This window comes from Clostridium sp. BL-8, assembly GCF_002006495.1.
Taxonomy (GTDB): domain Bacteria; phylum Bacillota; class Clostridia; order Clostridiales; family Clostridiaceae; genus Clostridium.
Genome location: NZ_LZZL01000022.1, coordinates 1 through 57,671 on the forward strand (window position 1 = coordinate 1; position 57,671 = coordinate 57,671).

The window sequence follows — 57,671 nt, forward strand, 5'->3', positions numbered from 1 at the left end:
AGTCATTAATCAAGAATTTAGTATTGCAATCAAGAAGTTACTTTTTCATTTTAGCAATAGTTTTACTCAAAGTACTTGACTTTGAGTGAACTCTAAGTGTTAGACTGAATCTTAAGGAAGTAAAGTACAACAATTAAAGAAGAAGTTAAGCATTTAAAATTGCATTCTTATTTATTTTCATGTGCCTTATAAAACTTCCTATGAGTAAAAATTTACAGAATTAGCATAAGTAAATAAGTGAATGAAGAATAATTATTTTTAGAATATAGAAAATAATATAAAAGAAATATCTAAGATATTTGTCTGCATTCATGAAATTATTTAAAAAATGCAAAAATCAAGGAGGAACACAAAGATGGAAAAGAAGAAATTGGGATTTGGCTTCATGCGTTTACCATTAAAAGATCAAGAAAATCAAGAGAGCATTGATTTTGAAACACTAAATAAAATGGTAGATACCTTTTTAGAAAGAGGCTTTACTTATTTTGATACAGCTTATATGTATCATGCATTTAAAAGTGAGATAGCTTTAAGAGAAGCTTTAGTAAAACGTCATAAAAGAGACAGCTTCACCGTAGCATCAAAGCTTCCAACTATGTTCTTGAAAAAAGAAGGAGATCAAGAAAGAATTTTTGACGAGCAGTTAGAAAAGTGCGGAGTTGATTATTTTGATTATTATCTTCTTCATAACTTAGGTTTGGCAAATTATAAAACAGCTCAAAAATTTGATAGTTTTGCATTTGTTCAAAAGAAGAAAGAAGAAGGAAAAGTGAAAAATATGGGATTCTCCTTTCATGATAATGCAAATTTACTAGATGAAATATTAACTGCACATCCAGAAGTAGATTTTGTTCAATTACAAATTAACTATATCGATTGGGATAATGAAAGTATACAATCTAGAAAATGTTATGAAGTCGCAAGAAAGCATAATAAACAAGTTGTTGTTATGGAACCAATTAAAGGAGGAACTCTTGCAAAGGTACCAGAGGAAGCAGAAAAGTTATTCAAGGAATATCATGCAGACATGTCCGTACCATCATGGGCAATAAGATTTGTAGCAAGCCATGAAGGAATAATGATGGTACTAAGTGGAATGTCAAATATGGAGCAACTTCTTGATAATACAGATTACATGAAAGATTTTGTACCTTTAAATGATGAAGAAAAAGAGATTATAAAAAAGGCTACAGATATTATTAACAGCAGTATTGCAGTTCCATGTACTGCATGTCAGTATTGTGTAGATGGATGTCCAAAGAATATTCCAATACCAAAATACTTCTCTCTATATAATAATAAAAAACAATTTGGTCCTGGAATTTCGCAAGTTTACTATAATAATTTAACTCTAGAGCATGGAAAAGCTTCTGATTGTATAGGATGTAAGCAATGTGAAAGACATTGCCCACAACATATTGAGATTACAAAATCTTTAAAGGATGTAGCTGAGGGATTTGAAGCATAATATTTTATGCATTTTACAGACGTATAAGTATTAAAAAATTAATAAAATAATGGGATTATGTTTCTGATAAAACTAAAAAGAGAAAAACTTAAACATAATCCCATTTAACAATAATTATTGTAAGTTTTCTTTGGGTAATTATTTAATATGCAATAGTAATAAAAATGCTAATAAAATTTAAGTTTAACTAACTCAAGACTAAAGTCATTAAGCAAGACTTTGCTATTGCAATCAAGAAGTTACATTTTCATTTTACAACGCAAGATTTAAAAAATACTTGACTTTGAGTTGACTTTAAGTGATAGAATGAATTTGAAAATATAACATAATAAAAATAATAAATGAGATTTAGTGAAAGAGTTGGAATAACCAAAATGATTTTACCACTCATTAACAATGTCTTGTTTGTTTAATTATATTAATTTATTTTGGAGGGGTTTGTATGTTATACAGAACATTGGGTAAAACAAATGAAAAGGTTTCAGCTCTAGGCTTTGGATGTATGAGATTACCTATTATTGATGGTGATACTACCAAAATTGATGAAGAGAAAGCCATAAAAATGATTCGTCATGCTATTGACGAAGGAGTTAACTATGTAGATACTGCATATCCATATCATGGTACAGGTATGGGTAATGGAGGACAAAGTGAACCATTTGTAGGAAAAGCGCTAAAGGATGGATATAGAGAAAAAGTTAACCTAGCAACAAAGCTTCCTAGTTGGTTAATTAAGACTAGAGAAGATATGGACAAATATCTAAATGAACAATTAGAACGTCTCCAAACAGATAAAATAGATTTTTATTTAGTGCATGCATTAAATGCAGGTGTTTGGGAAAACTTGAAAAAGTTAGGAATAGATGAGTTTTTAGATTCAGCAATTAAAGATGGAAGAATAAGATATGCAGGCTTTTCTTTCCATGATAAATTAGATGTATTTAAAGATATAGTGGATTATTATGATTGGTCATTCTGCCAAATTCAATATAATTATCTCGATGAAGAATTTCAAGCTGGAACAGAGGGATTACAATATGCTGCAGATAAAGGGTTAGGAGTTGTTATCATGGAGCCTCTTAGAGGAGGCAAAATAGTAAGAAATCTACCAGAAGTAGTTGTGAATACTTTTGAAAAAGCAGAAATTAAGAGATCTCCAGCAGAATGGGCATTAAGATGGGTATGGAACCACCCAGAAGTATCTGTAGTTTTAAGTGGTATGAATGTTATGGATAACGTAACAGAAAATTTAAGAGTTGCAGGTGAAGCATTGCCTAATTCATTAACTGAAAAAGAGTTAGAAATAATGGATAATGTTAAGAATGCATTTAAAGAAAGAATAAAAGTTAATTGTACAGCTTGTGAATACTGCATGCCTTGTCCTGCTGGTGTAAATATCCCTAAGAATTTTTCGTGTTATAATGAATATAATATATTTGTAACTCCAGCTACAGAAAAAGAATTGAAAGCTAGATATAGCGGATTTGGTGGATTAGCTGAGGGAGAAAGAGCTGATAAGTGTGTAGAGTGTGGTAAATGTGAAAGTCATTGTCCACAAGCAATTAAGATTCGTCAAGAACTTAAAAATGTTAAAGCATTATTTGCATAAACAGTATATAAAAGATATTTAAAAACACCAATTAATAAAATCATATATATTTTAGGGGATAGGCTTAAGAAATATAGTTGAAGAATTTTAAGCAGCGGATCAAAGCCCTGAAAATATATATGATTTTTAGTATAATAATACTTAATTAGAGAATATTTTATTTGCATAGAAAAATAGAATAAATTTTTGATAATGTAAATGTTCATAATATAAATTAATAGGATAGAAATGAACCAAATAAGCTTAAACAACGATAAGGAGTGATAAACATGAAGATTTTATATTACGATTGTTTTTGTGGCATAAGTGGTGATATGAATTTAGCGGCATTAATAGATTTAGGTGTACCTAAGGAATATTTAGTTAAGGAACTTTCAAAACTTAATTTAAATTCTGAATATGAAATAAGAGTAGAAAAAGCTGTAAAACTTGGAATAACAGGAACTAGAGTGGATGTCATATTAGAAGATGAACTTAAAGATGAAGCACATGTTTCAGAGCAAGCTTTACATGAACATTCGCATGAGCATTATCATCACAATGAAGATGACCACCATCATGATGATAGCAATCATGCTCACGAACATGATCATAGTCATGGACATACGCATAATCATGAGGAGCATGCTCATAATCACGAGCATCACCATAGAAACTTAAAGGACATAGAAGGAATAATAAATTCAAGTAATTTAAGTAATAGAGTTAAGGAACTTAGTTTAGAAATGTTTATGAAGGTTGCAGAGGCAGAAGCTAAAGTTCACGGAAAAGCTTTATATGAAGTGCATTTTCATGAAGTAGGAGCTATTGACTCAATTGTAGATATGGTGGGTGCAGCTATTTGTTTAGATTATTTAAATGTTGATAAAATTATTGCATCTCCAGTTCAAGTTGGAGGTGGTTTCGTTAAATGTGCTCATGGTCTTATGCCAGTGCCAGCCCCTGCAACAACAGAAATATTGAAAAATATTCCTATAAATACTGGAATAGTGCAATTTGAAACAACTACTCCTACTGGGGCAGCAATACTTTCAGCAAATGCCCAGGAATTTACTCCAAAAGTTGATTTCTCAATTACAAAGATTGCCTATGGAATAGGACATAGAGATTTAGAAATTCCAAATGTTTTAAGAGTATATCTAGGAGATGCGGAAAGTCTTGAGAAAGTAGAAAAGCAATATATCTTGGAAACTAACATAGATGATATGAATCCAGAGATTTATGGATACATAGAAGAAAAGCTTTTTGAAGCAGGAGCCTTAGATGTATTTAAAACATCTATATCTATGAAAAAGGGAAGACCAGGAGTAAAATTAAGCGTATTAGTTGATGAACAGAGTGAAAAAGCTGTGTTAGACATTATTTTTGAAGAAACAACTTCAATAGGTATAAGAAAATATCAGGTTGAAAAGATAATGCTAGAGCGAGAATTTTCAAAAGTAAAAACTGAGTATGGAGATATTACAATTAAAAAGTCTTATTATAAAGGAAAATTAGTGAAGTATAAACCGGAATATGAGGAATGCAAGAATATAGCTAAAGAAAAAAATGTATCTATTGATAAGGTATATAAAGCAGTATATCAAGTGAAACTTGATTCAGACGAGGTTTGATACTCATCTGAATTTTAGTTGAACTTATACCCTCAAGGGGCACAATGTCCAGGAGCATTCAGCTGTTAGCAGATACTTAAAGAAGTTTAAGGGTTACGGATTAGCTTATCGGATAAACAAGATTTAAATTAAATTTATGGGCGAGAGGTGTAAAATAAATGATAAACAATGAAAAGTATAGCGAATTAAAAAAGTATTTACAAAGTCTGGGAAAAGTGGTTTTAGCATTTTCAGGAGGAGTAGATAGTACTTTCTTACTTAAAGCAGCTAAAGAAGCACTTGGAGATAAAGTAAAAGCGGTAACAATTCTTTCTCCGTATATTCCAAAGTGGGAAATAGCAGAAGCAGAGGAATTAGTTAAGGAACTTGGAGTACAGCATGAGATTATAAAGGCTCCAATTATTGATTCGATTAGGTTTAATCCAGAAGATAGATGTTATCTTTGTAAGACAGCAGTATTTAATATGATATTAGATGTAGCTAAAAAGCAAGGTTATGACTGTGTAATTGATGGAACAAATTTTGACGATATAAGTGATTATAGACCAGGACTTAAAGCTTTAAAGGAATTAGACGTGAAAAGTCCTCTTTTAGAATGTAAATTAACAAAAGCAGAAATAAGAGCTTTTTCAAAAGAACTAGGACTTAATACTTGGGACAAGCCACCATATGCATGTCTTTTAACAAGGATACCTTATGGAAATGAATTAAGAGAAGAAGATTTTGAGAAAATTGAAAATGCAGAAAAATATATGATGAGCATAGGTTTTAGAGCTATTAGAGTCAGATGTCACGGGGATTTAGCAAGAATTGAAGTGGCTAGATCTGATAGAAGTAAATTATTTGATGAAGAGCTTTTAGATAATATTGCAAAGAATATAAAAGAGTGCGGATTTAAATATGTCTCTTTAGATCTTCAAGGCTATAGAGTAGGAAGTTTTAACGAAACCATAAATAAAATTTCTAATAATTAAAGATAGTATGTTGATTAAAGGCAGTAATAAACTATTAAAATGTAATAGAAAATTAAGGAGGAAAGAGGCTTAATGGATAAAGAAGAAATCAGAGATCTATTAGAAGGTGTTAAAAATAATAAAGTCAACATAGACAAAGCTCTTGAGCAGTTAGAAGATTTACCTTTTAAAGATTTGGGATTTGCTAAAATAGATAATCATAGAGAAATAAGAGTTGGCTATCCAGAAGTTATATATTGTGCAGGAAAAACTGTGGAACAAGTTAAAGAAATTGTTAAATTCATGCTTACAAAAAATAATAACATATTAGGTACAAGGGCTACTGAGGAAATGTTTTATGCAGTAAAGGAAATATGTGAGGATGCAGAATATAATAAGCTTGGACGAACAATAACAATAAATAAAAAGAAACAGCCTCTTACAGAAAGTTATATAGCTATAGTTGCAGCTGGAACTTCTGATTTACCAGTAGTAGAAGAAGCATATGAAACTGCTAAAATATTTGGAAATAAAGCAATTAAAATAACAGATGTAGGTGTTGCAGGTATACACAGGCTCTTTTCAAGATTAGATGTTATCAGAGGGGCAAAAGTTGTTATAGTAATTGCCGGGATGGAAGGAGCTTTGGCAAGTGTTGTAGGTGGTCTTGTGGACAAACCTATAATAGCAGTTCCAACAAGTGTTGGTTATGGAGCAAATCTTGGTGGAATTTCAGCATTATTATCAATGTTAAATAGCTGTGCTAGTGGAGTAAGCGTAGTAAATATAGATAATGGATTTGGTGCAGCCTATAATGCTAGTATAATTAATAAATTATAGATCAAAGTTTTTATAGAAAAAATAATTGCAACATATATATAAATCAATAGACTGTAATAAGAATGAAAATAAAATCTTATTACAGTCTTTATTTTATGTATATTGAATTTTTTAGCGGTTTATATAATAAATTCTTTGATTAAGAAGTAATACTAATAGTGAATTTAAAGTATTGAGGGATTTTGCGGTAAATATATCTAAACCACCTGCAAAAGCAATAAAACCAAGAGTAATATTATATATGTTTGAGAAAAGTATAGTACGATTAATAGCTATATAGGATGCTTTGGATAGAAATATTAAATCAGCAAGTTTTGTCAAATTATCATCATATATTAGGCAGTCTGAGTGAAGTTTTATCATATCGTAGGAGCTGTTTGCAAAACTTACGCTAACGTCTGCAGCTTTCATAGCCAATGCATCATTAATTCCATCACCAATCATTATAACAGTATTTTCAGCACTTTCATTTTTAACTATATTAGCCTTTTCACAGTAATTCATATCGGCATATATTTGTGATATTCCAAGTTCAAGACCTACTTTTTGTGCTTTTGAATAGGAGTCTCCAGTTAGTATAGCGATATTATCTATTCCATCGTATCGTAGTCTGTTAATGAGCTCTCTAGAATCTTTTTTTATAATATCATCAAGAATGAGCATGCCTGTAAGAGTTGTGTTTATAGTTATAAAAATAGGGGTAAGAGATTTTTCTTGATATTCCATGTAATTTTTTATGCCTTGTGATATATCTATTTGATTATCCACCATTAGTTTCATATTACCAATTAGTATTTCTTTATTATCATAATTTGCTTTTATTCCTTCAGATGGTAAAAGTACAGAATTATTAAGCTTACTAATTTCAAAATCACTGCAAGCATCTTGTAATGTTATAGAGATTGGATGAAAATGCTCATATTCACATGCAGTGCATATCTTAAGAAGTTCTTCTTTAGAATATTTATTATCAAATGATATAATTGATATAATATTCATTTTTCCATAGGTTAAAGTTCCTGTTTTATCGAAGATAACTTTATCTATATTCAATATGTTTTGGAATACATTTGGATTTCTTAAATAAATATCATTCTTGTTTAGCAATGAGATGTAGTTCTTAATTCCAGAATTTAAAGCTACTGATGTGGCTTTAGGGCTTAATACTAAAAATACAGAGAATGCATTTAAAATATTATGGGTAAATATATAACTCAAACCAGCAGCCCATATTGCAAAATTAGTAATTTTGCCTTGAAATTTTTTAATTCTATTGTTAAGATAAAATTTTTCCGGTGAAATATCTTGTTTTTCTGTGAAGTTTGGTAATCTAAGAATTCTAATTGTTAGTTCACCAGAAATTATTGCAGTTCCCTCATGAATTTTAGCTCCTTTACTTATACGTGAAATTATAGGCTGACCTGAGTGATATAAAGTATTTATGACTGCATTTCCATCTTCAATAATACCTTCGACAGGTATGACTTCACCAGTATTACCATAAATAAAATCTCCAATTTTCAAGGTATCTATTGAAACTAAAATTTTATCTCCATTAAGAGATTTAATCCAAGCCATTTTATAATTAATATTACATGAATCTATTAGTGCTTTTCTACTTTCAACTTCGGCAGAAAATTTAATGTAGTCATTTAAGGCTTTCAGCATAAGAACTAAAATACCTTTAGAGCTTTCTCTCATAATAGTAAAAGATAAAGCAGTAAGCTCCAGTAAAATATCTTCATTTGTTGGCAGCGGTTTTGCAAATTTTTTATATAGCTTTTTAATTAATGGATATCCACTAACAATGGTCACTAAAGACGCAACCTTGAGTACAGTTAAATTTCTGCTTATTGGAAACTTACCATAAGTAGAGTTTTTTATTTTAAGAAAAATATAAAATAAGCTCCAAAATAAAAATTTTCTTTTTGATCTTTTTTTATTGTCTATTGCATGAAAATATTCTTGGAAATTATTTAATTTGGTATTATCTGTAGTAATGCTCGCAGAGAGAGCATTTTCTACATCTTCTTTAAGTATATGTAAGTTTGTTTTTTTAATATCATACATAATTAGAATTGAGCCAGTACGTTTGGTGATTTTAGTAGATTTCACCCCATATAGGCTCAATATGTATTTTTCTATGTGTTCTGAAAGCTCTGTATTATAATATATATTTAACGACTTAAATCGTACTCTTCCTGGTAAAGCACTTAAGCATTCCAAAATAAATCACCTCATCAATATTAGAATTAAATGAATATCATTTTTTTAATTCATTTAATCTGCTTTCAAGTAGAACTGCTTGTTCCTTTAGGTCTTTAAAACTATTAATTATATCATCATCTTTTATAGTATTTCTAGAAAAGCTATTATTATTTGAAGAATAATTCAATGTATTTTTTTTTATTGAACTATATAAGGAATTACCTAAAAAGCCTAAAGTAAATCCCAAAAGCAATTTCTTATTATTTAATATCATTTAAATACCTCCAGCTATTACATAATGCTTTTTCTAATTATGTCCGTTGAAATACAATTTATACAATAGAGTGTTATTAAAATTTTTTAAACATTGCATATTTCACTATAGCTTTGCCTACATGTTCAGTATTAGTATTTTCTGTTTCCCTAAAAAAGTAATTACTTATTCTCGAAGATGTAGTCATAAAAGCATTTAGTATTTCCTTTTCAAGTGACGGATCTTCCTTTATTGCTTTTAAGCTGAGTGTTATAATTTCGTTGACTCTTTTTTCTATAGATGATAAATCCATTTCAATTGTTTCTAAAGTTTTTTTGCTTTCCATAAATAGTAACTCCTTAATATTGTTTTTTTGTGTGCATTAATGTTTTATGTCTAATATAAAATAAATTTCCAAATGTATTTAGAAAATATAAGAGAATAGTTCCACTTAAATTTATATGTTTGATTAAAGCAAAAAAGATGCCCAATATATTTATGCTTATAGCAGCAGCTTGAGATCTTACTAAGTATTCTTGGCTGATTCTACAGTCTTGAATTATCCATGGAATCTTAGATAATTCGTGGCAAGTTATGTTAATATCTTTATTGGAAGATTTGAGGCCATGAAGTATACCTAATATAAGGCTTCTATCTATATCATTAATGTTTGAGAAAACGTTTTCTTGAGTAATTATTAAATTATTGTGCTTAGCATCTTCTTTAATATTATAAAGTCCAAGTGTTTTATTTGCATATAATATTAATCTCTTAGTTACATTGTCTTCAAGAATAGCTATATTATTAATTCCAATATATCTCAGTTTTTTTATTAAATTTCTAGCTTCTATGTTAATTGGATCAGTTACTTTTTTTGTATATATAAAACCTTCTATTTCAGGATGGTCCATTAATTTTGGATTTTTTAAGTAACAATCATTAAATACTATTTGGGGATGTATTAAAATATAATTGATGTTTCTAATACGCTCTATAGAATTAGCTTCTTTAATATGAATATCATTTAAAGCAGCATTTTCTAATATGTACTTAAGTGAAACATATGAATTAATATATAATATTGCAGGAATCCCAAAAATAAGAGAACAAAGAGTATAAATAGGTTCAGCCGTAAAAAGTAAAAAAGAAGCTGCAGATATTGATATGGCTAAAAGCCTGTGAGATAGAGATTTTGTACCTGAAAATAATTCCTTGGAAAAAATATTTAATTTATTTTCAGTATAAGTTATATTATTTAAATTATTTATTTTAATATGTGATGAAGATATGACATTGCATATCAAATCTTCATCAATACAATATGAATCATAAGTTAACAATATATTTCCGGTTTTTATATTAATATGAATTGAATCTATACTAGGAATTGATTTTAGAAGATTTTTTATATTTATAACTGCACTTGAATTTCCTTTAAGCCCCTCTATATATAAACGTATTCTTCCTGGAATTGACGATAACTTTTTTATATTCATATTTGGTTTTAACCTTCAGCATTAGTCATCATGGTTGATCTTCTTTTTTTATTTTCATATTGAGCTTCTGCAACTATATCCTCTAAGCCCTCACGTGCATGAGCAACCTTTTCTGAAGCGTAATCAGTCATGGAGAAAACTGCGCGCATAGTACCAACAGTAGCTTTTCTCATTGGAGAGGCAACCATGTTCATAAAAGAAAAATTATTTTTTCTGGTATTACTGAACATTTTAGTTGTTTCTTTTTCTTCAATCACAGAATCGATTTTTTCCATAAGTTCCTTTAGGTTATTGTTTATAACTGTAAAATTATTTTCCATTTGCTTAATATTATTTTCTTTTTGAGCATTTTCCTTTTCTATGCTATCCAATTTTTGAAGCAATGAATCGTATTTTCCTTTAAGTCCATTGATCTCTTGGTTTAATTCTTCTATTTCTTCCATATAAATTACCTCCAAAGTATTTATTTTTGTAAAATTTTAATAGTTATTGTACCCATATATAAAAAAAATATAATGGGGATTTAAAAAAATTTATATATGGTATAAATTTTGCAATATTTTTACATACTGACAATAAGAGGAGGGTATAACATGAAAATAAAAACTAATCAAAAGGCCTCAATATCATTAGTTATTATGTTTGCAGGTTTTCTCCTTACGCTATTTTCATCAGATAATATAATTATAATGATGATACTTAGAAGTGGATTTGAAGCAGGCCTAGTAGGTGGGATTGCAGATTGGTTTGCAGTAACAGCACTTTTTCGCTATCCTTTTGGTATCCAAATTCCTCATACTGCATTACTGCCAAAGAATCGTCAAAAAATAACTACAGCCTTGGTTTCAATCGTAGAGAACAATTTATTGAATAAGGCCAGCATTATTAATAAGGTTCAGGAGTTGAATGTTGTAAGAAGGGTTTTAAATATATGCAAAAATAATATGTATTCTAAAGAAGTAAAATCAAAGATTAACTACATTATAAAAAGCACCATAGATTATATTTCTATAGATAAACTTTCATTATACTTACTCGATTTAATAGGAGGTTATCTAAATAAGTTAGATTCTAGAAAACTTCTGGAGACAGGAGTTAAAATATTTTTACAGAATAATTATGAAGAAAAAATTCTAGAGGCTTTGATTAAAAAATGCACGGAATTAGTACAGAAAGAGGAAATAAAAAAGGAAGCAGGGGATATAGTATTTAGTACTGTAAAAAAATTAGGATCAAGCAAGATAAAACAATACATGCTAAATACAGTAATAGATATTGTAGGAAAGGATAAAATAGGTAGCATAGTTCAAAATTTAATTATTTCTGCGCTTAATGACTTAAAGAAGTCAGATAGTTTAAACAGAAAAATGATTCTTGAATTAATGGAGAACAATATAAAAAGTATTAGAAGCGATGAAATAATTATACAAAAGATAGATGAGTTTAAAAGCAGCGTGCCTGATAATGTTCAGTTAAAAGATTTTATAGTGGAAAGCTTAAATGGATTAAAAAGTAGAATTTTAATATATATTAATGATGATAATTATATAGAAAAAATAATGCTGCCATCAATAGATAAGGTAATAGAAAAAGCTTTATCAAATGTTGAATTAATAGATAAATTAGAGGAGTATATACAGGGTCAGGCATCAGAATATATTAATAATAATCACGAGAAAATAGGAAAGCTTGTAAAAGAGAACATTGAAAAGATAGACACTAAGACATTAATAGAATTAATAGAATATAAGGTTGGAGATGACTTGCAGTGGATAAGAGTAAATGGAGCTATTTGTGGATTTTTTATTGGTTTGATATTAGGAATAATCAGAGTAGTATTTAGGTAACAAGTTTAAGTATGCCTTTACCATATAGTTCTATAAAGATTTTTTTAAAGCTAGTATTCTGAATTAATTAAAAAGAATATTGATTGAAGCAGATCATTTCGGAGATCATATTTTAGATTTAGTAAAAAACCTCTTATTTGTTCAGATATAATACCACTATGTTTTTGTTTTTGATTTTTTAAACTTATGCTGCCAAGAATTTTTTTTGGAAAATTAGAACCATTAAAAGCATAGTTAATTATTTTGTCATGGCAGCATACTGCAAACATCTTTGATAAAGATTTATCTAAAACCCACTCGCAAAAGCTCAATACATTTTCTGTCTTTCTAAATTCGTTAATATTATTTTTAACGCAATGAATATATTTTGCCTTTTCATTGTGTTTATTAAAATATATAGCACATTTATAAAAACTACAATTTATTATTTTACTTATTTTATATATCACAGTTTCAATAAAAGCTTTTATCTCATGCTCAGAAAGATTAAGACATTTAATAACATCATTAAAATTTTTTACATAACCCCTTATATATGACTCATAAATCAAATAAATAGATTTTAGACGTATTTCAAAAAATGTATCAAGTTCTTGCTCTAATACTTCTATACATTTTTCTTCGACTAAATGCATATGCATACCCATAACATATTCTTCTTTAGCTACCATAGCCAACACCTGCCTCTATTTAATTTTGATTACAAATAAGATAATAAACGACCAATGTAAAATTTATTTAAATTTAAAGTTAATTTAATATTAAGTTCCTCATGTAAATATTGGTATTTATAAGAATACAAAGATTTTCATGAATAAATATTTTTTTGCTGGAAATAATTTATTTATCTTTCAACAAATGATGAACATATAATTAACATGAAATAAAAATAAACTAATAGGAGGAAAAGATGTCTTTAGCTTATAAAATAATTAATAATGAAATACTATATAAAAGAGTAAGGGTGTATATAGAATATATTTATAGAAATGCAGAAAAAGCTTTGGATATAGAAAGATTAGCTAATAATATAATTGGAGTTAAGTATTGCAAGGCAAATGCATTTACAGGAAGCTTATTAATTGTTTATGACGATAAACTAATAAATGAGCAATTTGTAAAAAACCAAATATATAAGTTAATTTGTACAAAAATAAAAAACAATGAACCTATAGATATAGAAGCAGCATCTTTAAAACATAGAAAAGCTATAAATTTTGAAAATGTAGAAAAAAACCTAAAAAAACATGAAGCAAAAGGAACTCCTAACAAAGTTTCAAGATCACCAAGCAGTAATGATTATCACGCAATCAAATTATCTGATATTGAAAAAGAGCTTGGCACTAATTTTGCAAATGGTCTTTTAAAAGCCCAAGTAGATAGTAAAATAAGAGAAATAGGATTAAATGTTATATCAGAAGCAAAAAAGAAATCACTAATTAGGAGAGTTTTTGAAAACATTAATGAATTCTCTACTAAATTACTAGTTGGTGTAGGGACATTATCATTTATATTAGGTCAGATTGCAGATGCAGTAGCTATTTTGGGACTTACAGCTATTGAGACTATACTAAGCACATTACAGCAGCATAAAGCGGAAAAATCTTTATATTCTCTTAAAGAAATGATGGTGCGCAATGCAACAGTAATACGTAATGGAAAAAGGTATATTATAGATGCAAAGTATGTTGTTCCAGGAGATGTAATTATTATTGAAGCAGGAGAAAAAGTACCAGCAGATGCTAGAATAATAGAATGTTATGACTTGAAAGTTTCAGAAGCAGTTCTTACAGGTGAGAGTGCAGCAGTTTGTAAAAGCAGCGATATATGTAATAAGGATGAAGAATTGGCTAATAGATACAATATGATTTACATGGGTACTAATATACTATCTGGCCGAGGCAAAGCTGTTGTCGTTGCTACAGGATTAAATACTGAAATAGGAAAAATTGCATTTATGCTTCAGAATATAAAAAATGAATCTGCTCCTATTGAGAAGAAAATAAAGAAATTTACTAACAAAATTACTAAATTAGCGTTTGTAATTTGTATGGGGGTAAGCGCTTTTGGAGCGTTTAGAGGATTATCGTTAGTACAAGTATTTATCTTTGGAGTAAGTTTTGCTATAGGAGCAATACCTGAAAGTTTGCCAGCAGTAGTAACAGCGGCTATGTCTGTTTCGGTTCAAAAGATGGCATCAAAGAATGCGATTGTAAGAAAATTACAGGCGGTTGAGAGCTTGGGAGCTGTAGATGTAATATGTTGTGATAAAACAGGAACTCTTACTATGAATGAAATGACTGTTAAAGAAATTCATGTTGATAATAATACATATGAGGTCATAGGTTCAGGATATAAGCCTAAAGGAGAGATAATACTTAAGTCTGGAGAAATAGATAAAAAAGAATCTTTAGATAAAATAATGACTGCAGGTATACTCTGCAATAATTCTAACATATCTAACTGTGATGGAAAGTGGCAGGTTCATGGTGACCCGACAGAAGGTGCTTTATTAATAGCCGCATCCAAAAATAATATGGCATTAGATGAGATAGTTAATAAATATAAAAGAGTAGAAGAAATTCCATTTGATAGTTCAACTAGGTATATGACGGTTTTAGTTGAAGAAAAAGAAGAAAGAGAAGCTTATTGTAAAGGTTCAGTAAGTAAAATATTAGATAAATGTACAAGAATTTATGAGAATGGCAGTGAAAGATTGATTACCAGCAATGATAAGGAAAATTTACAGCAGATTGCAGATGAAATGGGATCAAAATCACTGAGAGTCTTAGCGTTTGCTTATAAGAAAATATTAAAAGACAGTAAAAACATAGATAATAATTTTGTATTTTTGGGATTAGTTGGTATGGAAGATCCGCCAAGGGAAGAAGTAAAAGAGTGTATAAGAAAGTGTGAAGGAGCAGGTATAAAGGTAGTAATGATAACAGGCGATAATAAAAATACAGCCGCAGCTATAGGGAGAAAAATAGGACTTTTAACAGATGGGATAGTGTTGTCAGGAACTGAATTAAATGATATGAGTGATGATGAATTAGCATCTATAATTAATAAAATACAAGTTTTTGCAAGAACGTCGCCTGAGCAGAAATATAAAATAGTAAAAGCTTTTAAGAAAGCAGGAAAAGTAGTTGCAATGACAGGTGATGGTGTGAATGACGCACCAGCTATTAAAGAAGCAGATATAGGAATAGCTATGGGGAAAAACGGAAGTGATGTTGCTAGAGATACAGCAGACATAATTCTTACTGACGATAATTTTTCAACGATAGTAGCAGCTATTGAAGAAGGCAGAACAGTAAATATGAATATAAGAAATTCAATGAGATATTTATTTACAGGATGTTTAGGGGAAATAATAGCTATATTATCTGCATCAGTGCTTGGTGGTATACCACTACTTTTATCCTTACAAATATTATGGATAGATGTTGTATCTGAATCTATATTGGGAGCAGCATTGACATTTGAAAAGCCAGCTAAGTATATAATGGAAAATCCTCCAATATCAAACGACTATGAAATTATTGATAGAAAATCTAAGAGAAATATATTAAAGGCAGGAGCTATAGTTGGTTTAGCAACATTTGGAGTATTTAAAGGGGCGTTATTGTTTGGAGCCAGTTTGCAAAAGGCGAGGACATTAGCTTTTACTAATTTGGTCATTTCACAGATATTTGTTGTATACGATTGCAGAAATGATAAAAATAGGAAAAATAAATATATGAATATTTCAACTATTGCATGTTTAATAATGCTTGGGGGAATATTATATATTCCTATTATGAGTTCATTTTTTTCGACAGTACCATTAAATATAAAAGATATATTAATTATTTCAGGAACTACGACATTATCAAAGATTTAAAGGATAAGGCACAATAAATATATAGGTTTTAAATGATTTAACAGTAAAGTCTATTTAAAATCTATATATTTTTTATTTATACGAACATTTAAGTAATGTAAATATTCACTTAAAATTCAATTAAATCTTAGTTAAAGCATAGATTTTAAGTTATAAAATAGTATATATTTTGATTAAATAGTACAAAAAAATAACTAATATCTGAAGCTACTTATTTTAGAGCTTTACATGTCGCTAAGGGAGAGGATATGACTATGATAAAAAAAATGAATTTTGGAACCAAAATAAACATCATTATAGTGGTAGTAATATTTATGTGTTACATAGGGGTATTCTCAAGTATACTAATACAAATAAAATCAAAAAGCATAAATGATAGTGAAACATTAGCAAAAGAAATAACGTCGTCATATGCAACGCAGATTACATCTAATTTTGAAGGATTAGAAGTTATAGGAAAAGATCTGAGAAATTCTTTAATCAAGCAAATAGATCTTAACTTACAAAACAGAGATTTAGTTATTGAAATGCAGAAGGGAATATTAAATGAACATCCTGAAGTATTTGGAGTGACTGTTGCCTTTGAAGCAAATGCATTTGATGGAAAAGATGAAGAGTACAAAGGCAGAAAAGAATTTGCAGAGAATGGAATGTTTATACCATATGCAAGCAGAGCTGGTAATCAAGTAGTAGTTTTACCAGCTTATGATGATCAAACAGATATGACCTGGTATAATAAACCAAAAGAATTAAAAGGAACTTATATTACAGAACCGACAGTCTATAATGTAAATGGACAAGATGTATCAATGGTATCTTTAGCAATGCCGATATTAGATGATACAGGAAAATTTTTAGGTGTAATATCACTGGATTATAAACTTGATACATTAGAGGAATTGGTGTCAGAGAAAAAGACACTTGGTGGAACTGTTGAATTAATATCGAACAAGGGGATTTACATAGCTAGTGGGGAAGATCCAAGCTTGAAAATGCAGGATGCTAAAGAAAGTGGTGATGATTTAGGTAAAATTATAAGTGAAACTTCACAAGGAAAAGAGTCTTATACTTATGGAAAGTCAGTAAAAGATAATAAAGAGGTTCTAATGGTATCATATCCTGTTAATTTAGAAAATACCAAAACAAATTGGATTTTATGCAGTGAGATTCCTAATGAAAAGATACTAGAAAGTTACAATAAGATATTTAATGTTATCTTAGCAGCGGCATTAATATCACTGATAATTGTAATATTAGTAATAGGTCTTGTAATTAAGAAAATGACAAGGGGCATAAAATATGCAGAGAAGCAGATGAGACTATTAGCTAGTGGAGATCTTACAATAGAAATTGATAATAAGTATCTTGAGAGAGAAGATGAAATAGGTAAGATGTTCAAATCCGTTAGTGAAATGCAGAAATCTTATAAAAATATAATAACTGAAATAAATAATGAATGTAATATAGTTTTGAGTTCAGTTAATGTGACTAAAGAAAAGATTGATGATTTAAATATAATGATTTCTGATGTATCTGCCACTACAGAACAATTATCTGCAAGCATGGAAGAAACAGCAGCTTCAACTGAAGAAGTAAATGCATCATCAACAAACATGGAAACTGTAATAAATACAATGGAAGCCAATATAATGGCTGGTGAAATGGCAGCAAAAGAAATTAAAGAAAGAGCAATAAATTTAAAATCAGATGCAATTAAATCTAAAGAGGTATCAAATGGTGTAGCATTAAAAATGCAAGATGGTTTAAAAACAGCAGTGGATAAAGCTCAAGCTGTAGATAAAATAAATGAATTAACAGGTAAAATACTAGAAATAACGGAAGAAACTAATCTGCTTGCACTTAATGCAGCAATAGAATCAGCAAGAGCGGGAGAAGCTGGCAGAGGATTTGCTGTTGTAGCAGATGAAATAAGAAAGCTTGCAGAAACTTCAAAAGAAACAGCAATAGAAATTCAAAAAATAAACAAAGAAGTAGTTGGGGCTGTAGATGATTTGAAGGAAACATCAAATGAGGTAATTAACTTTATTGGAACTCAAGTAATTGAAGATTATGATAAATTGGTTGATACAGGAGAGCAATATAGAAATGATGCTGTAGTATTTAATGAGTTGGTTAATAGTATTGGGGAGATATCCAAGGAACTAATTAGTGGGACAGGAAATATTATTACAGCAATAAATGAAGTTTCACAGGCAACAAATGAAGGCGCAGCAGGAACAACTACAATTGCAGCAAAGTCAAATGATGTAGTCTATTTAACAGAAGGGGTAATAGAACAAACAGCTAAAACCAAGGAATGTACAGACAAGCTTTTAGAAGTTGTATCAATATTTAAGATATAAGAATGTAAATCACTATAACATATAATTTGCGTACCTCAAATTATATGAATTATATAGATATATATTATTAAGATATGAACGAATATGACTTCAGAACAAATTAGCATTGCAATGTATTATAAATGTTAATTTTGATACATGGAATGTTAATTTATATAGAAAGAAATATATTTATAAAACAAAATCCATATAAATTTATTAAGCTTAGATTCAAAGAATGCAGCATTTAAGATTTAATTTTATATAATGTTTAGATATATACTAAACTAAAGGGAGCATTGGACGCTATGAATAATCTTAATTGGAAGATGATTTATACTATATTTGTTTTTGTAGCTCTAGCAGCTTTTGATAATGTAATTATAGGATTATTTCCAACATTATTCTCCTCGATTGCAAGTGATTTAAATATAAGCTTATTTGAACTTGGAATTGTTTCGGCTATTAATATTTTAGTAACGTCAATATCATCAGTTTATTGGGGATATCTTGCAGGCAGGCTTAATAGGAGAAAGCTTATTATTATAGGAACTATTATTTGGTCATTATCGGTGCTTTTAACTTCCTATAGCAGTAATTATATTGAATTATTGATTTTTCAAGTCTTAACTGGAATAGGCTTAGGATGTATAGCATCAATTGGATTTAGTACTTTGAGCGATTATATTCCATACAAATTTCGTGGAATGATTTTAAGCTTTTGGGGAATGTCCCAAGGTTTTGGAGGAATTTTAGGAGCGCTGATAGCATCATTAATTGGCACATCTTCAGGTTGGAGAAAGCCCTTTGAAATAGTAAGCATAGTAGGCTTTTTATTAATTAGCTTATATCTGTTTATAAGAGAACCAAGGCTAGGAGAATCAGAACCTGAATTAGAAAGGTTAGTTAAACAAGGGGGAAGTTATATTTATAAAATAGAAATTAATCAGCTCAAAGAAATAATTTTAAAGAATAGCAATATATTTTTATTTTTACAAGGATTTTTCTTAAATATTTCTACAGGAAGCTTAATATGGCTTCCTACATTGTATATTTCCAAAGTTCAACAACAAGGGTACAGTAATAAGACAGCAATTATTGTTGCTGGATATCTTTATGCTTTATTTCAATTAGGTGGACTAACAACAGGATTTTTTGGTTATCTAGGGGATAAGTTTCAAAGGAAAACTTACAAGGGAAGAGCAATACTAACTTCATTTTTTTTGTGTATATCAATGCCGCTTTATTCTGCAATGTTTGCAATTCCAATGAAAAACTTAGAAATATACGATGAGAGTACCTTAGCAATTTTATTAAGCTTACTGAAACAAATAGTTATGAATCCTTGGATGACTTTAATTTTTGTATTATCATTTCTTGCTTCAGCAGCCCAGTCTGCAAACACACCCAACTGGCTTGCATTAATAACAGATGTGAATCTTCCAGAACACAGGGGAACAGCTTTTAGTATAGCTAATGTTGCAAGCAGCTTAGGTAGAACTTTAGGCAATGTTGGGATTGGTTATTTACTTACAATTGTATCAAAATACGCAGGAGAACCTAGTAATTATGTAATTACTCTTATTATATTTCAAATCTTTTTTATTCCAGCAGCAATATTCTATATAAAAATGGCTGAAAGTAATGTTCAGGATATTGGAAAAGTTAAATTAATTCTTCGTAAGCGGGCAGATTTGATTGTGCCTTAGTCATTATAACTTATCATATTTAATAATCTGAATAATGAGAGGATTGATATTATGATTAAAAATATACTCATCATTTCATCTGATTTTACAGGTCATGGACATAAGAGTATAACAGAGTCTCTATGTGAAAACTTTAGAGAAAACAAGGAGATTAATGTGAATGTTGTAGATGGATTCTCACTTGGTGGAAGCACATTGCTAAAAATAGGCAAATCCTATGGACCTATAACCAGAACTTCTAAAAATTTATGGGAACTTATATGGGAATTGTCAATGATTAAAGTATCATTAGTTAATGAAGCTGTTGAATTATTAATAGAACATAATTTTATGGAGTTATTAAAGAAAATAAAACCAGATTTAATTTTATCTGTTCATCCAAATTTTAATGGATCCATTATTAATATATTAGAAAAAAATAATATTGAGATTCCATTTGTTACATTAATAGCAGACCTTGTAAGTATATATCCACTATGGGCAGATAAAAGAGCAGATTATATTATAAGTCCAACTTATGAAGCAAAAGAAAAGTGCATAGAATACGGTATTTCTGAGGGAAAAGTAAAAACTTTAGGGTTCCCAGTACGTTCTAGATTTCATAAAGTTATAAGATCTAATATGGAATATAATATGTATAATCCTTTAAAATGCCTAATAATGAGTGGGGGAGAAGGTGTAGGCAACATGAGAAAGATAGCTGAAATTCTCCTTAATAACTTCAATTGTATTGTAAAAATTGCTGTAGGCCGAAACAAAAAATTGAAGAATAGATTAGAACAAACCTTAGGAGAAAAGTATAAGGGGAGGGTTGAAATTTATGGATTTACGGAAAATGTACAAGATCTAATGATATCTTCAGATATTGCATTTACTAGAGGCAGTCCTAATGTCATGATGGAAGCTATTGCATGTAACGTACCTCTAGTAATAACAGGCGCACTTCCAGGTCAAGAAGAAGGAAATCCAGAATTTATCAAAAAGTATAATCTTGGAGTAGTATGTACAGGCAACAAAAGCATAAAGTATACTATAAGTGATTTACTTGCAAATAATGGACAAAGACTGAGTGAAATTAAAATATCTCAAAAAAGTTATTCTAATCCTAATGTTTCAAAAGATATTGTAGATTTTATTTTAAATATGTGATGAGCAGCTTAGTATTGATAAAATGTAAATTTAAAAAATAGAACTATAAAAACAAATCATAAAAGACTGTATATAGATTGAGTGAATCTATATACAGTCTTTTTATAAAATTAAAGATAATCATCAATTTATAATTTTAAAAATAGAATTATAATAATTCGTGGATAAAATTTACTTAAATTACAATTAGTTGATTTGAAATCAATAATAATGTATTATTAGATATAATAAATTTTGTAATTTTGACTGGAGAGATATATATGAAAAGATATGATGTTTTAAATAATTATAGTATTAAGTCAAAATTATTATTAATATATTTGTTTTGTGTGTTAATTCCTATGATAGTTACCAATTCAGTATTCTATTTAACGATTAAACAAAATGAAGTAAAAGAGCAGAAGACCAATATGGAATATGCCATAGACAGAGTTAAATATAATTTAGAGGCAGTGTTAGAAAATTGCGTACTAGTATCAAATCATTTACACAAGGATGTAGGATTAAATCAGTTTATTACCCAAAGATATGATAACCTTCTTCAATATTATGAAGAATATAATTTTTTGCTGCAAAACAATGTAATCAATTACTACTATAACTCACAGCATGTATATCAAGTTACAATATACACAGATAATGATACTATAAGCAATAGCAATAATTTTAGAAAATTAACGCCAGAAATTCGAGAGAGTGACTGGTACAAACAATTTTGTAATAACAATAAAAATATGACTATTTCAGTTTATTATGATAATGATAAAAAGATTATTCAAAATAGTAGTATGCCTAGAACCATCAGTATTATTAGAAAGTTAGATAACTTTAGTTCTAAAAATGAAAATATTTTAAAAATAGATGTAGATTATAATGTAATATACAATGATATTTTGAATGAGAAAATGGATGGCAATTTATATGTTTGCAATAAAGACTTTATTTTGTTTTCTAATAAAGTATCAAATGATGGATGGAAGGAATTTGATACAGTAGATTGTATTGAGAATAAAGCAGTTAAGTTAAATGATTCATTTAGCTTTAAAGCAGCAAATGAGAAGTGGAATATTATCATTACAGAAGATGAAATAAATCCTTTATCTAGAATTGCTGAACGGAAAGAAATATTGCTAGGATTAATAATATTTAATTTGTTACTACCAACTATTATTATTTTTTTAGTATCGTATTCTATTAGGCATAGAGTAACATTACTTAGTAAATATTTAGGTAAGGTAGAAAATGAGGAATTTTTCACAATACAATGTAGTTATGGCAATGATGAAATTGGAAACTTAATTCGAAGCTATAATTTAATGGTTTTAAGAATTAAGGAATTAATAGAAGTTGTATTTAAGAGAGATGCAGAAAAGCAAAAGCTTGAACTAGCTAAAAAGCAGTCGGAGCTAAAAGCTTTGCAAAGTCAAGTCAATCCTCATTTTATGTTTAATACCCTCGAGAGTATTCGTATGAGAAGCTTGATAAAGGGTGAAATAGAGACTGCAGATGTAATTGAAAATTTATCTACATTACTGAGAACTACAATAAATTGGGGGGAGGATTTTATTACAATTGAAGATGAAATGCTATTTGTAGAAAATTATCTTCAAATTCAAAAGTATCGTTTTGGTGATAAATTATCTTATAGCTTTTATATTATGGAAGAATGTAAAAAAATAAAAATACCAAAGTTATCTATTTTAGGATTTGTTGAAAATGCGTGTGTTCATGGAATTGAAGAAGTATCATATAAGGCAGGGATTAATGTTAACATAATCAAAGATGAGAGCAGTTTATTTATAGAAATATTAGACTCAGGATGTGGAATGAGTGCAGAGGAACTAAATTTGATTATGAATAAATTAAAAGATGCAGAAATGGACATGCTTAATAGAAGTAAGAGTATTGGTATTTTAAATACTTATATGCGTTTGAAGATGTATTGCAATAATAATATGAAATTTAAAATTGATAGCAAGTTAAAGAAAGGAACGGAAGTAAAATTACAGATTTACCTCGATGAACTAATGAAAAAACAATGTGATTAATGAGAAAATAATATTATTAAGGTGGGAAAAGGAATATGATTAAAATCTTAATAGTGGATGATGAACCATTTATCCGCCAAGGTCTTAAGATTCTAATTAATTGGGAAAAGTATGGTTATGAAATTATTGGTGAAGCCGCAAATGGTATTGAAGCAATAAAGGAATTAGAGAAAAAAGAGATAGATTTGATAATTGTAGATATAAAAATGCCTGAAATGAATGGTATTGAATTAATTGAACATGTAAGAAATAATATATCAAATACAATTAAATTCATAGTATTAAGCGGCTACTATGAATTTGAATATGCTAAAAAAGCAATAAAATACAATGTAACTGATTATGTTTTAAAGCCCATTAGAAAAGATGAATTAATCAAAGTTTTAAATAGCTTCAAAGACGAATATATTAAGCAGGAAAATCAAAAAATCATACAAAAAACAAAAGATAAGGTTTTGTATGATAAATATTTAAGCGAGATAATAAATGGAAAATGTGATAATGCTACTTTAGAATATGTTAATGAATATCAGAATTTTTCAAAAGACTTACGATATGTAATCATAGAAATTAATTATTATGATGACGCTTATAGCAATATTACTGATGATGAAAAACGAAATGGAAAAGAAGTATTTTATAAAAAGATGATAAGATGGCTTGGAGAAAATTGTTATAATGTAATTTTTGATGGAAGCAAGTATAAAAATTATTATGATATTGGATTTATATATGATAAAAAATTAGCAGAAGAGTACGGTTTAAATGAAAATGAATACATTGCAAAATTGCAAAAGGATATGAGGAAAAATCAAAAATATGATTTTTATATTTACATTGGGGAGAAAGTAAGCAGTATTAGAGAATTATCAATGTCATATAAAACTGCTATTATAGCTAAATTATTTTCAGATTTTTCAAATGGAAATATTATTTCATATTATGATCAAATTATAGAAAAAAAGGAACTTAGCTATGATGTAGAAAAGCAATATATGGATGATTTAATCCATGAAATAGATGAAAATAATAAAGAAGAAATTATAAAATGTGTTGATAAAATTTATGATAGCTTTAGGGAGTGTAAGATAGATTTGGAAATTATAAACATAAATATAAATTATTTGTTGTGTAATCTGGTTAATATTGCAAGAAGGTTAGATCTCGAAGCTAATCAGGAAGAGGTTATGAAATATATTAGTTCAATTTCCTTCGAGCAAATAATAAGCAGAGGGAGTGCAAAACATTTAAAAGATTTTTCGTTAGAGTTTTCAAAGTATTTAAGCCAATTGAGGCAAAATTCAGTTCAAGGAATTTTAAGTCAAGTTGATAAGGAAATATCAGAGCACTATATGGAAAAATTAAGTTTAAAGTATTTAAGTGAAAAGTATTTTATTAATAGCGCATATTTGGGACAAATTTTTAAAAAGAAATATAAGGTGTGTTTTAAAGATTATTTAAATACATATAGGGTTGAAAAAGCAGCAGAATTATTAAAAAGCAGTAATGATAGAGTTTATAGTATTGCTGAAAAAGTTGGTTATAGCAATCCGGATTATTTCATTAATAAATTTGTTCAAATTAAAGAAAAAACACCAATACAATATAGAAAACAATTTTTAACTTAATTGAGATATTGTTATATATAAGAATTATTTAAAGATAGGAAGACAAGTTTATGAGTGAAAATCCGATTATTTGGGCTGATTATCCAGATCTTGATCCAATAAGAATAGATGATACTTACTATATGGTTAGTACCACAATGCATTTTATGCCAGGCTGTGTTATATTGCGTTCATATAATCTTATTAATTGGGAAGTAGCTACTTACGTATATGACATTTTAGAGGATACACTAGATCAAAAGCTAGAAGATGATAAGCAAATTTATGGAAAGGGGATGTGGGCAGCATCACTGCGATATAATAAAGGAAAATTCTATGTGTGTTTTGTAGCAAATGACACTCATAAGACTTACCTATATACAGCTATGGATATTACAGGTCCGTGGGAAAAGAATAATATTGAAGGATTTTATCATGACTGCTCACTGCTTTTTGATGATGATAGAGTTTATATAATTCATGGAAATAATGAAATTCATATTACGGAATTGAAAGATGACCTTTCAGGTCCTAAGTTAGATGGATTAGATAGAATAATTGTAAGAGAAACGCAAGAGTATTATCTTGGTTATGAAGGCGCTCATTTCTATAAAATTAATGGTAAATATTATGTTTTTTTTATTCACATGCTAAAGTCTAAAAATGGGCATAGAACTCAAGCATGTTTTGTATCTGACTCTATAGAGGGAAAATTTGTTGGTGGAGAAGTATTTGATGATGATATGGGATTTCATAACTCTGGTATAGCACAAGGAGGAATAGTGGATACTCCAGATGGAAAGTGGTATGCTATGCTGTTTCAAGATCGTGGCGCCGTTGGACGTGTACCTGTTATTGTTCCAATGCACTTTGAAAATGATTTCCCAGTATTTAATGAAAAGGCACCTCAATACATTGAGATTCTAGATAATAAACCAGGATATGAATACAAATTACTGGTTGGAGATGATGACTTTATTTATAAGCCTGATAAGAAGGGGAAAATTAAGTTAAAAGAGTTTTGGCAATGGAATCATATACCAAATGATAAATTATGGTCAGTTACAGAAAAATCCGGGACATATCGTATTCACTCAGGAAAAGTTTGCCCAAACATAAATTATGCAGTAAATACTCTAACACAACGAGCTATGGGACCAAGGAGTGAGGCAATAGTAACTTTAGATGGCAAGGAACTTAGGAATGGTGATTATGCAGGCTTATGTTTTCTAATAAGTTCGTATGGATTAATTGCACTTACAAAAGAAGACGAACAATTTTACTTAGTAATGTTAGCAAAATGTACTGATGATAAATCAATCTTTGGAAATTTAATAGATAAAGAGCCTGGAGTGGAGTATGGAAGAATTCCTGTAAAACATGCTAAAGTAACACTAAAAGCATATGGTAATTTCGAAAATAAAATAGATGAATGTGAGTTTTACTACCAGGATGGAGAAGCATGGATAAAGCTTGGCATTACACATAATCTTGTATGGAAGATGGATCAGTTTGCTGGATGCCGTTTCGGTTTATTTCTGTTCTCTACAAAGGAAATTGGTGGAAGTGCTGAATTTTCAAAGTTTAAGTATAACATTTTGAAGTGAAAAATTAACTTATCAATTAGGGAAGGAAGAAATATTTTATGATATATAAAGAGAAAGAAGATTTAAAATATGTACTTTGTTATACAAGAAAACCACAGGAAAATTTGATTTATTCTGAAAAATTAGCATATAGTATGCATCTTGCTTACAGTGAAGATGGAGTGGGATTTCAGGAGTTAAATCATAATTCGGGAATTTTATTTGCTAAAGCAACAGAAAATGATAATGGATCTCTTAATGCAAAAAGCTTGAAAAATCCATATATTTTTTATTTTGCAGATGGTACTTTTGGTGTTGTTGCTATACGTACAGAGGCAGAGGGTAACAATGATGAGCAGAGTAAAGGGCGAGTGCTTCTATTTACTTCAGAAGATCTTTTGCAGTATAAGGAAATTGGATTGATTGATTTAAAAGGAGAAACTTATGTAAGTGATATTAAATGCCAGTATGATGAGGATAAAAAAGTTTATATAATTTGTTGGAGTGACGAAAGTGGGAATTATTATAAGAATTTTACTGCTGATATATTGAATATAAACAGTGCTTCGATACCTGAAAAGACAGAAGCTTTTGTTATAGAAAATGTTAATACAGAAATAGAGGGAGTAGTACCAAGGAATGTTATAAGTGTATCGATGGAAGTGGCACATCACCTTATTTGTAAACTTATAGTGCCTACTAATGTGGAAATAAAAGTACCTGAAAGTGTGAATATTACATCAGAAAAAGAACTAAAAGTTGTGAAGGCTACTGCTATTTATAGTGATGGAACAACAGCCATGAAGAATGTAGATTGGAATTTATCGGAAATAGATTGGAATAAGTCAGGAAAGTATAGAATAACTGGTAAAGTACATCAAGATCATTATGAATTCCCTATTGCTACTGACCGTGCGGACCCATGTATAGGAAAATGGAAGGGAAAGTATTATTTTATTGCAACAAATGATGCTGATGGAAATCACAGCTTATATATGAGAGAAGCAGATAACATACCAGATTTATTAAAGGCTGAAGAAAAATTGATAATCGATTCTAATATGTATGAGGATATTAAAGGTCTTTTATGGGCACCAGAATTTCACATAGTTGAAGGAGATTTATATATCTTCCATGGGGCAACCTCAGGAGAGTTTTTTTATGAAGAATCACATGTTATGAAGCTAAAAAAGGATGGAAATCCAATGAATGCAAAAGATTGGTCTAGGCCACACCGTGTAGTAAAGAAAGATGGAAATTATTTATGTGAAGCAGGGAAAACCATTTCTCTTGATATGACAAATTTCGAAATAGACGGAGAGTATTATGTAGTTTGGTCACAACGTGAATTTTTACCAGAGGATCTTGGGGCATGGCTTTATATTGCTAAAGTTGATTCAAAGGAGCCATGGAAGCTAATAAGTGATCCAGTAGTTATTTCTAAGCCAGATTATGGCTGGGCAAATAACAATGTTTTTGTTGATGAAGGACCATTTACTTTGATAAGAGATGGAAAGGTATTTTTAACTTTTGCTAGTGCAATGATAGATGCGACTTATGTTGTAGGAATTCTATGTGCAGATAAAAATGCAGACTTGTTAGATCCTGCTAATTGGACAAAGGGAAATTATCCTCTACTTACTTCTAGAAGTGCACCAGGAGAATACGGTCCCGGTCATAATTCTTATGTTACAGATGAAGATGGAAATGTATGGAATGCTTATCATGCGAGACCAGGAGTTAATGGACCTAGATCTTCTGGACTTCGTCGTGTTCATTTTGATATTGATAATTATCCAGTGCTTGATTTAACAGAAGAAAAGGATTTAAATCCAGAGTTAAGAAATGTGATTATGGATATTATTGTAAGGTGATTAACGCCCTGTATCCTATGAAAAGTGGGCAAAACTAATTACAGCTACATTAAATCATTTAATAGATAGATATGGTAGAGAAGAAATAGTCATATGGCCGATTGAAGTATGGAATGAGCCTAATATTGCATTTTGGGCTGGAACCATGGAAGAATACTTCAGGCTTTATGACTATTTCGGCATTTATTGTTGGTTGGAATATATGTAGAAATGCATAATTTTTAATGTTTTTTATATAATTTGTTAGGTTGTTGGATGTATGCACAAATGATAAACTTTATCTTGTAAACAAAACGTTTACAAGATAAAGCTCATAATTATTAAAATATAAATATCTAAATAATATGATAGGGGGAAATTTAATGAAAAAAACAAAACTCATTACTAGTATGCTTTTAACAGGATTTATCTCATTAAGTCTTCTTGCAGGTTGTGGTAATCAAACAAAGGATACAAGTACTAGTAATGGAAAAATTAAGGAATTCACAGCATTCTTTGCTGTTGCAGGAAAGGAAATTCCTGATAATGACAGAGTGAAAAATGTAATAGCTGAAAAAATAGGAGCTAAAGTAAATGAACAATGGCTTACAGGACAAACAGCTAAAGAAAGAATTGGGGTAATGATTGCAGGAGGTGAATATCCAGATTTTATTGAGGGAGGAGAAGGAACTCAAGCACTAGTAGATGCAGGTGCACTTATTCCATTGGAAGATAAGATAGACAAATATCCTAATATTAAAAACTATTTAACACCTGATGAATGGGAAAAATTAAGAAAGCCTGATGGGCATATTTATTATATACAGCAGTTTGGAAAGACTAGAGGAAAAGATACACAAGTACAACACAATGATGAGGCTTTCTGGATTCAAAAAGCAGTTTTAGAATGGGCTAATTATCCACAAATAAAAACTGTTGATCAATATTTTGATTTGATTGAGAAATATAAAGCAGCAAATCCAACAATAAATGGACAACCAACCATAGGCTTTGATATTTTATGTGATGATTGGAGATATTTCTGTTTGGAAAATCCACCTCAATTCGTAGCTGGATATCCTAATGATGGAAAAGCAATTATAGATAAAGCAACACTTACAGCTAAAAACTATAATACAATTCCAGAAGCACAAAAATATTTTAAAAAGCTAAATGAAGAATATAATAAGGGAATTATAGATCCTGAAACATTTACATTATCTTATGACCAATATAAATCAAAGCTTTCTACAGGTAGAGTTTTAGGCATGATTGATCAGCATTGGGAATTTGAAGATGCAGAAAAAGCATTAAAGCAACAGCATATGGATGAGAAAACTTGGGTGCCATTAGGTTTGACCCTTGATCCTAATGTAAAACCACAATATAGAGCTCAACCAGCCTTTAATACTGGAAGTGGACTTGGAATTACAACTAGCTGTAAAGATGTAGATGGAGCATTAAAAGTTATAAATGATTTATTATCTAATGATGTATTAGCATTAAGATGGTGGGGAGAAAAGGATAAAGATTATAAAGTAGATGATAAAGGTGTATTTTATATGACAGATGAACAGAGAGAAAATTATAGAAATCAAGATTGGATGCAGGCTAATCAATGCAGATACTCTTATTTCCCTCAATATGCTACAGGTTATTTAGATGATGGCATTAATTGTATATGGCCAGAACAACAACAAGGTGAATTTGAAGCCACTTTATCAGATGATGATAAGAAGGTTTTGAATGGGTATGGTTATAAGAAATGGACTGACTTCCTCAATGTTCCACCTGAAAAGAATGAACCTTGGTATCCAATTTATTCAGCAACTGGTGGTTGGTCTGCGGATGATCCACAAAATATGGCAATGATAAAAATGGATGATATTAAAAAGAAATGGCTTCCAAAGGTTGTTATGTGTAGCACAAGTGATTTTGACTCAACATGGAATGAGTATCAAACAACATTAACAACTCAAGCAGATATAAAGGCATATGAAGATGCTCTTACTAAAGAGGTAAAGAGAAGAGTAGAAAAATTCAAGAACTAAATAGTATATAACAAATAGGGTATCTTTTTAGATACCCTATTATTAAAAAATATAAGAAAAATAAGAAAAGGGAGAGTTATTATGGAATTAGGAGTAAAAGATCCGAAATTACATGTAGAAATAAAAACAAAAAAGAATATATTCGAACAAATGAAGAAGCAGAAAACTCTAATTATTATGTCTATTCCATTTGTAATATGGGTTGCAGTATTTTGTTATGCGCCTCTTATTGGGTGGGTAATGGCATTTCAAAAGTATAAACCAGCAAAAGGCATCTTTGATCAGACTTGGTGTGGTTTTGACCAATTTAAAATTTTATTCAAAGATCCAAGTTTTTTAAATGTTTTAAGAAATACGTTATGTATGGCCATAATTAATTTAGCCTTGAGTTTTATTTGTTCAATTGGCTTTGCATTATTGCTAAATGAAGTAAGAAGAGTTTTGGCTAAGAAATTTGTACAAACAGTATCTTATCTTCCACACTTTCTTTCATGGATAATCGTAACAGGTCTTGTACAAATGATTCTTTCACCAGATCCAGGCATTATAAACCAAATATTAATGGGATTACATGTAATAAGTCAACCTATTAATTTCTTTGCAAATCCCAAATACTTTTGGGGAATTGTTGGATTAACTAATGTTTGGAAAGAAGTTGGATGGGGAAGTATTATTTATCTTTCAGCGATCACAGCTATTAATCCGGATTTATATGAAGCAGCGGAGATAGATGGAGCAGGAAGATTTAAAAAGATGTTACATGTTACATTGCCAGGTATTAAGCCAACAATAATTATATTACTTATTATGAATCTTGGAAATGTTGTAAATGCAGGTTTTGAAATTCAATATATACTTGGAAATGGTCTTATTCTAGATGTATCTCAAACAATAGATATTTTTGTTTTGAAATACGGTATTAGTTTAAGTAATTACTCCTTGGCTACAGCAGCAGGTATATTTAAAAGTGTAATAAGTATAATCTTAATATTTATAGCAAACCGTTTTGCAAAATCAGTTGGAGAAGAAAGGCTATTCTAAAGGAGGAGAATTTAAATGGTAGGGACTAAAAAAAGAAGCAGACATGATAAGATATGGGACACTATTATAGGAATATTTATGGCAATATTTGTGGTTGTAACTCTATATCCAATATTAAATACATTAGCTATTTCATTCAATGATGGTGTTGATTCAGTAAGAGGTGGTATTTATATATGGCCAAGAGTATTTTCTCTTCAAAACTATAAAACAGTATTTCACAACCCTAACTTAACACAAGCAGCATTTATATCGGTTTCAAGAACCGTAATTGCTACAGTAGTACAAGTGTTTTTAACAGCAATGCTCGCATATGTTTTAAGTAGAAAAAAATTTATATTTAAAAAGCAGCTTTCAATAGTATATGTGTTAACAATGTATGTTAATGGTGGAATGATTCCAACCTATGTATTAATGAAAGATTTACACTTAACAAATAATTTTTTGGTATACATTTTACCAGGCTTAGTTGCTGCATTTAATATGATTGTTTTAAGAACTTATATGAATGGCTTGCCAGATAGCTTAGTTGAATCTGCAAAAATTGACGGTGCAGGAGAGTTTAGAATTTTTATTCAAATTATCTTACCATTATGTAAACCTGCACTTGCAACAATTGCACTGTTTATTGCAGTTGGACAATGGAACTCTTGGTTTGATTCTATGCTTTATTGTGCACAGAGTCCATCTTTAACAACCCTTCAATATGAACTTATGAAGGTTTTATCTGCTGCAACACAACAAGGGGGGGCTGGTACTGCTGATATAGCAAAAAATTCTGGAAGTATTGTAACATCACAATCTATTCGTTCAGCTATTACAATTGTAACAGCATTACCAATTGTTTTCATTTATCCATTCTTACAAAAATACTTCATTTCAGGTCTTACTATTGGTGGGGTAAAAGAATAAAAATTAACAAGAATTTAAGATGTTTAATTATATTATATGAGGAGTAATTGTAATGAGTGCTTATAAAACAAATTCGTATAGTAATGTATTTAAGGAATGCGGATATGCTCCATGTGATATTGAAAATAGATTAGAGAATATCTACAATACTATATTTTATGGAAATGATAATGAAAGACTATACCATCCCTTTGGGGAGGATATGGCATATTTCGTGGATACAGGAAACAATGATGCAAGAACAGAAGGAATGTCTTATGCCATGATGATGTGCGTTCAAAGGAATATGAAGGAAGAGTTTGATAGACTATGGAAATGGACGAAAACCTATATGTATATGGATAAAGGCTTAAATAAAGGTTATTTTGCATGGTCCGTAAGTCCTAATGGAGAAAAAAATTCATATGGACCAGCCTCTGATGGTGAAGAATATTTTGCTATGGCATTATTTTTTGCTTCGCATAGATGGGGCAACGGAGACGGGATTTTTAATTATTCAAAGGAAGCAAAAGATATTCTCCATGAATGCATACACAAAGGAGAAAACGAAGATGGAGAACCAATGTGGGATAAGGAAAATAAATTAATAAAATTTGTACCAGGAGTTAATTTTACAGATCCATCATATCATTTGCCTCATTTTTATGAATTGTTTTCTATTTGGAGCAATGAAGAAGATCGTGAATTTTGGAAGGAAGCAGCAAAAGCTAGCAGGGAATTTCTAAAGAAGGCTTGTCATCCTATTACAGGTTTAGCTGCTGAATATTCATATTATGATGGAAAGCCATATGATAAAAATAAGCATGAAAGATATTATAGTGATGCATATAGGGTAGCAGCAAACTTAGGATTAGATTATGAATGGTTTGAAGCTTCTGATTGGGAATGTGAATGTGCTGATAAGATTCAAACCTTTTTCTGTGAGACAGTTAAAGAAAAGAATGATTTGGTGTATGAAATTGATGGAACTATCATTGAAGAAAAAGCGCTACATCCAGTAGCTATTATTGCAACTAATGCAATGGCCTCCTTAGCCAGTAAGGGGAAGTACAGGAAAGAATGCGTTGATTTACTTTGGAATACGCCTCTAAGAACTGGGAATAGAAGATATTATGATAATTGTCTATATTTATTTGCTTTTTTAGCGTTAAGCGGAAATTATAAAATTTGGATGTAGGAGGAGACAGGTATGAGTAAAATAAGAAATCCAATTTTATCAGGATTTTATTCAGATCCATCAATATGTGCAGTAGGAGAAGACTTTTATTTAGTTACATCTACATTTGCGTACTTCCCAGGAGTTCCAATATTCCATAGCAGGGATTTAGCTAACTGGGAACAGATAGGAAATATATTTAATAGAAAATCGCAGTTAAATTTAACTGGCATAGAACATTCACAAGGAGTATATGCGCCAACATTACGGTATTACGATGGAATATATTATTTAATAACAACAAATGTTCCTCATGGTGGTAATTTTATTGTTAAAGCAGAGAAACCAGAAGGGCCATGGTCTGATCCCTATGTGTTAGAAGGAGCGGAAGGTATTGATCCAAGCTTATTTTTTGATGATGATGGAAGAGCATATTATGTTGGCACAAGACCAAATCAGAAAGGTGTACGTTACAATGGAGATTGGGAAATCTGGATTCAAGAATTGGATTTAAACAATCTATGTCTTGTAGGAGATAGCCATAAAATTTGGAAAGGTGCCATGAGAAATGTAATTTGGCCTGAAGGCCCTCATGTATATAAAAAGGATAATTATTATTATTTAATGATAGCAGAGGGAGGAACTGCATCAGAACATTGTATTACTATTGCCAGAAGTACTTCAATTTACGGAGAATACGAGGGAAATCCACGTAATCCAATTCTTACGCATAGACATTTAGGAATGAAATATCCAATAAAAAATGTTGGTCATGGAGATTTAGTAAAAACGCAAGATGATAAGTGGTTTATGGTAATGCTCGCAAGTAGAACATGTGATGGGTATTGCAATACTGGGAGAGAGACATTTTTGGCAAAGGTAATATGGGAAGAAGATTGGCCAGTAGTTAATCCTGGTTCAGGCATTTTACAATTAGAACAGGAGCATGAACTTGAAGAATATGAAATAGAGCCCAAAGAATGTTGTTATCATTTTTATGGAAAGACATTAGAAAATAATTGGATGTTTTTAAGAAATCCAAGTGAAAATTTATATTCTCTTACAGAGAGGGAAGGATGTTTGCGTCTATATTTAAAGGAGCAGTCATTAAAGGATTTGGATAATCCAGCTTACATTGGAATTAGGCAAAAAGATTATTATTATGTTGTATCTACTATGATGGAATTTAAACCTATGGCTGAAAAAGAAAGTGCAGGAGTAGCTATAGTACAAAATAATAAATATCATATTAGATATGAATATATAAGGAAATATGGGAAAGATGTATTACAAATCGTAGAGTGTAGTAATGGAGAAGATATTCTAATTAATGAAATTCAAATAAGTTCAAATAGATTGTATTTAAAATTAGTAAGTAAAGGACAAAAATTATCTTTTTATTATGGAATCGATGGAGCTGACCATAAGTTATTATATAAAAATTTGGATACCACAAATTTAAGTACGGAAGTGGCTGATGGATTTGTGGGATGTACAATTGGGATGTATGGAAGCGGAAATGGAGAAAAAACTAATAATTATGCGGATTTCTTTTGGTTTGAGTACAATCCTATAACAAAGTAAAAGCTAAATTGAGGAGGATTTAATATGTTAAAAGATGTTAAGATACCAGCTTCAGGCAGACCATTTAAAAATAACGTAACATATTGTGTTGGCACTGGCAGAATGGGGCTCGCTCTTCAAAAGGAATATATTGACCATTTAAAAATAGTTAAGCAGTCCATAAATTTTAAGTATATCCGTGGTCATGGATTATTTTGTGATGATGTTGGAATATATCGTGAATGTGAAATGGATGGGAAGACATATCCGTTTTATAATTTTACCTATTTAGATAGAATAATAGATACCTATCTTGAAAATGGCATCAGGCCATTTTTAGAGCTTGGATTTATGCCAGAAAAGCTCAAAACTGGAGATAAGACTGTGTTTTATTGGAAAGGAAATGTGACTCCACCAATATCCCACGAAAAATGGGCAGAACTCATTACGACTACATTAAATCATCTAATAGAGAGATATGGCAGGGAAGAAGTAATTACATGGCCAGTTGAAGTATGGAATGAACCTAATGTTTCATTTTGGGCAGGTACCATGGAAGAATATTTCATCCTTTATGATTATTCAGCAGAGGCCGTTAAAAAGGTTGATTCACGAATACAGGTTGGTGGACCAGCAATCTGTGGTGTCGAAACAGAAAGATGGCTTAGATCATTTTTTGAGCACTGCATTGAAAAGAATTCACCGCTAGACTTTATTACCCGTCATTGTTATACTGCCAATCAGCCAACTAAGCGAGGGCATTATATATATCATACTGTGAATAAACCATCACAAATGATTGATGAACTAAAAGAGACTAGAAGAATTATGGGGGATTATCCACGTATTTCTGATATGCCGCTTCATATAACGGAATTCAATAGCTCATATGTTCCAATTTGCCCAGTTCATGATACGGATTTTCATGCAGCATATATTGCTCGTATTCTAAGTGAAATAGGAGAGTATGCAGATTCTTATTCCTATTGGACATTCAGTGATGTATTCGAGGAGATGGATGTTCCTAAATCAGTGTTCCATGGGGGATTTGGGTTGATTTCAATGAATTCCATAAAGAAACCAACCTTTTATGCTTTTGAATTTTTCTCTAGGGCTGGAAAAGAGCTGCTTTATCGTGATGATAATTTGATTGTTACTAAAAATGAAGACAAATATGTAATTATCGGATGGAACCTCAATGACTTTCAAGGCAGTAAAGAATCATCTGATGAGGCCTATGTTCTATTACTACCTGCAATAGGAAAGCAGGCTATCTTAGTTAAAAAGGAAGTGGGAGGAGTCCATGCAAATCCAATGCAGACTTGGAGCAATCTTGGAAAGCCTCGTAGTCTAAACAGAGAACAATTAGAGATATTGCAAGCTTCAGCAGAACCACTTCAAATGGATTATAAATTACTTGAAAAAGATGGTGTTTACAAAATGGAATTGAAAATTTCAAGTAATCATCTGTGCATGCTAGAAGTTATTCCTGTAAAGGATCAAACTGATACTTATATTGGATATAAGAAAGAAGAATTTTATGGAATGGAATAAGAATTTTTTATATTAAGTAAAAATAAAGGAAGGGATACAGGATGAATCATGGAGAATATTGATGTGACAACTGTGCCTAATGAATATAAAAAAGCAGTTAAGAAGGAGCTTCAAGGAACTATAACCGAAGTTTCATATGGTGTGAGAAATTATATTAATTTTTCACGACAATTAGTGACGGATCAAAATATAAGTTCAGAGGAAGTTGGAAGAGAAACTGTTAAAGGAGAGATGATAATAAAGAAATGTAATGTTTACTTGCCAGCAGGTTATGACCCAGATGATAAAGATACGAAATATAATGTATTGTATCTACTCCATGGAGTAGGTGGAAATCGTTATGAATGGTTAAACAGCAACGGTAAGGTTGATGGAAATTTTATTATATGTAACATATTTGATAATCTTATTGCAAATGGTGATATATATAAAATGATTGTGGTATTTCCTGAGGGTAGAAGTACATGTGATTGGACAGACTGCTCATTTAATTCAGAAGAAATCAATATGCTTGGCTTCTATTATTTTGATTATGAGCTAAGATATGATTTGATGCCTTTCATTGAAGCTACTTATAATTTGTATGCAAATATAAAAGATACGTCGCTAAAAGGAATCGCATATAATCGAATGCATAGGGCCATCGCTGGTCTTTCAATGGGTGGAATGCAGGCACTAAATTTGATTGTTGGTGGCTATAGGTGTGATTCAACGGTATATACAGGAACAAAGAGCGATTGGGATAATAAACTTGATAAGACTGTTTTAGCGCAAGGTATGAAAGATTTGTTTGCTTATATAGGTGCTTTTTCAAATGCGCCTACATCAAGTGATGGTAAAATATTGGGTGCTAATATAGCATCAAGTGAATATAGGTTACATTTACTTTACATTACCTGTGGAGATGCTGATGAAATAGCAGGCAAATATGGATATGAGAAAGCGGTTCAAGGTCTTGAAGATATTGCCAGGGATAATATTGATAATTATTATGAGATAATTATCAAAGGAGGTATCCATGATTTCAACGTATGGAATAACGGTGCATATAATTTTATTCATTTGTCTTTTGGAAAAAGGAAAAGAAATTTAAATTCATATATTGTTAGAAAAATAATTAATTTATATTAAATAATTATGTATATAGTTTGAATAAATTAGCGAAATTTATGATACATCATGCAATAACATTAATAATTATGCTCAATTAAAATTAATTACAGATATATTTCTGGTGACTCAGCCTAGCAGGATTAATAATAAGGAGGATGAAGAATGTGAAGAAAAAAGAATTGCTAGAAAAAATAGCTCCATGTTCTTTAATGTGTCATACCTGTAGTGCTTATGAACATGGGATGATTTCTAGAGTAGCAAAACAATTATCAAAATATATGGAAGGTATCTATGAATTTTATGAAAAGCATTCTTCAAATGAGCTTGAACGATTTAAAATATTTCAAGAAGAGTTGGTAAAGTACAGTAATGGTAAATGCTCGGGATGTCGCACCAGAGAACATCATGGATGTAGTATAAAGGAATGCTTTATTCTTGATTGCACAAAAGAACATGATATTGATTATTGCGGTGAATGTGCTGAATTTCCCTGTGATAAAACACAGAAAATTTTTGAAGAAGAAGTATATCTGCAGTGGCTCCAAGGTAATCTAGAAATTAAAAATTTAGGAATAGAAGTTTTTTGGGAAAAGAATTGTGAAAAGCCACATTATAAGGTATATAAAAATAATAGGTAAAGCTAAAATTATAATCTATTCATTATGGAAATCATTCCCATAAATGATGAAACTGATACTTATATTGGATATAAGAAGGAAGAATTTTATGGGATAGAGTAATATTTTTTGAAATCAGATGTTATAGAAATATCATTTAGATATCAGCAGGATATAAAATTTGTATCTTGCTGGTATCTTATTGCTATACAGATATAGTTATTATAAAAACAAAATTTTTATCTAATTTCACATAATGCTTGATGATACTTTTTGAACTAGATATTCTGAAAGCTCTTTCCACTCAGCATCACTAAATTTATGATATTGATCTTTAAGGACTTGAACTTTTTTGCAATTATAATAATCATTTATAGCAGTACGTATGGTTAAATTATTATCCATTAAATATAATGGATTTAGCATATCTTTAAAAAATGCCTCATCTTGCAAAATTACTATAGCAGGATTTAAATCATTAAATACTCCAAAGTTAATTCCTTTTTGGTAAAAAACAATTAACTCTTGCCTATATTTTTGAGATGCAATTTTAATCTTTTGCAAAAGTTCAGGATATGATTCCATTAAGTCGTTTTTAAATGCTTCAGATATAAAATTAGCTGATAAAAGGCTATCTTTAAATGTTTTTTGCCATTCCTTAACATAAGAGAGAGCATCACTTACGTGATCAATGCTTATTTCCAATAATTGAGTTATATAATATTGAACTAGTTCCTTAATTATTTCGTCCTTTGATGAGAAATATTTATATAGAGTAGCTTTTGAAACATCCATATACTTGGCTATATCATCTGAGCGTAATGTTCTTAGTCCATTCTTTTTTATAGGATACACTAATTTCATTATTAATTTTAATTTATTCATTTCACATTCATAACGTGAGCTATTAGTGTTTCTTTCATTCAAGCAAATCACCTCTTTTGGTCAATATGTTCATAATAAGTATATCAGATAAATGCAGGAATATAAACCAAGTAAACTAAATTTACGAAAATAGTTTACTTGGTTTATATGAAATGATATACTAAATCCATAAAAAAGAATTTATTAATAGGAGGCAATTTAATGAAATTATCAATTGTATATCATAGCGAATCAGGAAATACAGAAAAGGTAGCTGAAATGATGGCTCGGACTATTCAGGAAAATAGCGATATAGAAGTGAAGTCAATGAATATTAATAATATTGACGAAAACTTTATAAATGAATCTGCAGCCGTTATATTTGGAGCTCCTACATATTGCGGGACATGTTCGTGGCAAATGAAGAAATTTTTAGATACATCTAGAACAATAAATTTAAATGAAAAATTAGGAGGAGTTTTTATTACTGAAAATTTTATCGGTGGTGGTGCTGATTTTGCAGAAATTACATTAATTGGTTGTTTGCTGGTTAGAGGAATGATGGTGTACTCTGGTGGAGTAAGACAAGTACCTACACATTTTGGAGCAGTACTTATAAAGGACGGAGACGAATATCAAGTTAATAAAGCAAAAGTATTTGCTCAGAAGTTTTCCAAAAGAGCTGTAGAATTATTTGGGTAATACAATAAAATTTATTCTTATTTTACGGAGGTAATTAAAATGGCAAAAATAAACGATAGTATAGCTGTTCGTGGAAATCTTATAAAAAACAGAATTGTTATGGCTCCAATGCTTCCTTTTTCATTTCATGGAGATGATGATGCTTTTTATGGAAAGCAGCATATTGAACATTATACAGAACGTGCAAAAGGTGGTACAGGCCTTATTATAATGCAAGGAACAAGGGTATTTGGCGCTGCAAATTCAACAAATTTATGGTCAAGTGAAAATACTGCAGTTCTAAAAAAGATTGTTGACAATTGCCATGGATATGGTACGACAATAATGCTTCAGCTTTCTTGCGGTGATGTGAATATTAATGAACTGTCAACTGATGAAATTTATTCTATGCAGGCAGATATGAAGCAGGCAGCAATTTCTGCTTGTGAAATAGGCTTTGATGGTGTTGAATATCATTTTGCACATGGCTTTACCTTAAGTAAATTTATTGATTCATCTTATAATAAACGTACAGATCAATATGGAGGTGAAGCTATAAATCGAACAAGAATTTTGACTGAATTACTACCTGAAATTAGAGAAAAAACTCACGAAAAATTTATTATAGGTGTGCGAATGGGTGAATATTTACCTAAAAGCCAAGATGGGATTGAAGTAGCTAAAATATTTGAAAAAGCTGGTATTGATTTATTGCATATTTCTTTTGGAATGAATCCCCCAACTCATGCTATTCCAGAAAAGTTTAAATGCAGTCCAATGACATATAGCGGGTGTAAAATAAAGAAAGAAGTGAGAATTCCAGTTATAGCAGTAAATGAAATTCAAACAGAGGAACAGGTACGATTTTTAATAGAAAATAACTTTGTAGATTTTGCTGCCATTGGTAGAGGAATGCTTACTGATCCTGAGTTTGCTAATCATGTGATTAATGGAGAACCTTTAAATAGGTGCTTTGGATGTGGGGGAAACTTAAATAATTGTAAATGGTTTACGGACCACATATTATGTCCAGGCAGAAAAGTTAAATAAAATTTCAAAGAAGTATTTTAAAAGATAAATTAAAATTTATTTGATATTCAAAGTAAGATTACTTTCGAGTAGTATTTTTTTATTATCAGTCCCACAACAATGCAGAAATGTATTGTTGTGGGTTGTTTTGTTTGTATAAGAAAGTAAAATATAAACTTAGTTCGCAAAACAAAATTATAAGGCTGTGTAAAAAAATTATATATTCCAAGCACTTATTAGAATATATAAATATAGATTGTACTGCAATATATGTCCATATTTGATTAATATATTGCCAGCATAATTCATTAAGTAAGTGTAGTATACTAATTGGTAAGAAAATTTTGTAAGTATTAATTAGAAAGGAAGGTGTATAAAATGGATAAAGTAAAAATTGGAGTTATAGGTTGTGGAAATATAAGCTCAATATATTTTGAAAATTTAACGAAGGTTTTTGTGAACACCAAGGTATATGCATGCTCTAGTTTGAATGGAAAAAGTGCAAGAGCAGCTGCAGAAAAATATAGTATTCCTCATGTTTTAACAACTGAAGAATTGCTCGAGAATCAAGAAATTCAAATAGTACTAAATTTAACAGTGCCTAAGATGCACTTTGAAATATGTAAGAAGTCCCTACTTGCAGGAAAACATGTATATGTGGAAAAGCCATTAGCCCTTACTCTAGAACAAGGAAAGGAACTTGTAGAGCTTGCGAAGGAAAGGCAACTTATGCTTTGCTGTGCTCCAGATACATTTTTGGGAGGAGGACTTCAGACTTGCAGAAAGCTTATAGATGATGGAATTATCGGCATGCCTGTAGCAGCTACAGCCTTTATGACTTGTCATGGACATGAAAGCTGGCATCCAGATCCAGAGTTCTATTACGAAGAAGGCGGCGGACCAATGTTTGATATGGGGCCATATTATCTTACGGCTCTGGTATCATTGTTAGGAGAAGCGAAAACTGTTTGTGGAATGACAAAAACTTCTTTTTCTAAAAGAACCATAACAAGTGATAAAAAGTTTGGTAAGGTGATGGATGTGAAAGTACCGACTCATGTAGCAGGTACTATTGAATTCAGAAACAGTGCAATTGTTACAATGATAACAAGTTTTGATATATGGAGCAGTACGTTACCACGTATTGAAATTTACGGTACACTTGGAACTCTTATAGTTCCTGATCCTAATACATTTGGAGGTCCTGTACGGCTTAAACTAGCTCATGAAAATGAATTTAAAGAGGTCTCTCTTACTCATATGTATATAGAAAATAGCAGAGGAATTGGAATTGCAGATATGGCAAACTGTATACAAACAGGTGAAAAACCAAGAGTAAGTGGGGAATTGGCTAATCACGTACTTGAGATTATGCATGCCTTTTATATTAGTTTTAGAACGAAACAGTATGTTGATTTATTAAGCAGGTGTAATAGGCCTAAGGAGCTTCCTGTTGGATTAATCAAGGGATATGTATAGAAAGGCTGTATTGAATAATTAGGTATATAGTGTAAGATATAAATATGTGAATAATTTTGGCATTATGAATATAAGTTGACAAAAGAGGGAGAGTTTTAAATTATGTCAGTAAAATACTTAGATGATATGACAGAAGGGAATGAAGTTTCTCACATTATAAAATTTACTTTGCCAATGCTTGCTGGAAACGTATTCCAGCAGTTTTATAACTTAATTGATTCAATTGTTGTAGGAAAGTATGTAGGTGCTAATGCTTTAGCGGCAGTAGGAGCTTGTGGTTCCTTATGCTTTCTTTTTTTCTCTGTATGTTTAGGGTTATCCGTTGGAATAGGAATTCTTATTTCACAATATTTTGGTGCTAAGGAAGAAGAACAAGTAAAAAGAGCTATAGCTAATTCAACTTATGTAATTGGAATATCTGGAGTAATTATGAGTATACTGGGAGTTGTTTTGGCACGTCAGGTGTTACAGCTTTTGAATACACCACCAGAAATTTTAAATGATTCTGTAGCTTTTTTAAGAATAGCATCTGGAGGGATGATAGCTGTGGCTGCTTATAATGCTATAGCGGCTATGCTTAGGGCTCTGGGTGATTCAAGAACACCTCTAATTTTCTTAATTGTTTCCTGCGCAATTAATGTTGTTTTGGATTTGATTTTGGTTCTTAAATTTGGATTTGGTGTACCTGGGACAGCTTTTGCTACAGTTATTTCTCAGGCATGTGCTGCTGCTGGCTGCATAGTTTTTGCAGTACTTAAAAACCCATATTTTAAATTAAAAAGGGAACACTGGAAAGTAAATAAGTTAATGATTACTAAATGTATAAAGATTGGTGTACCAGTTGCAATTCAGAACTCAGCTATTGCCGTATCTCTTGTGGCGCTGCAGAGCGTTGTAAATGGCTTTGGAGAGACAGCGGTTGCAGCTTTCACTGCTACAAGCAGAGTAGAGCAGCTCATACAACAACCCTTCAATTCTTTAGGTGCAGCAATGTCCACTTTTTCAGGGCAGAATATGGGTGCTGATAAATTGGATAGAGTTAAAAAGGGATATCATAAAAGCATTTTAATAGTAGCCGGATTCAGTCTCTTGGCACTCTTAGCAGCTCAGCTTGGAGGAAGGGCTATCATGGAAGTGTTTGTTAATGATGAAGCTGTAATAAGTCTTGGAGCTAGTGCAATAAAGATTACCAGCTGTGCATATTTCCCTCTTGGAATGATTTATATTACAAGAGGATTGCTAAATGGTACTGGTGATGCATTTTATGCTATGATTAATGGTTTTGTGGAAGTAGCAGGAAGAGTGGGATTTTCAGGAGCCCTGTCAATAATTCCTTTTTTGGGAGTTTGGAGCGTATGGACCACAAGCGGATTGACTTGGACTATAACAGCTATAGCAAGTGTCATCCGTTATAGGCAAGGGAAATGGAAGAAGAAATCATTGGTTAAGGTTGCTGTTTAGAGCTATATATAACCCAAATAAATGATGGAGACTATATATAGTCTCCAGAATGGAACTCACGAATATTTCAAGTTTGGATTTTCGTGGGTTGTTTTAGTTTATCTGAGTTAGGTATAGCACTTATAATGAGTCACTAATTTTTATGAGAGAGTATAAAAAGAAAACAATTGAATTCCTGTTCCAGTATCAGATATCATACGTCCAAGTAATAACAATATGAGATTTGTATTAGCTATTTTCTTTTCTCTTTTCATGAGTATGTACCTCCAGTCTTAGAGTTTAAGAAAGCGGCCCGGATTGGGTCGCTTATATAGTTGTACTTTTTTATTCCTACTGAAACAGAAAATTTTACCTTTAGGTTAGTCTATAAGATTTCTATATAACCTTCTGTTCCATTTATTCTAATTCTTTGACCATCCTTAATAAGTTTAGTAGCGTCATCTACACCTGCCACTGCTGGAAGGCCATATTCTCTTGCAACAACAGCACCATGAGTCATCATTCCACCTACTTCTGTTACCAAGCCCTTAACAAGAACAAAGATTGGTGTCCAGCTTGGATCGGTGAATTTTGTAATTAAAATATCACCTTCTTCTATTTTTGCTTCATTCATATTTAAAATAACTCTAGCTCGCCCTTCAACAATACCAGAAGAAACAGGGGTTCCAGCTATTGCTCCTTTTGGCATATTGCCTGTATCGTATTCGCCTGAAATTATTTCTCCATCAGAAGTCATTATACGAGGTGGTGTCAATTTCTTATAAATTTCATATTCTTCTTTCCGCTTATTTATGATGCCGTAGTCAACATGTTTTGTTTTAACTGCTTCTTTAAGTTCATCAAAGGTTAGATAATATATATCATCTATGTCTTTGATTACATCATCTTGTTTTAAGGTTTCGGCTTCTTTGAGTAATGCCTGTTTTACAATCCAGAAATAACAGATTAAAAGATATTTATTGTACTCTCTATAGCCAGCAAAATTACGTAAAACACTTATGACTTTCTTTGTCTTTTTTAATTTCCTATTACCACCAGGCAGCTGCTTCAAGCGGCTTAATATTTCAGCTTCTTTTTGTTTAGCTTCAAGAAGTCCTTGGTCAAATTTAGCACTGTGGGCATTAGGTTCAAAATTCTTTATATTGCTTAGTATTAGTGGAACAAGAAGCATTGGGTCTTCGTTCCATCTTGTTCTGGTAATATCAATTTCTCCAGAGCAGCGCATACCATATTTTTTAAGATAACTGTGAATAGAGTCGCTGACAATATTACCTCCATCTACTTTACTTAAATCTTCAAAGAAAGTTTCTCTTTTTGCATTCTCAAGATATTTAATTACAGCTGGATACTGTCTTATTACATCTGCTACATCAAGGAGCTCTAATCCCATTTCGGAAGTAACGTTGTTTGATACAGATTGAGCGAGGGTATCTGCTACACTTTTTTCATCAAGCCATTTCTTCATATTTTTGTTTATCGAGTTAGAGGCATAAGATCCTGCAAAATAAGCTCCATAGACTTTAAACATAGCAGCCTTTATATCCTTCATGTCCTTTACAATGAAATCAAAGAGCTCCTCTCCAGAAATAGAAGAAAATATTTTTTCTTTATTCCTAAGCAGTGCTTGATTTTCAGCTACAGATTTTTCAACAAAAGCTGGATCATTTCTGAGATATTCTTTTATCATCTGAATTCCAAAAGATAGGACACCTCCTTCTACATTCAAAGATGTCTTTCCTTTAGGAAGCGATTTAAGGAATTCTTTTCGTTTTTGAAGATTTATAAGTGCACTCTTCATCAAAACATCTACCTTGTCTAAACCACTGATAAAAAGCTTTCTTGCTATTGGCGAAGCAAGATCATGGGATATATCCATATACAATCTTCCGCCTATCACGGGCATATTTGTTTGTATTCCAAATTGCTTAAAGAATATTTGGAAGAAACTTAAACCTAATGGTCTCATGGCCTCTGTCATCATTTGCCTATGAGCAAAGGATAAATAAACATGGTTTTTATTATCATTAACTTGTGGTGTAGGATATAAAGTAGTAATTGGACGACTTTGAACAACATAGAAATTACCATCATAAAGGCACCATTCAATATCCTGTGGACGACCGAAATAGGACTCAATCTTTCTACCCATATTACTAAGCTGTAAAATTTGATCATCTGTCAGTGTCTGCATATTTTGACGCTCACCTGTAATTTCTCTTTCTTCAGTACCGCCTTCTTTTAATGCATAAATTGCAAGTTTTTTAGAAGATATCTTTTTATCAATAATTTTATTTTCCTGCACTTTATAAATATCAGAATTCACAAGTCCTGAAACTAAAGCTTCACCAAGTCCAAAGCTGGCATCAATAGATACTATCTTTCTATTAGATGTAATAGGATCAGCTGTAAACATAATTCCTGCAGCTTGAGGAAACACCATTTTTTGAATAACTACAGATAACTGAACCTTGCTATGGTCAAAGTCATTTTGCATACGGTAGATTACGGCTCTATCTGTAAACAGTGATGCCCAGCACTTACTTATATGCTTAAGAATAGAAGGTTTTCTCATAATATTTAAATACGTATCTTGTTGCCCTGCAAATGAGGCTGTTGGCAAATCCTCTGCTGTAGCACTAGAACGTACAGCATAAGCATTTCTTTCGCCAAGTTTTGAAAGGTGAAAGGTTATTTCATCATCAATGTCCTTTGGAATTATCATATCTTCAATGGCCTTACGAATCTTTCCGCTTATTTCACTGATTTTTTCTATATCACTAGCATTTAAAAGGGATAATTCATTTAGTAATGAATTAAATTCATTACTATTTCCAATTATTTTTTTATAGGCTTCAGTGGTAACACAAAAACCTTCTGGTACAATTATTCCATCAATTCTAGATAACTCACCGAGGTTAGAGCCTTTACCTCCAACAATTGCTAGTTTTGTTTTATCAATATCTTGAAAACCAAGTACATATGGATTCATAGTTATTTTCCTCCTTAATTCAATGAATAAAGCAATTGGATAATTTTATTATTAGTTCTTATTTATTTTTGATTCCTTCTTTAATTATATTAATGGCATCGATAACCTTCTTTAAATACTCATTTTCATCAAAGCCACTTTTGAAATATTCCTCTAAGGTATATGAGAAAAGCATATCCAAAACTATATCAGTATTAACTTCCTGCCTTATAAGCCCGCATTCCTTATTATGTTTTAGTTGTTTTCTATACTTTTCAATGGAAGCAGTACGAAATTTAGCAATAAATTCAGAGTTATCCATTTGCATGAGCATGCCTATCTTGGTGTATTCAGGTTTAGCTTTACCTAATTCAAGTGACTCTTTAGTTTTTTGTATAAAAGTTTCAAAAAACTCATCATCTGGATTTGAAACTCTTTCAGGGATAAGCTTTTTCTTTTGATTTGAAATTTCTTCTATCATATATAAGTAGAGGTCTTCTTTATCATTAAAGTATTGATAAAAACTTCCACGGGGTATTCCTGCTGTTTTAATAATCTGATTAATAGATGCATCACTGAAAGAACAAGTAGAAAATTCCTGTACAGCTGCATTAAAAATTCTTTGCTTTTTATCTTCATTTAAATTTCTAAAAGTATCTTTTGGCACAATATCATCTCCTCTTGAAGACATCATAGCATAAATTATTTCATATGACAAGTATGTCACATGACAAAGTTGTCATTTTTAAAAATATCAAACAGAGAAATAAGAATTATAGGGCGTAACTTAACTAGTGATACTAGTTGAAGTTATTAGAACTATTTATAAAATATAATTTTTAGAAGTATTTAATTGTTGATTTGATTCATACAAGTAATCAATTATTAAAAAAATACCATGAAGATGGGTAACCATATATTGACACTATTTACTATAGATGCTATAATAGGTTTAACGTAAAACTGAAAACGTTATTAAAACTAAATTGACTAAAAATGTACAAGCTTTGGATTCTTAAATATTATTCTATTATAAAACGCTAAGTTTAACGTTAAACTTTAAAAGTGTTTATCAAAAAATAGGAAGGGGAAAAGTTATGAAAAAAATTAAACGAATCTTAGGCATGGTGTTAATTGCATCATTAGCAGCCACATTGATTACAGGATGTGGTTCAAAGTCTCAAAGTGCAAGTAGCAATGCAAAATCAGATGGGAAGATTCAATTAAAAATGGGTCTTTGGCCAGAAGATACTTTGAAAGATGAGATTGAATTACACAAAGGGTATAAAACAAAATTAGAAGCAAAAGATCCTAATGTCGAAGTTGTTCCTGATTATTATAAGTATTCTACAGAAACATTTGTACCTATGGCTGAGGCAGGAAATCTACCAACTGTATTCGAAACCTGGTATACTGAGCCTCAAAAACTTATTAAAGGCGGATATGTTGCTGATATTACTGATATATTGAAGAAACGTGGATGGGACACTGCAATTAACCCACAAATTAAGAAACTTCTATCAGATAGCAACGGGAGGATATATGGCATTCCACGTGATGGATATGCATTAGGTGTCATGGCAAATGTTGAATTATTTAAGGAAGCTGGACTAGTTGATAGTAGTGGATATCCTATTATTCCTAAGACATGGGATGAATTAGCTAAAACAGCACAAACAATTAAGCAGAAGACAGGTAAAGCAGGATTTTGCCTTTTAGCTAAGGATGCAGCAGGTGGATGGCATTTTTCAAATATAGCATGGGCATTTGGAGCTACATTATGTACAGTGGATTCAAATGGAAAATATAAATCAAACGTTGATAGTAAAGAAGCTATAGAGGCAATGAATTTTGTAAAAGATTTAAAGTGGAAGTATGATTGCCTTACAGCAGATCCTACAAATGAAGATTGGGGTACAGGTTTTTCAGAATTAGGTACAGGAGCCGCTAGCATGTATATTGCAGCAAATGATGCAGTTAACCAACCTACTGAAAATAATGGTCTTCCTGCAAAAGATTTAGCAATGTTTGCAATACCAGCAGGACCAAATGGTGCTCAATTTTCATTGTCTGGTGGTACACCTTATATGTTCGCAAAAAATGCAACAGAAGATGAAATTAATGCTGCTTTAGATTACATTGAAATTATGGGAAAGGCGCCTACTGCAACAGAAGATTCTATTGCAGGGATGGAAGCTGATGCAAAAAATAAAGTTAATAGTGGAGTTCCTGTTATTCAAAGATTCCCATGCTGGGTTAACAAAGACGTAATGGATGCCCAAGATAAGGTTATTAAAGATAATAGCAATGTTGATGAAAAAATGTATAGCTCATACTTTGATGCCATTAGTAAAGATGGAAATCTTAGAATGGAAGAGCCAGGATCAGCGCAAGATTTATATTCTGAATTAACAAAAGTAATTCAAGCAGTAATCACTGATAAAAATGCAGATGTTCCAACATTAATGAAAACAGCTAATGAAAATTATCAAAAGATTTTAGATGAAAAAGTTAATAAATAATATTATTTTAATTGCACAATACACAATATTTTAACTAATTAATGTCTATTTAATTCATCAGGAGGGTATTCTTTATAAGACTACCCTTTTGAATTAAAGATCTCTAAGGAGGTGAAAAAAGTGGAAGAAATGATACCAAAGTTATTAGAGCCTGATAAGAAACCTCAAACTAAGGTTAAACATAAATTTTTTAAGAAAAATGATTTAATGGGCTGGATTATAATGCTTCCAACACTTGTTTTATTTGCATTTTTTGTATGGGATCCGTTACTAGAAAACATTAGACTTTCACTATATAAAGCAGATGGTATTAGACTTGTTAAATTTGTGGGCTTAGATAATTATTTTAGCATATTATCACATCCAGATTTTTGGGCTGCATTTAAAAATACTTTTTCATATATTGGCTGGTCACTAATTATAGGCTTTATAGCACCTATAATTGCAGCTATTCTCATAAGCGAAACGGTCCATTTTAAAGGCTTATTCAGAGTTGGAATTTATTTTCCTAATATTATGCCAGGACTTGCAACAGTAATTATGTGGGGATTTTTCTTTAAACCTGGACCAACAGGTACATTAAATATTTTATTAGAAAAGATAGGCGTTAATCCTCAGCTATGGTTAACCAATCCAAAGTTAACAATTCCTCTTATTGTAGTGAGTATGACTTGGAAGAGTGCAGGTGCTACAGCTTTAATTTATATGGCAGGTATAAGCAGTATTAATCCAGAATTATATGAAGCTGCAACAATAGATGGAACAACAGTATTACAGAGAATAAGACATATTACTCTTCCTAAAATATTTTCACTTGCAAAAACAATGCTTATTCTTCAAATAATATCAGTTTTCCAAATCTTATATGAGCCGATGGTTATGACAAACGGTGGTCCAAACAATGCAAGCATTTCAATTATGCAATTAGTATATAATTTCGCATTTAGAGATTATAATTTTCCAGCAGCAGCAGCGTTATCAGTTGTTGTATGCATAGTGCTTATAGCACTAAGTGGACTATATTTTAAGCTAACAGCAAGTAAAAAATAGTGGAAGGGAGATAATATAATGTTTTTTAGTAAGTATAAAGAAAAACAAGATGGAGCAATTCGTTATTATGATGTTAAATCTAGTAAAACAAAAATACTTTGTGTGATCATTTTTATACTATGTCTATTAATGGTCGCAGTATGTCTATTCCCTTCCATATGGGTATTCTTAGCGAGTTTTAAGGATATTAAGGAATTTAGAATAGATGCTACTATACTTCCAAAACTTTTTGATATAAAGCAATATGTTGATACATGGGAAAAATTAAATTTTGTTAATTATTATGTGAATTCTGCAATAGTGGTAGTTGGTAGTGTTATATGTTCTGTAATATTTAATGGGCTTTTAGCTTATGTACTAGCAATAATAAAGCCAAGAGGTCACAAGATAGTACTAGGACTGGTAATGTGGAGTCTGTTAATTCCAGCAACATCAAGCATTGTGGCATTGTTTGTAAATATAAACAAAATAGGATTAAATGATTCTTTTATACCATTATGGTTTGTATTTGGTGCAAATGCATTTTATGTAGTTTTATTTAAAAACTTCTTTGAAGGTTTACCAAATGAATTAATAGAAGCGGCTAAGTTAGATGGATGTGGGTTGTTTAAGATATTTTTTAAAATCATATTGCCACTTTCAAAGCCAATAGTTATGGTAGTTGTGATTTTTACAATTACAGCAGCATGGTCTGATTTCTTGTTGCCATATTTAGTACTTAATGGTACTGAAAAGGAAACTGTTATGGTTAAATTATTTGCATATCATAATTCAAATAAGGTTAATGATATAGACATGCTAAGGGCAGTAGCATTCTCAATTATTCCACCAATTATTTTATTTACAATATTCCAAAAACAAATTACAGATGGTGCCACAGCAGGTGCAGTAAAGGAGTAAGACATGACAAAGATTGCAGATAAATATTATATTACAGACCCGTGGAAAATCATAGAAGAAGGATTTAATAAAGATTATTCAGAGGTATCAGAATCTATATATTCTCTTGGCAATGAATATATGGGTATAAGAGGATATTTTGAAGAAGGATACAGTGGAGAAAGTCTCCTTGGAAGTTATTTTAATGGTGTGTATGAAGAACAAGCGGTAGTTGGTCCTTCATATAAAGGAATAATAAAGAAGACTGAATTTATGGTGAATTCAGTAGATTGGCTATATACTCGTATAATTATTGATGGCGAGCAGCTTAATATAAATAAATGTATTATTAAAGATTTTAGAAGAGAACTTGATTTAAAGACAGGTATTTTAAACCGCTCATTTATATGGAAATTAAATAGTGGGAAGGAATTGAAATTAGAATTTGAACGTTTCTTATCAATGGAAGAGGTTCATTTAGCAGGGCAAAGAATAAGTATTACACCAATTAATTTTAACGGTGATATTGAAATTATTTCAGGGCTAGATTTTACAAATATTCATTATATGGCAGGTGAAAACTTGTGGAAATGCAGTGAGGCTGATAGTAGAAAAGGTTATTTAAGCATATTAGGAACTACAATAAATACAAATCAAAATGTATTTTCTTCTTGCAAATTCGATTGTATATATAAAAATGAAGAAGATATTATTGAAGAAAAAAGAGTATTGAAGAAATTCACAATAAATCTTATTGAAGGTGAAAAATCTATTTTTACTAAAGTTATTAACAATATAGTTAATAAGAATGAAAAGTATATGGTATTTAATGAGTTTAAAACTAAGTGTGAAGAAGAGAAGAAAAATATTACAGCACTTTCCTATGATGATATTAAAAGTAAAAGTATAGCTTGGTGGGATAGAATATGGGCAGAATCAGATATTGTAATTGATGGTGATGAACTAAATCAGCAAGGTATAAGATTTTGTATATTTCAAATGCATCAAACTTATCAGGGGGCTGAGCCGGGGGATATAATAGGTGCAAAAGGGTTGACTGGAGAAGCATATAGTGGCAATTCTTTTTGGGATACAGAGGCATACTGCCTGCCATTTTATGTTTTTAGCAACGTTGAAGCTGCTAAACATTTATTAAAGTTCAGACTTATTACATTACCAGAGGCACAAGAAAGAGCAAAACAATTAGATTGTGAAGGCGCATTTTTCCCAATAGCAACTATTAGCGGAAGGGAATGCTGTAGTTTATGGCAGCATGCTAGTTTACAGCTTCAGGCATCAACAGCAGTTGCATATGGAATATGGCATTATGAGAATATAACCGGAGATGAAGGATTTGTATTTGAAACAGGAACTCCATTATTAATAGAAATAAGCAGGATGCTTGCAACAAGAGGAGACTGGAATAGTGATAAATCTAAGTATGGTTATTATGGCGTAATGGGACCTGATGAATTTCAAATGATGGTCAATAATAATTGCTATACAAATTATATGGGGAAAGTTACACTCGAATATGCTCTAGATGTATTAAAGAGATTAAAGAACAAGAATAGAAGTCTCTATGATGCTATAGTTAAGGAGTTTAATATAAAGCAGGAAGAAATGGCAAATTGGAATATAATTGCTGAAAAAATGTGCATTCCTTATAATGAAGAAACTAAACTCTTTGAGCAGCATGAGGGATATTTTAATTTACCACATATTGATGTTCATAATATTCCAGTTGAGGATTTTCCATTATATAATCATTGGACATACGATAGGATTTATCGTAATGATATGATCAAGCAGCCTGATGTGTTAATGCTAATGTTCTTATATAATAACAGATTTACAGAGGAACAGATAAATGCTAATTATGAATATTATGAACCTAGGTGTATTCATGAAAGTTCCCTTTCACCATCAGTGCATTCAATACTAGCAGCACAGCTAAAAAAGCATGAAGAAGCCTATGATTTCTTTGGCTTTGCAACAAGAATGGATTTGGATAATTACAATCGCAATACACGTGAAGGCTTACATACAACTTCAATAGCTGGAGCCTGGATGAATATTCTATATGGTTTTGGTGGTATGCGTTCAGATAAAGAACTTTTAAGTTTCAATCCATCAATTCCTAAAGCCTGGAATGGATATTCCTTTAGATTAGGTTATCAGAATGATGTAATTGTAGTAGAAGTAAGCAAGGAAACTGTAAGTTTTTATGCATTAAACGGCACAAAGCTTCAGATTGAAGTATATGGGAAATTGGTAACTTTAAGCGATGAAAGAACATCTATAAATATTCCCATTGAATGGAGAGGGTAGAATGGTAAATTGGTTAGTAGAAGAAAATCAATATAACAAAGATAGAATATGCGAAAATGGAAATAAGTTTCTTATAGGTAATGGATATCTAGGAATACGAGGAACACTGCCTGAATATGAAAAGGAACAATTTGCGGCTATTAACTTGTCCGGGATTTATGATCAAGTAGGAAATTCATGGAGAGAGCCGCTTAATGCGCCAAATGCCTTGTTCACTTATATTGAATTTGATAGACAGGAATACCGTTTGCCCAATGTTGAACCTTTAGATAACAGGATGATTTTAGATTATAGGCATGGAATTTTTAAATGTGAAACAACTTTTAGTATTCCAAAAGGGAAATTAAAAATTAAAGTTGAAAGATTTGCAGGAATGGTTGACAAACATTCTATTTTAATGAAATATAGCATCATTACAGAAGGTGATGGAAATCTCAATATATATACAGGAATTGATGGAGAGGTGTGGGATATTAATGGTTCTCACTATGACAAAATTACATGCTTAGTTGAGGATGGAACCTTGATTGAAGAGGCTCTGACCCATGAAAACAAAGATAAAGTATACACCTGTGAGAAGATTAAATATGACTTTAAAGCATATGAAGAAAAAATAGAGAAAGGTAATAAGTTACTTAGAAAAATAAGCATTGATGCTGAGAATAATTCAAGTTACACAATATATAAATTTATTAGCATATATACAAGTAAAGATTGCGGTGATGCCTTAAAGAAAGCAAAAATGCTCACTAGTGATTTATATTATAGAGGCTACGACGATTTATTGAAAGTCCATAAGAATGAATGGGAAAAACTTTGGAAAATTTCAGAGGTTATTATAGATGGTGATGATAAGGCAATGGAAGCACTTAATTATTCTATATACCACCTTCACTGTATAGCACCTAGACATTCGGACAGCCTTTCAATTGCAGCAAGAGGATTATCAGGACAAACCTATAAAGGAGCAGTATTCTGGGATACAGAAATGTTTATGCTAGACTTCTTTTTAAATACTGAACCAAAGGTAGCTAAAACATTATTAAAATATAGAATTGATACATTAGATGGAGCTAAAAGAAAAGCAGAGTCTTATGGATATAAAGGAGCATTTTATGCATGGGAAAGTCAAGAAGGCGGGTATGATGCATGTTCTGACTATAATGTAACCGATGTATTTACAGGGCGCCCTATGAGAACCTTTTTTAAGGACAAGCAAATTCATATATCTTCGGCTATTGTGCATGGAATTATGAAATATATTGATCAAACAGGGGATTATGATTTATTAGCTGAAGGCGGAGATAAGGCAATAATAGAGTGTGCGAAATTTTATTATGATTTACTTTTGACTAAGCTGGAGTCAGAGGTATATGAACTTAGAGATGTAATAGGACCTGATGAGTATCATGAAAGAGTTAATAATAATGCTTATACTAATAGGATGGCTAAGTTTACCTTTGAAAGTGCCATAAAAATAATAGAGATAGCTAAAAGTAAGGAATGGAATATCATTAAAGAATATAATTTAGATGAATTAAAAGTAAGATTTGCTGATGCAGCTAATAAAATATATATACCGAAGCCTAATAATAAAACATCAATAATTTCACAATTTGACGGCTATGACGGTTTAGAAGATATAGAAATTGATAAATTAAAGGAAAGATTAATAGATGATAAGGAATATTGGGGAGGAGCTTATGGGATAGCATCTCATACAAAGGTTATAAAGCAGGCAGATGTTATAACAATGCTTAACTTGTTTCATGAGGAATATTCAAAGGAAGTATTGCTTAAAAATTGGCAGTATTATGAGCCAAGAACAGAGCATGGATCATCCCTAAGTGCGTGTATGTACGCCTTAGTTGCGTGCAAATGCGGATTAGCAGATAAAGCATATGAGTTTTTCTTAAAGTCAGCACTTACAGATATAGAAGGAAAGGGTAAACAATGGGCTGGACTCATTTATATAGGTGGGACTCATCCTGCTTCTTCAGGTGGAGCATACATGACAGTTGTGGAAGGCTTTGGCGGAATATATTTTGAAGATGGAATAGTAAAATCTAAGCCTTGCATGCCAGCTAATTGGAAAAGGCTTAGCTTTAAAATATTATATTTAAATAAATTATATCAAATTGACATAACTAACAATGAGGCTGAGATTAAATTAATTTAGCAGGGGAATATTTCTACTCCTCTGCTGAATTTAAATAGTTTTTACACTTTCCCGCTCTACAAGTCTGACCGGAAGAATAGTTTCTTTCCTATTAATAGGCTTATTTTCAAGTTTATCAATTATGTAGTTTACCGCAAGTCTACCTTTTAATGGAGCATCTTGATGAATTGTAGTTAAGGCAGGTGATATTAAATTACATAAATTAATATCATCAAAGCCAACGACAGATATATCGTCAGGAACTCTTTTACCAGCTTGCTTTAGACCAGTAATAATACCAGCAGCGAGTATGTCAGCAGTTGCAAATATCGCAGTAAAATCATTTCGTCTTGCTAAAGATAATCCAAGGTTAATAGTTGTAGTAGTGTCAATTTCCTGTTCAAAAACAAGTTTATTGTTAAATTCTATGTTAGCTTCTGAAAGTGCTTTTTTGTAACCCTCAAAACGTTCTGATACAACACCTTTATATTTTATAGAAGGTGAAGCAAAGGCTATATTTGTATGACCATGATCAATGAGATATTTAGTAGCAATATAACCACCATTAAAGTCTTCAAGACTTACATTGCAGATATTAGGATTAGAAATATAGCTGTCTATTAAAATTATTGGAATATGAAGTTTGGCCAATACATCATAAAAATCGTCCTCAAAAATACCAGCCAAAATCAAACCGTCAACATTCCAGTTTCTAAGAAAAAAAATCAAGTCTTGACTTGTCTCCACAGTACGTAACATTAAATAATAACCATTTTCTCGCAAAGTAGATTCGATTGCTCCAATAAATATAGAATGAAATGGATCTTCCATAAAATTGCTATTGTGGTTAGTAACTATATGGTTTATTACACCAATAACTTTTGAAGAATTGGAAACCAATGAGCGGGCCGACATGTTTGGAACATATCCTAATTCTTCTATAGCTTTATTAATTTTTATTATAGTTTCTGCTGAAACACGACCAGGTTTACCATTAATTACATTAGAAACAGTAGTGAAGCTTACGCCAACAGCTTTAGCTATATCTTTAATTGTTGCCATTATTTAAACCACCTCTTTGAGAAGTTTAAGGTTAAACCTTGTCTAATATTTTAACATTAAAACCCAAAATTGTATACTAAATAAATAAAATCGATAGTGTAGAAGCAAGTACATTAGATATGAAAAGGAGATAGATAAAATGATTAAAGGCGTAATTTTTGATCTTGATGGAGTATTAGTATCAACAGATGAAATGCATTTTGATGCGTGGAACATGCTGGCTAAAAGATTAGGCATTACCAATTATACAAAGGAAGATAATGAAAGACAAAAAGGTGTAAGCAGAATGGAATCCTTAGAAGTTGTACTTTCAAAGGGAAAAGTAATTTATTCAAAGGAAGAGAAAGAAAAGTTCGCTGAAGAAAAAAATCATTATTACATCGGATTATTGGAAAAATTAGATTCTAGAGCTGTCTTAAAGGATGTTATAGAAACATTAGAAATGCTTAAACACCGAGGAATAAAAATAGGAGTTGGCTCGGCTAGTAAAAATACACATCTTATCTTAGAGAAGACTGGATTAAATAAGTATATTGATGAGGTGAGCTGTGGACTTGATGTTAGTAAATCAAAACCAGATCCAGAGGTATTTATAGTAGCAGCAAGAAAGTTAAATTTGAAAAATGAAGAATGTCTTGTAGTTGAAGACTCGAAGGTTGGAATAGTAGCAGCGAGAGCAGGCCATATGAGATCCTTAGGAGTTGGGCCGGAAC

42 protein-coding genes and 1 pseudogene (1 of these 43 running past the window's edge) are annotated in these 57,671 nt (G+C 30.8%); 33 read left to right on the top strand and 10 right to left on the bottom strand.

Annotated elements, in window-relative coordinates; translation table 11 throughout:
- Window positions 1-355 precede the first annotated feature (355 nt).
- The 5 genes from CLOBL_RS09465 (at window position 356) to larB (ending at window position 6,483) form a co-directional block, all read left to right on the top strand.
- The gene (locus CLOBL_RS09465; protein ID WP_077858793.1) at window positions 356-1,468 is read left to right on the top strand and encodes an aldo/keto reductase; all 1,113 of its coding nucleotides are present in this window, start codon (window positions 356-358) and stop codon (window positions 1,466-1,468) included.
- Between the two features lie 442 nt (window positions 1,469-1,910).
- On the top strand, window positions 1,911-3,077 hold the full coding sequence (locus CLOBL_RS09470) for an aldo/keto reductase (protein ID WP_077858794.1): 1,167 nt from the start codon (window positions 1,911-1,913) through the stop codon (window positions 3,075-3,077).
- Window positions 3,078-3,346: 269 nt separating this feature from the next.
- Window positions 3,347-4,690 (top strand): nickel pincer cofactor biosynthesis protein LarC, encoded by a 1,344-nt coding sequence (larC, locus tag CLOBL_RS09475; protein WP_077858795.1) that lies wholly within the window; start codon window positions 3,347-3,349, stop codon window positions 4,688-4,690.
- Between the two features lie 158 nt (window positions 4,691-4,848).
- Complete coding sequence (larE, locus tag CLOBL_RS09480) at window positions 4,849-5,664, top strand: ATP-dependent sacrificial sulfur transferase LarE (protein WP_077858796.1); 816 nt, start codon at window positions 4,849-4,851, stop codon at window positions 5,662-5,664.
- A 72-nt stretch (window positions 5,665-5,736) separates the two neighbouring features.
- A complete protein-coding gene (gene larB, locus CLOBL_RS09485) occupies window positions 5,737-6,483 on the top strand; it encodes a nickel pincer cofactor biosynthesis protein LarB (protein ID WP_077858797.1) in 747 nt (248 codons plus the stop codon).
- A gap of 111 nt (window positions 6,484-6,594) precedes the next feature.
- On the opposite strand, the gene CLOBL_RS09490 is transcribed toward larB, so the two are convergent.
- The 5 genes from CLOBL_RS09490 to CLOBL_RS09510 all read right to left on the bottom strand — a co-directional run bounded on the left by CLOBL_RS09490 (window position 6,595) and on the right by CLOBL_RS09510 (window position 10,883).
- Entirely contained in the window at window positions 6,595-8,709 is a 2,115-nt protein-coding gene (locus CLOBL_RS09490) for an HAD-IC family P-type ATPase (RefSeq protein ID WP_077858798.1), read from the bottom strand.
- Between the two features lie 37 nt (window positions 8,710-8,746).
- Entirely contained in the window at window positions 8,747-8,965 is a 219-nt protein-coding gene (locus CLOBL_RS09495) for a hypothetical protein (RefSeq protein ID WP_077858799.1), read from the bottom strand.
- A 76-nt stretch (window positions 8,966-9,041) separates the two neighbouring features.
- Window positions 9,042-9,290 (bottom strand): hypothetical protein, encoded by a 249-nt coding sequence (locus tag CLOBL_RS09500; protein WP_077858800.1) that lies wholly within the window; start codon window positions 9,288-9,290, stop codon window positions 9,042-9,044.
- 13 nt (window positions 9,291-9,303) lie between these two features.
- The gene (locus tag CLOBL_RS09505; RefSeq protein WP_077858801.1) at window positions 9,304-10,440 is read right to left on the bottom strand and encodes an HMA2 domain-containing protein; all 1,137 of its coding nucleotides are present in this window, start codon (window positions 10,438-10,440) and stop codon (window positions 9,304-9,306) included.
- 8 nt (window positions 10,441-10,448) lie between these two features.
- Window positions 10,449-10,883 carry a hypothetical protein gene (locus CLOBL_RS09510; protein ID WP_077858802.1) on the bottom strand — a complete coding sequence of 145 codons (435 nt, stop codon included), beginning with the start codon at window positions 10,881-10,883 and terminating at the stop codon, window positions 10,449-10,451.
- A 150-nt stretch (window positions 10,884-11,033) separates the two neighbouring features.
- Here CLOBL_RS09510 and CLOBL_RS09515 point away from each other — a divergent pair, with 150 nt between their 5' ends.
- Window positions 11,034-12,287 carry a DUF445 domain-containing protein gene (locus CLOBL_RS09515; RefSeq protein ID WP_077858803.1) on the top strand — a complete coding sequence of 418 codons (1,254 nt, stop codon included), beginning with the start codon at window positions 11,034-11,036 and terminating at the stop codon, window positions 12,285-12,287.
- A gap of 50 nt (window positions 12,288-12,337) precedes the next feature.
- Here CLOBL_RS09515 and CLOBL_RS09520 read toward each other — a convergent pair whose 3' ends face one another.
- Window positions 12,338-12,958, bottom strand: a complete 621-nt coding sequence (locus CLOBL_RS09520) for a hypothetical protein (RefSeq protein WP_143323854.1) — start codon at window positions 12,956-12,958, stop codon at window positions 12,338-12,340.
- Between the two features lie 239 nt (window positions 12,959-13,197).
- On the opposite strand from CLOBL_RS09520, the gene CLOBL_RS09525 reads away from it, so the two are divergent.
- From CLOBL_RS09525 to CLOBL_RS09605, 17 genes and pseudogenes are all read left to right on the top strand, one after another.
- On the top strand, window positions 13,198-16,173 hold the full coding sequence (locus CLOBL_RS09525; RefSeq protein WP_077858805.1) for an HAD-IC family P-type ATPase: 2,976 nt from the start codon (window positions 13,198-13,200) through the stop codon (window positions 16,171-16,173).
- A 254-nt stretch (window positions 16,174-16,427) separates the two neighbouring features.
- Window positions 16,428-18,536 (top strand): methyl-accepting chemotaxis protein, encoded by a 2,109-nt coding sequence (locus tag CLOBL_RS09530; RefSeq protein WP_077858806.1) that lies wholly within the window; start codon window positions 16,428-16,430, stop codon window positions 18,534-18,536.
- A gap of 287 nt (window positions 18,537-18,823) precedes the next feature.
- The gene (locus CLOBL_RS09535; protein ID WP_179117715.1) at window positions 18,824-20,224 is read left to right on the top strand and encodes an MFS transporter; all 1,401 of its coding nucleotides are present in this window, start codon (window positions 18,824-18,826) and stop codon (window positions 20,222-20,224) included.
- 51 nt (window positions 20,225-20,275) lie between these two features.
- Window positions 20,276-21,373: a glycosyltransferase gene (locus tag CLOBL_RS09540; RefSeq protein WP_077858807.1), complete on the top strand. Its 1,098-nt coding sequence runs from the start codon at window positions 20,276-20,278 to the stop codon at window positions 21,371-21,373.
- A gap of 260 nt (window positions 21,374-21,633) precedes the next feature.
- Window positions 21,634-23,421: a sensor histidine kinase gene (locus CLOBL_RS09545; RefSeq protein ID WP_077858808.1), complete on the top strand. Its 1,788-nt coding sequence runs from the start codon at window positions 21,634-21,636 to the stop codon at window positions 23,419-23,421.
- A 35-nt stretch (window positions 23,422-23,456) separates the two neighbouring features.
- Window positions 23,457-25,049 carry a response regulator gene (locus CLOBL_RS09550; RefSeq protein ID WP_077858809.1) on the top strand — a complete coding sequence of 531 codons (1,593 nt, stop codon included), beginning with the start codon at window positions 23,457-23,459 and terminating at the stop codon, window positions 25,047-25,049.
- Window positions 25,050-25,099: 50 nt separating this feature from the next.
- Window positions 25,100-26,635, top strand: coding sequence for a glycoside hydrolase 43 family protein (locus tag CLOBL_RS09555; protein WP_077858810.1), 1,536 nt, complete (start codon window positions 25,100-25,102; stop codon window positions 26,633-26,635).
- A 38-nt stretch (window positions 26,636-26,673) separates the two neighbouring features.
- On the top strand, window positions 26,674-28,488 hold the full coding sequence (locus tag CLOBL_RS09560) for a family 43 glycosylhydrolase (protein ID WP_077858811.1): 1,815 nt from the start codon (window positions 26,674-26,676) through the stop codon (window positions 28,486-28,488).
- 22 nt (window positions 28,489-28,510) lie between these two features.
- A pseudogene (locus CLOBL_RS09565) lies at window positions 28,511-28,696 on the top strand (hypothetical protein); the annotation flags it as partial.
- Between the two features lie 154 nt (window positions 28,697-28,850).
- Window positions 28,851-30,518: a sugar ABC transporter substrate-binding protein gene (locus tag CLOBL_RS09570; RefSeq protein WP_077858812.1), complete on the top strand. Its 1,668-nt coding sequence runs from the start codon at window positions 28,851-28,853 to the stop codon at window positions 30,516-30,518.
- Between the two features lie 81 nt (window positions 30,519-30,599).
- Window positions 30,600-31,559, top strand: a complete 960-nt coding sequence (locus tag CLOBL_RS09575; RefSeq protein WP_009169315.1) for an ABC transporter permease subunit — start codon at window positions 30,600-30,602, stop codon at window positions 31,557-31,559.
- A gap of 15 nt (window positions 31,560-31,574) precedes the next feature.
- Window positions 31,575-32,471, top strand: coding sequence for a carbohydrate ABC transporter permease (locus CLOBL_RS09580; RefSeq protein WP_077858813.1), 897 nt, complete (start codon window positions 31,575-31,577; stop codon window positions 32,469-32,471).
- Between the two features lie 52 nt (window positions 32,472-32,523).
- Window positions 32,524-33,648 carry a glycosyl hydrolase family 8 gene (locus CLOBL_RS09585; RefSeq protein WP_077858814.1) on the top strand — a complete coding sequence of 375 codons (1,125 nt, stop codon included), beginning with the start codon at window positions 32,524-32,526 and terminating at the stop codon, window positions 33,646-33,648.
- 12 nt (window positions 33,649-33,660) lie between these two features.
- A complete protein-coding gene (locus CLOBL_RS09590) occupies window positions 33,661-35,211 on the top strand; it encodes a glycoside hydrolase family 43 protein (RefSeq protein ID WP_077858815.1) in 1,551 nt (516 codons plus the stop codon).
- Window positions 35,212-35,235: 24 nt separating this feature from the next.
- Window positions 35,236-36,744, top strand: a complete 1,509-nt coding sequence (locus tag CLOBL_RS09595; RefSeq protein WP_077858816.1) for a glycosyl hydrolase — start codon at window positions 35,236-35,238, stop codon at window positions 36,742-36,744.
- Window positions 36,745-36,792: 48 nt separating this feature from the next.
- Complete coding sequence (locus CLOBL_RS09600; RefSeq protein ID WP_077858817.1) at window positions 36,793-37,875, top strand: alpha/beta hydrolase-fold protein; 1,083 nt, start codon at window positions 36,793-36,795, stop codon at window positions 37,873-37,875.
- Between the two features lie 137 nt (window positions 37,876-38,012).
- Window positions 38,013-38,495 carry a DUF3795 domain-containing protein gene (locus CLOBL_RS09605; protein ID WP_242953806.1) on the top strand — a complete coding sequence of 161 codons (483 nt, stop codon included), beginning with the start codon at window positions 38,013-38,015 and terminating at the stop codon, window positions 38,493-38,495.
- 228 nt (window positions 38,496-38,723) lie between these two features.
- Here CLOBL_RS09605 and CLOBL_RS09610 read toward each other — a convergent pair whose 3' ends face one another.
- Entirely contained in the window at window positions 38,724-39,401 is a 678-nt protein-coding gene (locus CLOBL_RS09610) for a TetR/AcrR family transcriptional regulator (protein WP_077858819.1), read from the bottom strand.
- A 159-nt stretch (window positions 39,402-39,560) separates the two neighbouring features.
- On the opposite strand from CLOBL_RS09610, the gene CLOBL_RS09615 reads away from it, so the two are divergent.
- The 4 genes from CLOBL_RS09615 to CLOBL_RS09630 all read left to right on the top strand — a co-directional run bounded on the left by CLOBL_RS09615 (window position 39,561) and on the right by CLOBL_RS09630 (window position 43,988).
- A complete protein-coding gene (locus tag CLOBL_RS09615; protein WP_077858820.1) occupies window positions 39,561-40,040 on the top strand; it encodes a flavodoxin domain-containing protein in 480 nt (159 codons plus the stop codon).
- Window positions 40,041-40,079: 39 nt separating this feature from the next.
- Window positions 40,080-41,069, top strand: coding sequence for an NADH:flavin oxidoreductase (locus CLOBL_RS09620; RefSeq protein ID WP_077858821.1), 990 nt, complete (start codon window positions 40,080-40,082; stop codon window positions 41,067-41,069).
- Window positions 41,070-41,426: 357 nt separating this feature from the next.
- Window positions 41,427-42,527: a Gfo/Idh/MocA family oxidoreductase gene (locus CLOBL_RS09625; RefSeq protein WP_077858822.1), complete on the top strand. Its 1,101-nt coding sequence runs from the start codon at window positions 41,427-41,429 to the stop codon at window positions 42,525-42,527.
- A 102-nt stretch (window positions 42,528-42,629) separates the two neighbouring features.
- Window positions 42,630-43,988 carry an MATE family efflux transporter gene (locus CLOBL_RS09630; protein WP_077858823.1) on the top strand — a complete coding sequence of 453 codons (1,359 nt, stop codon included), beginning with the start codon at window positions 42,630-42,632 and terminating at the stop codon, window positions 43,986-43,988.
- Between the two features lie 364 nt (window positions 43,989-44,352).
- On the opposite strand, the gene ppsA is transcribed toward CLOBL_RS09630, so the two are convergent.
- Together ppsA and CLOBL_RS09640 are read right to left on the bottom strand one after the other, a co-directional pair.
- Window positions 44,353-46,977, bottom strand: a complete 2,625-nt coding sequence (gene ppsA, locus CLOBL_RS09635) for a phosphoenolpyruvate synthase (RefSeq protein ID WP_077858824.1) — start codon at window positions 46,975-46,977, stop codon at window positions 44,353-44,355.
- Between the two features lie 58 nt (window positions 46,978-47,035).
- On the bottom strand, window positions 47,036-47,623 hold the full coding sequence (locus tag CLOBL_RS09640) for a TetR/AcrR family transcriptional regulator (RefSeq protein WP_179117716.1): 588 nt from the start codon (window positions 47,621-47,623) through the stop codon (window positions 47,036-47,038).
- A gap of 430 nt (window positions 47,624-48,053) precedes the next feature.
- Between CLOBL_RS09640 and CLOBL_RS09645 the strand changes: the two genes are divergently transcribed.
- The 5 genes from CLOBL_RS09645 to CLOBL_RS09665 all read left to right on the top strand — a co-directional run bounded on the left by CLOBL_RS09645 (window position 48,054) and on the right by CLOBL_RS09665 (window position 55,917).
- Entirely contained in the window at window positions 48,054-49,478 is a 1,425-nt protein-coding gene (locus tag CLOBL_RS09645; protein ID WP_077858826.1) for an extracellular solute-binding protein, read from the top strand.
- A 129-nt stretch (window positions 49,479-49,607) separates the two neighbouring features.
- Window positions 49,608-50,528, top strand: coding sequence for a sugar ABC transporter permease (locus CLOBL_RS09650; protein WP_242953808.1), 921 nt, complete (start codon window positions 49,608-49,610; stop codon window positions 50,526-50,528).
- 18 nt (window positions 50,529-50,546) lie between these two features.
- Window positions 50,547-51,428, top strand: coding sequence for a carbohydrate ABC transporter permease (locus tag CLOBL_RS09655; RefSeq protein ID WP_009169329.1), 882 nt, complete (start codon window positions 50,547-50,549; stop codon window positions 51,426-51,428).
- Window positions 51,429-51,431: 3 nt separating this feature from the next.
- Window positions 51,432-53,738: a glycosyl hydrolase family 65 protein gene (locus tag CLOBL_RS09660; RefSeq protein ID WP_077858828.1), complete on the top strand. Its 2,307-nt coding sequence runs from the start codon at window positions 51,432-51,434 to the stop codon at window positions 53,736-53,738.
- A 1-nt stretch (window position 53,739) separates the two neighbouring features.
- Entirely contained in the window at window positions 53,740-55,917 is a 2,178-nt protein-coding gene (locus CLOBL_RS09665; RefSeq protein WP_077858829.1) for a glycosyl hydrolase family 65 protein, read from the top strand.
- Window positions 55,918-55,947: 30 nt separating this feature from the next.
- Here CLOBL_RS09665 and CLOBL_RS09670 read toward each other — a convergent pair whose 3' ends face one another.
- Complete coding sequence (locus CLOBL_RS09670; protein ID WP_077858830.1) at window positions 55,948-56,958, bottom strand: LacI family DNA-binding transcriptional regulator; 1,011 nt, start codon at window positions 56,956-56,958, stop codon at window positions 55,948-55,950.
- 139 nt (window positions 56,959-57,097) lie between these two features.
- Here CLOBL_RS09670 and pgmB point away from each other — a divergent pair, with 139 nt between their 5' ends.
- A protein-coding gene (pgmB, locus tag CLOBL_RS09675; RefSeq protein ID WP_077858831.1) for a beta-phosphoglucomutase crosses the window boundary here: on the top strand, window positions 57,098-57,671 show its 5' portion. It continues 74 nt past the right edge of the window; the window shows 574 of its 648 coding nt (coding positions 1-574); the start codon lies at window positions 57,098-57,100; its stop codon lies beyond the right edge, outside the window.

Bases quoted from the DNA above. Each gene is read 5' to 3' on its own strand.
- CLOBL_RS09495 (WP_077858799.1), bottom strand. From the start codon at position 8,965: ATGATATTAAATAATAAGAAATTGCTTTTGGGATTTACTTTAGGCTTT.
- CLOBL_RS09530 (WP_077858806.1), top strand. From the start codon at position 16,428: ATGATAAAAAAAATGAATTTTGGAACCAAAATAAACATCATTATAGTG.
- CLOBL_RS09585 (WP_077858814.1), top strand. From the start codon at position 32,524: ATGAGTGCTTATAAAACAAATTCGTATAGTAATGTATTTAAGGAATGC.
- CLOBL_RS09615 (WP_077858820.1), top strand. From the start codon at position 39,561: ATGAAATTATCAATTGTATATCATAGCGAATCAGGAAATACAGAAAAG.
- larC (WP_077858795.1), top strand. From the start codon at position 3,347: ATGAAGATTTTATATTACGATTGTTTTTGTGGCATAAGTGGTGATATG.
- larB (WP_077858797.1), top strand. From the start codon at position 5,737: ATGGATAAAGAAGAAATCAGAGATCTATTAGAAGGTGTTAAAAATAAT.
- CLOBL_RS09550 (WP_077858809.1), top strand. From the start codon at position 23,457: ATGATTAAAATCTTAATAGTGGATGATGAACCATTTATCCGCCAAGGT.
- ppsA (WP_077858824.1), bottom strand. From the start codon at position 46,977: ATGAATCCATATGTACTTGGTTTTCAAGATATTGATAAAACAAAACTA.
- CLOBL_RS09605 (WP_242953806.1), top strand. From the start codon at position 38,013: ATGAAGAATGTGAAGAAAAAAGAATTGCTAGAAAAAATAGCTCCATGT.
- CLOBL_RS09470 (WP_077858794.1), top strand. From the start codon at position 1,911: ATGTTATACAGAACATTGGGTAAAACAAATGAAAAGGTTTCAGCTCTA.
- CLOBL_RS09535 (WP_179117715.1), top strand. From the start codon at position 18,824: ATGAATAATCTTAATTGGAAGATGATTTATACTATATTTGTTTTTGTA.
- CLOBL_RS09670 (WP_077858830.1), bottom strand. From the start codon at position 56,958: ATGGCAACAATTAAAGATATAGCTAAAGCTGTTGGCGTAAGCTTCACT.
- CLOBL_RS09645 (WP_077858826.1), top strand. From the start codon at position 48,054: ATGAAAAAAATTAAACGAATCTTAGGCATGGTGTTAATTGCATCATTA.
- CLOBL_RS09575 (WP_009169315.1), top strand. From the start codon at position 30,600: ATGGAATTAGGAGTAAAAGATCCGAAATTACATGTAGAAATAAAAACA.
- CLOBL_RS09510 (WP_077858802.1), bottom strand. From the start codon at position 10,883: ATGGAAGAAATAGAAGAATTAAACCAAGAGATCAATGGACTTAAAGGA.
- CLOBL_RS09580 (WP_077858813.1), top strand. From the start codon at position 31,575: ATGGTAGGGACTAAAAAAAGAAGCAGACATGATAAGATATGGGACACT.
- CLOBL_RS09540 (WP_077858807.1), top strand. From the start codon at position 20,276: ATGATTAAAAATATACTCATCATTTCATCTGATTTTACAGGTCATGGA.
- larE (WP_077858796.1), top strand. From the start codon at position 4,849: ATGATAAACAATGAAAAGTATAGCGAATTAAAAAAGTATTTACAAAGT.
- CLOBL_RS09620 (WP_077858821.1), top strand. From the start codon at position 40,080: ATGGCAAAAATAAACGATAGTATAGCTGTTCGTGGAAATCTTATAAAA.
- CLOBL_RS09570 (WP_077858812.1), top strand. From the start codon at position 28,851: ATGAAAAAAACAAAACTCATTACTAGTATGCTTTTAACAGGATTTATC.
- CLOBL_RS09515 (WP_077858803.1), top strand. From the start codon at position 11,034: ATGAAAATAAAAACTAATCAAAAGGCCTCAATATCATTAGTTATTATG.
- CLOBL_RS09625 (WP_077858822.1), top strand. From the start codon at position 41,427: ATGGATAAAGTAAAAATTGGAGTTATAGGTTGTGGAAATATAAGCTCA.
- CLOBL_RS09520 (WP_143323854.1), bottom strand. From the start codon at position 12,958: ATGGTAGCTAAAGAAGAATATGTTATGGGTATGCATATGCATTTAGTC.
- CLOBL_RS09560 (WP_077858811.1), top strand. From the start codon at position 26,674: ATGATATATAAAGAGAAAGAAGATTTAAAATATGTACTTTGTTATACA.
- CLOBL_RS09555 (WP_077858810.1), top strand. From the start codon at position 25,100: ATGAGTGAAAATCCGATTATTTGGGCTGATTATCCAGATCTTGATCCA.
- CLOBL_RS09505 (WP_077858801.1), bottom strand. From the start codon at position 10,440: ATGAATATAAAAAAGTTATCGTCAATTCCAGGAAGAATACGTTTATAT.
- CLOBL_RS09590 (WP_077858815.1), top strand. From the start codon at position 33,661: ATGAGTAAAATAAGAAATCCAATTTTATCAGGATTTTATTCAGATCCA.
- CLOBL_RS09545 (WP_077858808.1), top strand. From the start codon at position 21,634: ATGAAAAGATATGATGTTTTAAATAATTATAGTATTAAGTCAAAATTA.
- CLOBL_RS09650 (WP_242953808.1), top strand. From the start codon at position 49,608: ATGATACCAAAGTTATTAGAGCCTGATAAGAAACCTCAAACTAAGGTT.
- CLOBL_RS09500 (WP_077858800.1), bottom strand. From the start codon at position 9,290: ATGGAAAGCAAAAAAACTTTAGAAACAATTGAAATGGATTTATCATCT.
- CLOBL_RS09630 (WP_077858823.1), top strand. From the start codon at position 42,630: ATGTCAGTAAAATACTTAGATGATATGACAGAAGGGAATGAAGTTTCT.
- CLOBL_RS09665 (WP_077858829.1), top strand. From the start codon at position 53,740: ATGGTAAATTGGTTAGTAGAAGAAAATCAATATAACAAAGATAGAATA.
- CLOBL_RS09595 (WP_077858816.1), top strand. From the start codon at position 35,236: ATGTTAAAAGATGTTAAGATACCAGCTTCAGGCAGACCATTTAAAAAT.
- CLOBL_RS09655 (WP_009169329.1), top strand. From the start codon at position 50,547: ATGTTTTTTAGTAAGTATAAAGAAAAACAAGATGGAGCAATTCGTTAT.
- CLOBL_RS09660 (WP_077858828.1), top strand. From the start codon at position 51,432: ATGACAAAGATTGCAGATAAATATTATATTACAGACCCGTGGAAAATC.
- CLOBL_RS09465 (WP_077858793.1), top strand. From the start codon at position 356: ATGGAAAAGAAGAAATTGGGATTTGGCTTCATGCGTTTACCATTAAAA.
- CLOBL_RS09600 (WP_077858817.1), top strand. From the start codon at position 36,793: ATGGAGAATATTGATGTGACAACTGTGCCTAATGAATATAAAAAAGCA.
- CLOBL_RS09525 (WP_077858805.1), top strand. From the start codon at position 13,198: ATGTCTTTAGCTTATAAAATAATTAATAATGAAATACTATATAAAAGA.